The following is a 51513-nucleotide window of genomic DNA, read 5'->3' as shown; positions in this document are numbered from 1 at the left end:
TCAATATCGCTGATGCCTACTATCAATTGGGTAGAATCTACCAGGAATGGGGCAAATATGACGATGCGATCGCACATTACCAACAAAGCATTGAACTCTATGAGCAATTAGACAAACAGCAGAATGTCGCTAATCAGTGGTACTGGCTAGGTGATTGCTATCGAAACTGGGGACAGTATGAGAAAGCAATAGAGTGTCAACAAAAGTGTTTAGCGATTTGCCAGCAGCTAGATGACCAACTCCATATCGCTAATGCCTACTATCAATTGGGTAGAATCTATCAGGAATGGGGCAAATATGATGACGCGATCGCACATCACCAACAAAGCATTGAACTCTTGGAGCAATTAGACAAACATAAGGATATCGCTGATATGTGGTACTGGCTAGCTGATTGCTATCGAGACTGGGGACAGTATGAAAAAGCCATAGAGTGTGAACAAAAGGATTTAGCGATTCGCCAGCAGCTAGATGACCAAAGCAGAATCGCTTTAGCCTACTATCAGTTGGGTAGAATATATCAGGATTGGGGCAAATATGAGGACGCGATCGCACATCACAACCAAAGCCGTGATTTATACCAGCAAATCGGTCACAATGAACGCATAGCTAGAAGTTACAGACACATTGGCAAAACCCAACGCCTCCTCGCCCAAAATACTCCTGACACAACCGCAGCCCTCACCCTCCTCAGCCAAGCGGAAGAAAACATCCGCCAAGCCATACAAATTAATACCAAAAACGACTACAAAAAGAACCTGGGGTATGATTACACCGCCCTCGCCCTCGTCTACGCTGAACGCTTCCATCAACTCCCGGCGGACGATTCTAACTTATCAGAACAAATCAGCCAATTTCAAACAAACTACGCCATCGGCTTAACCCACTTCCGTCAACTCGGACAAACGATTGATAGTGCAGAAGAAACCCTGGATATCGCCCGCGCTTACTTACGAATTGACGCGATAAAATGGACAGGATGCACCGAATATAGAGACGAAACATCGCATATTTTGGAACCCCTGAACCAAGGGGAAATCCTCACCCGCGCCGCCCTGGAAACATTCCAAGCGTATAATCGTGGTAAACTGCAAGCCGCCGCACAGCAACTCCTAGAGGAAATTCACCAGCGAATTTAGTTTGTAGTTGCGCTGTCTTCGCCATAAACGTCCCATCGCCAACCCCCAATTGAATTAGTAGTAAGGGCTTTATCACTTAATTTTGTTGGGTTTTCTAGGTCAACCCAACCTACAACTCGATCAGGTCACGATAGTATCGTGCCCCTACCAAATCATACCAAATCCGGGTTAGCCACCCCCTTTATAATCCAGTCCGCGCAGGCGGACTTTGTTTGTGTAGCTGCGACTTCTAGTCGCCGGGGCAAAAAGGGGGTTTCTTGGGTAGGGAACATTGCCATGCCCTATTATCTTATTATCTAAATAGAGTTTGAATAACTATTATTAGAAAAACATCAATGTCTAAATCTCAGCAAAATCCTATCCTTCATACAGCCCAGCCTAGTGCTGAATTTTACTCAATTTTCTCAGACACCGAAATCTTAGATATTATTCAAACATTAGCCACCCGACGGGAAATAGGCTTAAAATATTCCTACAAAGGTCAAGGCGCAACTATCTGGGATAAATTTTATCTCAACTATTTGCGTCCGCGCTGGTATCGACCCGCTAATCGGGAAATTGACCTGTTAAGAGCTAATTTTGAAGTCATCACCCGCAAAATTAAAGCCGTCAACACCGTTAATCTTATCGATGTCGGCGCGGGTAATTCCTATCCCGTTAAAGATTTTATCCGTCGGCTGAATCGCTTGGGCAGAATCAATCGATATATCGCCTTAGACATTAGCGAAGACTTACTCAAGGTATCCCAGCAAAATATTAAAAAATGGTTTCCTAACATTGAGTTTATTGGCGACACGATTGATATAGAAAATAATTCATTGTCCCAAACCTTGTCAAACCATCAGATTAATCTAAAAACTGACGACACCGCCCAAATTATATTACATTTAGGCGTAACTATGGGCAATCATTACAATAGAACGGAAGTCCTGAAAAATTTTAGAGATAGCATGGGCAAGCATGATGTCCTGGTATTCACCAACGAAATTGGTTCTAACTCGCAATGGGATGGAACAGTCAGAGGGGGGTTAAAGTATCATGTGGATCAAGTCTATGCTTGGGTGAAAACTGCGATGGGTATTCAAGCTGAAGATTGTGAACTGGTGCGAAAGTATGAGCATAAAACCGATAGTATTGTGGCGACGATTAAATTTCGTCAGAACTATCGGATAAATTTCCGGTTAATGGGAGGGGATAGGAGTATTGAAATGGCTGAAGGGGAAGAGATTACGATTTGGAGACAGCATAAGTTTGAAATTTCTGAACTGGTGCAAGAAATAGAACAGGCTGGACTCCGACTTGTTCACTGCAAGACTGACCAATATTTATCGAATATTATGGTAATTTGTGAAAATGAGCAATAGCTCCCTGGAAGTCACAGCTACACAAAAAAAGTCTACCTGCACGGACTAGATTATAAAGAGAGAAATAAATCTGGATAGGGACAAATGACCAAGGAAGAATAACGAAGGACAAAAAACGAATGAAAAATCGCCAAAATGCTAAATTTTTCTACCAACTGGCTAAATTACTCAATTCTGGTATAAATCTACAGCAAAGCTTAACCATAGTGGGAAATGATTTAAACCCAGCGGTTAAACGCTATTTACAAAAAGTCAGTCTCGCCGTAGGTTCGGGTCAAGATTTCGCCACCGCCTTAACCTGTGAACGCGGTTATTTTAACCGTTGGACGATTAGCTTAATCCGTTTAGCTGAATATAGCGGTTCTCTCCCCCAAACCTGTCAAATGCTCGCCCAAGACGCTGAAACGCAAGGGAGACAAGAAGGATTATATGGGTCGGTAAAACGTTCAGCTATGGCGACAATTTGGGGATTTTTGGTGTTAACGGCGGCTATTTTTAACCCCAATCCAACCGGAATTATTAAACCAGAATTCTGGTTAAGAGGGTTAGCGATCGCGCTGCTATTATGGGTGATGATCGTCCTGGTATCTCGCTTTTCTAGTCCCTTGTGGCTGCAACTGGTGAGGCGGCTACCTATTTTCGGCAAAATTGTGCAGGCGCGATCGCTCCTCTATCTAGCTAAGTTACGATTACCGTTAAGTTGTGGGGTATCTCTCCTCACCGCCTTGGATTTACTGCGAGAGCATATCCCAGATACGGTAATGAAAGCCAAACTCTCCTGGGCTACGCGGCGCGTCCGCATGGGTCAACCTTTGAGTCAGAGTCTCCAGGGTAAATTACCCCCTACAGCGCTACAGATGATTAGCACCGGGGAAGAAAGCGGAACCTTAGATCAGACGCTGGAAACCTTAGCCCAACACTATGACAGCGAGTTGGAACAACGACTGCGATCGCTACAAGTTAGTTTACGACTTTTAAGCCTGGTGGTGATGGGAAGTTTGGTGGCGGTGGTGGGTGTGCGAGGGATATCTGTGTTGCTGGATTCATTACCGGATTAACGCAGAGGTACGCAGAGGGAAGCGCAGAGGTACGCAGAGGGTTTCGGGGGATTGGTGGAAAGGCGCGATCGCATAAGCTACTGTAGATCTCAGTTCTTGCACCATTGGCTTCGGTGGGAAGGATACCTATCCGACAATAAATTAAATGAAGGGATTATGTATATTAATGAAATTGGAATGATTAATATCCGCTCAATTAAAAATTTATATTGGAAGATAAGTTTAGAACATTGTGCGGGGTGGCATGTAGTTATTGGCGACAATGGTTCAGGTAAGTCAACTTTCTTACGTGCTATTGCATTAGCTTTGTTTGGTCCAAGTAATGCTATTGCGCTTCGGCTAAATTGGAATGAGTGGTTAAACAAAAATGAAGACTATGGAGACAATGAAAATCCTGGAGAAATTTATGTCCATTTATTGTATGATAGCCGTTTTGACAAAATACCTGGAGGGTATAAATCGATTGGATTCCACGGTTTTCCTGTTTTGCTTCAATTTATCAAGAGCAAAAATGATGTCAAAATAGACGCTCCAGAAGTAGACGGGTATAATCCTAGACGAGGTTTATGGGGAAAAAGAGCTTGCTGGTTTTCGGCTGGGTTTGGGCCCTTTCGACGCTTCAGGGGTGGGGATAAAGATTATGATAAGCTTTTCTACTCTAATCCTAAATTAGCAGCACACTTATCGTTGTTTGGTGAAGATGTGGCTCTAACTGAATGTTTACAGTGGCTGCAAGAGTTACAATTCAAGAAACTCGAAGGTGATCCAGAAGGAAACCTGATTGATTCAGTGAAAGAGTTTGTCAATCAAAGTGAATTTCTGCCGCATCAAGCGCGTCTGGAACAGGTTTCCTCTAAAGGTGTTGAATTTGTTGATGGCAATGGTTGTCGATTGCCAGTTGAGGAACTGAGTGATGGGTATCGCTCAATTTTAAGCCTAACCTTTGAACTGATTCGCCAACTTACTAGAGTTTATGGCTATAAATCTATTTTTGATCCCAATGACAAAACAAAAATTATTCCTCCTGGTGTTGTCCTCATCGATGAAATTGATGCTCACCTTCATCCTACCTGGCAACGGCGAATCGGGATTTGGTTTCGAGAACATTTTCCCAATCTTCAATTTATTGTCACAACCCATAGTCCTCTAATTTGCCAAGCCGCAACCGTGGGAACAGTCTGGCGTTTACCTAAACCAGGTAGTAATGAATCAGGGGGTATGGTAAGGGGGAAAGATTTAGATCGCTTACTTTATGGTAATGTCTTAGATGCTTATGGGACAGAAGCATTTGGTGCAGATGTGACCCGATCAGACGAATCAAAAAAGCGGTTACAACGGTTAGCTGAATTGAATCGGAAAGAACTACACGAAGAACTGAGTGAAGATGAGCGAAATGAGCAAGAAAAACTGCGGGTAATGATGCCAACTTCACCCCATAAAGTCGGCTAATGAGATGCTCATGGGATTAAACAATATCCCTGAAATTTAATTGAGAAGCTTTCATTCATTTAAATTGGGTATTAGCAGCGAGCAAGATGCTCGCACTACATACAATGATTTCGCCATTATTGATATTAAGGTTTAAATGCGGAACAGATTATGAGAAAATTTTCCCATTATATCGGCGTGGCACACCGACGTGCGCCCATAAAACCCGCGCTCTAATCCTAAGTGTAACAAAATAGTATAAGTCAAGAATGATACGGCTCCCCCATCGAAATTTACCTAAAAATGCTCAAAATCAATTAAATACCTGGCAAAATGAAATTAACGGTCTAAAAGATTACGCCGAAAGAGTTGATCGGGGAAAAAAAGCATTTGCCAGACGTAACAAACTAACAAATCCTACCTTTCGCAAAGTGCGTCAAACTTTAACCCAAATGTGCTGTGCCGCTCGTCGCTGTGGTTACTGTGAAGATTCTGTCGCTGATGAAGTGGAGCATATTAAACCCAAGGATCTATATCCTGAAGCCGTTTTTGTCTGGGAAAATTATTTATATGCTTGCGGTCAATGTAATGGCGGCAAAAATAATAAGTACGCTGTTTTCTCTGATACAACGGGTCAAGTTAAGGAAGTTGCGCTAAGACGGGGCGAACCCATGGTTGAGCCAGAACAGGGAGAGCCAGTACTTATCGATCCGCGAAAGGAAGAATACCTTATGCACAATCTGAGCAAAGATGCGGGGGGGCGGGGGTGCAGAGGTGCAGAGGTGCAGGGGTGCAGGGGTGCAGGGGAGATGAGGAATAATTTCTCCAATCCCAATGAACCATCAACCAAAAAAAAAGTATAATCCGCCTCAGCCATGAGATAGGCTGTATCTGGACAGACGTAGCACCGTGATGACCAGCGCTTACATCCTGATCGTGGCAATATTACTGTTGGGAGGAGTCCTCGCCACCTTAGGCGATCGCATTGGTACGAAAGTCGGCAAAGCGCGGCTGAGTTTATTTAACTTACGTCCTCGCAAAACGGCGACGGTGGTCACGATTATGACCGGATGTTTGATTTCTGCCTCAACTTTGGGTATTCTATTCGGTTTGAGTGAATCCCTGCGGGAAGGGGTCTTTCAACTGGATAACATCCTGCGACAACTTAGACATGCGCGTCGGGATGTGGAAACTCTAAATGCCCAGAAACAGCAAGTAGAGAACGAACTCGCTCAAACCAGAGCCGAGCAAGCCAAAGTGCAACAGCGTCTGAATGAACTCAACAGCAATTTTCAGCAGGCTCAAGCTCAACTGCGAGATATCTCGAAACAGGCAAATAATCTACGTTCAGAAATTCAGTCGCTCTTGGCTGAACGTCAGCAGTTAATTGAGCAACGAAATCAACTTAATGCAGAAATTAGTCAGCTTAAAGAGTTAGTGGCTCAACGGGATCAGGAACTGGAGGAAACTAGCCAGCAACTGGCGCTAAAAAACCAGCAACTCCAGCAGAGAAATCAACAACTGACGCTAAAAAACCAGCAACTCCAGCAGAGAAATCAACAACTGACAGAAAAAGAGAAGGAACTCGCCCAAAAAGATAAAGTTATTGAAACCATTGCTGAACGACAAGCTCGTCTCCAAGAGGCGATCGCACAACGGGAAGCCCGTCTTCAAGAACTGCAAGCCGAACTCCAAGAGGCGATCGCACAACGGGAAGTTCGCTTGGCTCAACTGGAACAGGAACTTGCCCAACGGGAACTCCTCATCGCCCAACGCAACCAACAACTACAAGATCAAGAACAACAACTGGCGTTTTTAGAAGGGCGAGTTGATATTCTGGAGCAGTATTATCAGAACTATCAAGCCCTACGTCAGGGCAATGTGGCAATTTTGCGTGGTCAAGTGCTGGCATTTGGCGTGGTGCGTATTGTTGAACCCTCAGCCGCATCTGAGGCGGTTGATCAACTCCTGCGGGAAGCCAATCGAACCGCCACTGACATTATTTTGCCGGGATCTGAGGAACCAAACGAACCCCTGATTCAAATTACTCAAGCCCAAGCTGAACAGTTAATCGAGCAAATTCAAGATGGTGAAGACTATGTGGTGCGAATTCTCTCCGCTGGAAACTATGTGGTTGGGGAAAAACCCATTCAAGCCTTTGCTGATGCAGCGCTCAATCAAGTGGTGTTTGAACCAGGGGAGGTGTTAGCCGCAATTTCTGTCGATGCTTCAACCCTGACGAATAAAGCGGTGCAACAGCGCATTGACCAATTACTCGCCGCCTCTCAGTTTCGCGCCCGTCGGGCTGGAGTCCTCGGTCCGATTCAAGTTGCAGATGGTGATCCTTCTACCCTGATTCGCTTTATTGAACAGTTGGGGGAATCTGAGCAACCTCTGGCGGTGAGAGCTATTGCCCAAGACCAAACCTCTACAGCAGGACCGTTGAAAATGCAGTTAGTCGCGATTCAGAATGGACAGATCCTGTTTAGCACTTAAGTTCAATGCTTATGACTGGCATGCTGGTGGGCGATGCCCACCCTACAGCTCCCAGGCATTCCTTGTCTCTACTGATGCATTTTGCCATCTGGCAAAACAGCGCCTGTGAGTATGGCAGCTTTAAAGTTAGCTCCCATGACAATTGCCCCCCGTAGATCAGCAACCATCAAAATTGCCTTGGATACATCAGCGCGAATCAAACAGGCTTGACTGAGATCAGCGCCCCTCATATCCGCCCCTTGCAAGATTGCCCCAATTAAATCTGCATTCTTTAAGCTTGCCCAATGTAAAATAGCTTGGTGCAGCATCGCGCCGTGTAAATCGGCTTGATAAAGACAGGCTTGGGCAAGATTGGCAAACATCAAGCTTGCTTCCCGCAGGTGCGCTCCCGTCAAATTAGCCCGTTTTAAGTTGCATTCAATCAACGTGGCTCTGACTAACTCAGCCGCTGTTAAATTGGCATCGTTCAGTTCAGCTTTGCTTAAATTAGCGACGCTTAAGTTGGCTTGACTCAGATTGGCTTCGCTCAGGTTCGCTCCTTTCAAACTAGCGCCACTGAGATTAGCACCGCTCAAGTCGCTGTGTCTCAGATTCGCTCCATTGAGAATTGCTTCAGTCAGATAGGCTCCCCGGAGTTCAACTCCCTCAAAATCTCGCTCTCCGGCAGCATAACCCTTTAGCAATTCAGCAGCATCCATAAAAATTCCCAGGTCTTAGCCTCTCGCTAACGTCCTAATTCATCAGTGATTTGAGGCAGTTGCACCTGGTCGTGATGGGATTATCCTTGATTTACCCCCTATGAATAGAGTAATCAGGATAACTCCCCTTAGTAATGATACGCACCCAAGTTAGATACTATATCGTATTTTTGACGCATCTCTCATATAATTTAATCTTTGTCAACTAGAAGATAAAAATAAGTTGAAGCCGCCACTCTTTACCCTGACGAATGAGTTCGACTTGCCGAATAAATTCTCGAAAATAAAATCGGCGCTCAGATTCCGATAAATCTGACCAGAATTGGGGAATGGATACGGTTTGTGCGATCGCGCCTAAATTCACAGGGGGCAGGGAGGCAAGCTGGGAAAGGAGTTGAGACTGTTCCGTGCGGAGTTTATAGGCGCGGATCTGGGCGGTTTCGGTATCCAGGATACCGGTTGCGGTTAAGTGGTTAAGCTGGTCTAATACCGCTTTTTGCTCAGTAATCTGGCTGATTAGAGATTTTTTGACATCATCCAAGTTGGGCAGGTTCATCCCGGCTACGGCACGAGGTAACTCTTGACAAATAGTTTGAATTGTGGTTACTAAAACCTGTTGATAGGGAATCCCACGGCATTTAGGGCGCTTGGGACAGTTAACCGGACGCAGGTAAACATATTCCCAGTTCTGGCGGGGGCGAGTGACGCTGGTGACACTCATCTGAGATTGACACTCACCACAGACGACTAAACCGGCTAAGGAACGGGGGGCGCTGGCTGTTCGAGACGGGAGACGACGGTTGCGACGCAGCAGACGGTCAATTTGGGCGGCTTCTTCGCGGTTGAGAATCGGGCTATGGGTGTCACAGAGAACTTCTCCGTTGCGATAGGCGAGATCACCCCGATAGACGGGGCTGGTTAGCCAACGTTTACCTGTTGCCACTGAGATTTTTTTACTATACTTTTTTTCCAGATACCGCACCGCACCGCGTAATGAGCCGTACAGCAGAAATTGGTCAAAAAAATCTTTGACTAAAGGGGCGGTACTGCGATCCAAAATATAGCGGTCTTTGCCCCGTCGATAGCCGTAGGGGGCTTTTCCCGGTGGAGGTAAGGCGTTGAGACGATTACGGGCATGTCCTTGACGCAGGCGGCGAGAACTGGCTTCTTGCTGGACTTCACTGAGAAGTTTGAGTAAGTTTGTTTGGGAGTTGGTGTCATGGGAGGAGTAGGATTGTTCAGTCGCTATGACAATGACACCTAGGGCTTGGATTTGAGTGAGGCGATCGCTCACTTGTGTAATAGAATCGCCCAGTTCCTCTAAACGGCGGATCAGCAAATAATCAGCCGATTCAGTTTGACAATCAGCGATGAGTTGTCGCCACTGTTGACGCCCACCTAAATCTTGATAGACGTGATCCACCTCCCAACCCCAGATCACTGGATCAGGAGGAGATTCTAAGAGGGGATCGCTGTAGAGGTAGGCGAAGATTCGCATTTTACTTGACTTAGTTCAATAATGTTACCATCGGGGTCTTGAGTGAATAAAGCCGCACGACCAGACGCGCTCATTTGGATCGGGCAGTTATTTGCTAATAGGTTCGTTTTGGCGTCATCTAAGCTAGCCACCGAGAAGGCGACGTGAGGATTGCGTCCCCATTTTTTCGGGTTTTGCCGGTGAGTTGAAAGCGTAGTGTCAACGATGAGGTGGAGTTGAACATCGCCAATCTGATACCAGACACCTGCATATTTTAGCGATCGCTCGACTTTCGATAACCCTAAAATGTTGCCATAAAAGTTTTCGGCGTCCTCCAGGTTAGAGACGAGAATGGCTGTATGAAGACATTGGGTAATTTCCATGGCGAGTTAGCTGTTGAATGCGATTCTAGCTTTCATTGTGCCGGATAGATGGGTGGATGCCATTGTGTCAATAAAGCAATATCGAGTCCTGAAAGGAGTTCAGAACGTGAAATCTGTTCATATTCATGCTCCCGTAGCGAATACAAAGACAATTGATCTTTTTCGATGTCTGGCAATGTAGTCATAATAGATTAGAATTGTAGGGGCGCACCGACGTGCGCCCTTTACTAACCTGCGCCCAGAAAACTGGTTGGGTGAGGTTATGTCAATTCTATGGTGTAAAATCATCAGGTATAATCGCACCTCTGAGATCTGTACTCTCAAGCTGAGTATCTGTCAGGTTTGCCGCCGTTAAGTCAGCATTTCGTAAGTAAGCGCCCCTAAGATCTGCATCAATCAAATTCGCCTCTGTCAAATTGGCATTTTCTAAATTAGCACTTTGCAAATTCGCCCCTTGGAGGTTAGCTTCACTCAGATTAGCCTCTCTCAAATCAACTGTTCTCAGATCCATTTTCCTCAAATCAGCGCCACTCAAATTACATCCAGCACATGCACCCGTTTGCTGCAATTGCTGTACTGCGGCTTGAGAATTTCCCAACGGTACAGGATTGGTAATCCGAGACGCGATCGCGAAACCTGTACCGATCACCGCCAATACCCCCAGTTTCAATACCAACATTGGCGTAATTCCAGACTGGAGTAACTGAAACTGATCCGAAGTTTGCGAATTCCTCACCACATCAATCGGTAACAATTCCGCCAGCGCCGTCGCCGCATTAGGGAAGCGATCGCTCAATTTAGGGGCGACCATTTTATCCAGCCAGGTGATAAACTGAGGATTCAAACCCGATACCACAGATCTATAGTTAATTCGACAGTCCTCATCCATTAAATTGCCAATATCAGCGGATTTCGTCTGAGTTAGTAAACAAATCAACGTTACCCCTAAACCATATAAATCAGACGCTTCCGTGAGTTGACGATTAAACATCTGTTCCGGTGGCATAAATCCTAACGTCCCCTTCACCACACTACTCGCCGCCAAATCATCACCAAAAGCACGCGCTAAACCAAAATCGACTAAATAAACTTTAATCTGGGGGGAACGCTCGACTAAAATATTTTCCGGCTTAATATCTCGATGGATAATCGGCGGAACTTGCTGTTGTAGGTAAACCAACACCTCCAAGAGTGCGATCGCAATTTGTTTAACGTCCTCTGGGGTAAAGGATTGGGGAACGGCTAAAGAGGGGGCTTGCTTGTATTCCTGAATTAAGCAAAAGCCATCAGGAGTTTCAAACGCATCCAGGTACTGAGGGATACTGGGACAATCCAATTGTTGCAGCAGGGTAATTTCCCGTTCATGCGCCTCAAAATCTGACCAATTCGCACCCGTTTTGGCAAATTGAAATTGTTTAATCACCACAGGTTGTTCTGTGGAGTGATGAGTGGCTAAATACGTTACTCGTCCACTACTACGGTTGTGTCCCAGTTCCCGCTGAATCTGATAGCCTTGCTGGGAAAATTCTGGAAAATTGTTATTGGAGTTTTGAATAATAGAATTCATTGCCATAATCAATTTCTTTCTTAGGTTTTGATAAAAGTCGGGTCAGATTGAAGTTTGAAGGGAAGTATATCACCTTTAATTCTCGTGTAGGGGCGCAAGGCTTGCGCCCTTACAATTTACCTCATCAGACGGTAAATGGCTATAATTAGAGCTAAAATATTAGCAAAATCAGTCCGTTTGAGTCGAGGGCGACCCGATATTATTGAGTGGATTCCAATTGTTAGTTTGTGCAGCTGGTCGCCCATACAAGCATTCCAATTTTTGATTTAGGCTAGCGGCTCATTTACTTGTTTCCTCCACCCCACCCATTCAGCCGATTGTCTCTACAGCGATTTTGCCTGCTTCACTAACCGAACAAACTCAGCTCTGTATCCATCTAAATCTGCTCCCTGAGATTGACTAGCAAGCTGCAAAACGTGATCAAAATTTCCATTACCTTTGTACTGAGACTTTCTCAATACCATACCAAATTCAGCAACAGATGCCGAGAATTTAAAGTTATCCGAGGCTTGTGCTAAGGTTAATCCCTGATCCAACACGGGTGAGATAATCAGTTGAGATGTATCCTGATCCGGCTGCTTATACCGTAACTTCACCTGCATTAAGTCATTCCCCGAAAACGACATCGATTCATCGGTTTTCTGTTGAGAGGTGACGAGATCAACATCCGATAACGGCACATCACTCTTCACTCCCAGGGGAATAATTTCATAGAGGGCGGTAACGGAATGACCAGCGCCTAATTCACCCGCGTCTTTTTTATCATCCTGAAACGCTTCGTTTTGCAGCCGCCGATTTTCATAACCAATCAGCCGATACCCTTGGACTTTTTCCGGGTTAAATCCTACCTGAATTTTCACATCCTTGGCAATAGTAAGTAAGGTTCCGCCGACTTCATTAACCAGGACTTTATTCGCTTCCAGGATATTGTCGATGTAAGCATAATTGCCATTGCCTTTATTGGCAATTTTTTCCATCTTGGCATCTTGGAGATTGCCTGTGCCAAATCCTAGCACGGTAAGGAAAATGTCTTGCTCTCGTTTCTCTTCAATCAGGCTGACTAATTCTTCATCGCTAGAAATACCGACATTGAAATCCCCATCTGTGGCGAGAATGACACGGTTATTACCCGATTCGATAAAATTCTCTTGAGCCAGTTTATACGCTAGCTTAATTCCCTCACCTCCAGCCGTTGAACCCCCAGCTTCGAGTTTATCAATAGCTGCTAGTATGGTGTCTTTTTGGTTTCCAGGTGTTGGTGGTAGTACTGTCCCCGCCGCCCCCGCATAGACAACGATACTAACCTGATCTTCATCTCGCAATTGGTCAACGAGTAACCGTAATGATTCTTTAAGTAAGGGGAGTTTATTGGCGTCCGACATGGAACCGGAAACATCTAACAAAAAGACCAGATTACTGGCAGGTAAATTTTCAGTGGAAATGCTTTTCCCCTGCAAGCCAATGTGAACTAATTTGTGTTTCGGATTCCAAGGTGCTTCGGCAACTTCTGTAGTGATAGAAAAGGGTTTATTGGCTTCCGGTTGCGGATAATCGTAAGTAAAATAGTTAATTAATTCTTCAAGCCGCACCGCATCGGGTGGTGGAAGCTGACCCTCATTGATAAAGCGCCGCACGTTACTATAAGAGGCGGCATCGACATCAATGGAGAAGGTAGAGAGGGGATTACTGCTAGCGTTTAAAAAGGGATTTTCCGGGATAGAACTGTAGGTTTCTCGGTTAGATTCTTCGGGAACTTGAGGATTAAGGGTATCGGCTTGCGGTGCTAATTTAGTTTCTGGGGGAGGAACTACCTCTGGCGAGACTTGAATTTGAGCCTGGTTGCTAAGAGATTCAGATGTAGAATATCCTCCATCCTCCCCTTCGCAAGCAACAGTAAGCGCTCCCAATATAGCGGCTAGTCCTAAAGTTGCGATCGCTCTATGCATAGTTTTCATGATTTCCCCTTACAACTGATATTTATTCGGTTGGATAAAAAACTTAATTGCTAACTATTAGTTTCTGTAACTCCCTAGTTTTACTATCGGTGTTTGTGATTTGATGCCGTGGTTGCCAAAACTGTAACGGTAGTATTGAATTAGAAGCGAAGCCTATCTCGTTCTAATATCAATAGGATCGTTGCGTCAGTTTGGCTTTCTAGAAGGATTACAGCTCTTAATTATGTAGCATATCCTATTTATCTCTCACCGCTTCCCTACTTATGCAAGTTAGTCAAGTGTCCTAGAATACCGATTCACTTACAAGGGGATTGGACGAAGGGTAGTAAAGCTTGCGATCGCGTCAGAGTTGGGATGTCTCTTTTGATTACCCTTAACCGCAATTACAGCGCTTTTGCTAGTAAGCGAGGTACACAGATCCCCGACTTCTTTAAGAAGTCGGGGATCTTGCTTAGATAGACTGTACTTCATTCACAGGACAAATGGCGTAGCTTGCTTCTCAAGGGAGCGAGTATGACAAAGGACGAATCACTTATTCGCTGTACTAGCCGACGGTAGCGAATGACCCGCATTCGGATCGAAGGAAGGAAATGGTGCAGTTCCACCTAAATATGTGGGTAAAATTCCATCCCATTTCTTAATCATTTCCTCTTGCAATTCTAACTCCCGCAAACGAATCGTTAAAGGTGAAACCGTTGAGGCTTTAATCCGAGAGGCTTCGGCTTCTCCCCTCGCTTCGGCAATTTTTCGCTTGGATTCGGCTTCGGCAACTTCAAGTTGTGCTTTGGCGGCTACGGCTTGCTGTTCAGCTTGGAAACGAGCCGTTATTTGGGCTTCAATGGACTCATCAAATCGAGGCTTACTGACAAAACCTATCGAATCAAACGTAACACCAACCGGACTAAATTTATTGTTCAAACAAGTTTGGACATCTTTGAGTAATTGTGCCTGCTTGTTTCCCACAATTTCTTCAGGTTTCAAGCCAGTGGCTGACTCGTTGAAGCAATTACGGGTTTCGCTGCGAACTAAGGTGGCTTTAAACTGTTCCGGCTCTTTCAGATACTTCCCGTAAAAGTCTTTAATTTTCTGGGTGTTGAAAAAATACGACAGGGAGACATCAGCATTAACTGTTGTACCACCAACACCAAAGCTGATGCTTTCATCAACTGGAGAGCCTTCTTCCGTTGAAGCCGTTAAGATATAATACTGAACGTGGTCTGGAAAAACGACAATTTCTTCAGTGTAGCCATTATACCAAACCTTACCTGTACTAATCGTCGCATTTTGTACTCCACGATTTTCACCATAAAGCTCGACTTTGAGTCCGACATAGCCAGCAGGTATCCGCTTGACACTGGTTCCAGGAACAGCACCACAACCTGATGCAATAATTGCTAAAGCAACCGTTATTCCAGTAAGTAGGGAGATAATCAATTCTGGTATGAGAATGAAGTAACAGCGGCTAGCCCGTCTTCTTTAACAACCAAAAACAATGTTTGATTTAATTCTTATCCCAATTATCTCTACTCAGTCATACACAACGAAGGTATGTGTATGAACACTCACAAGTCGGTATTGCATCCACAGACGTGTATCGGTAGAAGTCACGCGAAAAAAATAGGGGCAATTCATGAATTGCTCCTACAGATGGTGATTTAATGGTAAGGCAAGGTTTTCTTCGCGCCTTTGTAACAGAAGTTGTCAATCTACAGGCTGATTAATTCGTCTTACTCGCACAGGGATTTTCTTTCCCCGCACAGGGATTTTCTTTCCCCGCACAAGGATTCTCTTTCCCCGCACAAGGATTTTCTTTCCCCGCACAAGGATTCTCTTTCCCCGCACAAGGATTCGCTTGAGTTTCAGTCGCACCTTCAGGCTTGGGTTTGGCGGCACAGGGGTTCCCACAGCCCGTTGCTAACCCCAGACTTAGAATAGAGGCAATGGTGAGTGTGGCAATGTAGTTAACTTTCATTCTCTTCTGGCTTCTGTGATACAAGGATGGCTACGTCATCGCCCGGAAGTTTGCCGGGGCTTAGGTAATACTTAAGCCTAAGAAGCTTAAGTTATCCTTAGAAACAGCTTGGGATTTGCTGAGACTGTGGTCAAAGATGGCTTATTAGATTAGGGGAGGTTCAGGACAAACCTCGATTTTCTCAGGAAAAACTCAGGTTTTCTCTGAATTAATTTGTCAAAATTGACAGTATGGTGAAACCTGAACAAAACATAATTGCCGCTGATTATACTCTAGTTGTAAAATAAATGATGGAAAGTAGCGATTGGTTAGTAACAGATAATGGAGACTGTCTAGGCTGTAAGGTTCAGGAGAGTGAAACATCTACAGGGTACTATCGACTTTATCGCTTTCTAACCGATGTAGAAGATATTCTGGAAACTATCAAGGATGATCGCCAACGCCTAGAAAAAATTCGCCCGTTAGTCCGCCGTTTACTGACAAGTTCCGATTGGCTACAAGGTGAATATCGCGAACCCAATCCCGATACAGGGTGGTCTGTCCTGATGCTTTATGATGAGCCAAAATTCCCCTTAACCGTACAGACTGTAGTTTGGTTACCTGGACGAGTCTCTCCGATTCATAATCATGCCGCTTGGGGAGTTGTAGCATTGATCAGTGGTGAAGAAAAAAATACATTTTGGCGACGGACTAGGGATTCAGAAGGTCGCGATCGCATCGAAAAGGGAGGTGAACAGGTTCTAGTTCCTGGCGATATTATCAGCTTTATGCCGGATGCGATTCACCATGTAGAAGCGATGGGAGAGGAACCGACAATTACCTTTAATCTTTATGGAGAAACAGATTATCAGCAGCGATTTGAGTTCGATTCGATTACTCACACGGCGAAAAACTTCTAATCTTCCTTGTGACGTGGCACACCTAAAATGGTGGAATAGATTTGACAGTTAAATCGGGCGTAAGCCATATATAAGTCCAGGTACTTAGTAGGGACACGGCATTGCCGTCCCCCTACAGATAACTTTTGCTATACAATATACGTTCTCTAAAATTTGGCAGGTGATTACCGATAAAACCGCCAAGTTCTACTGATGTCGCGTTTAGGGAGGATTTCTGGATTTACCCTATCCACACAAGGACAGGAGTTCCGAGCAAGAGATAAGTTTTAATAATTATTGATGTTAGCGTTTATCTTTGAAGTTAATGAGTCAGAGGACTTAAAAAGACGCGCCATGGCTCGTCTCTACAGGAAAACCGCTAACTGAGGTGACTGAATCGATGTTCCCCCAGTTGCTGTGAGCAGAATTTAGAGGTTATCGCTGTGTTTGATTCCCCGACAAGTTTAATTGTGGCAGAACCGAAAGCAACCTATCAATCCGGTGGTGATCAGAATCGCTGGGTGGAGACGCTGGTGGATTGTCCGGGACTCGAAGGACTGTTGACGTACCGCATCCCAGCTGATGTGTCCGTTAAACCGGGGGATATTCTGACAGTTCCATTGAATAGCCAACAGGTGGGTGCAATAGCGATTCGCTTACTGGCTTCTCCCCCTGCGGATGTGCCATTGGCGAAAATCCGGGAGGTGGAGGATGTGATCGGTACGGGGTTTTTTGAGAACTCCTATTGGCGAGTATTGGAACGAGTGGCGCAGTATTATTGCACACCTCTGATATCTGTGGTTCGGGGGGCGTTACCGCCGGGATTGTTGATGCGATCGCAACGGCGAGTTCGTTTGCATCGAGAGGCGGTTCCTGATGGTGCAGATACGTTTGTCGGTCGAACAGCGCGTCAGATTTTGACACTCCTAGACGCCCAACCGGAAGGGGATTACAGTGTCGCGTATCTACAACGCCAGGTGAAAGGGGCGCGGCGCGGGGTGAAGGAGTTACTCAAACGAGGCTGGGTGGAAAGTTATTTGAAACCGCCCCAACCTTCACGCCCCAAACTAAAGAAAGCTGTCACCCTAGTCGCAGATCGCTTTGACGCCGATTTAACCGAACGACAACGGGAAGTGCTAGATGTACTGCGGCGTCGGGGTGGGGATATGTGGCTGAATGAGTTGTTGAAAGTCTGTCATGCCACGTCTTCTATTGTCAACAAACTGGCAGAAAAAGGGTATGTTGTGGTTGAACACCGGGAAGTTCTCCGGACACTAGATCAGCCGAATGTGGCAGATGATCGCCCCAAAGTGTTGACAGAGGCACAAACTCATGCATTAAAAACGATTCAGGGTTTAGATGAGTATAACCAAGTGCTATTGCATGGGGTAACGGGTTCCGGGAAAACCGAGGTTTATCTGCAAGCGATCGCGCCGTTGTTAAGGGCGGGAAAATCTGCCCTGGTGTTAGTTCCAGAGATCGGTCTAACGCCTCAACTTACCGACCGATTTCGCGCCCGCTTTGGCAAAAAAGTGAATGTGTATCACAGTGGGTTATCTGATGGTGAACGTTATGATACCTGGCGACAAGTCTTAAGTGGAGAACCCCAGGTCGTTATCGGGACGCGATCGGCAGTTTTTGTCCCCTTACCCAAATTGGGTCTAATTATATTAGATGAAGAACACGACTCCAGTTTCAAGCAAGACAGTCTTTCTCCTACCTATCATGCCCGTACCGTCGCCCAGTGGCGGGCGGAATTGGAAAATTGTCCTCTAGTTTTGGGTTCAGCGACTCCTTCATTAGAAACCTGGGTGTCTGTCAAGGGTCAACCCACCAATCTCGACCATAAAACCTATTACCTTTCCTTACCTGAACGCATCCAATCTCGCCCCTTACCCCCCGTGGAAATTGTGGATATGAGACAGGAGTTAAAGCAGGGGAATCGTTCAATTTTTAGCCGTTCTCTCCAAGCCGGGTTGCAGCAGTTGCAACAAAAGCAGCGACAGGGGATTTTATTTATTCCCCGTCGTGGACATAGTACCTTTGTCTCCTGTCGCAGTTGCGGCTATGTGATGGAATGCCCAGACTGTGATGTTTCCCTGTCCTATCATTATGCTTATGAAGGGGCGAATCAACTCTTGCGGTGTCACTATTGCAACTATACAACCGCCCATCCTAGTAATTGTCCCGAATGTGGTTCACCGTACCTCAAGTTTTTTGGTAGTGGTACTCAACGGGTAGAACAGGAGTTGGCGAAGGCGTTTCCCGATTTACGGGTGATTCGCTTTGATAGTGATACCACCCGCACCAAGGGGGCGCATCGAACCTTGTTAACTCGTTTTGCCAATGGGGAAGCGGACTTATTAGTCGGGACGCAAATGTTGACCAAGGGGTTAGATTTAGCGGGAGTAACTTTAGTCGGGGTCGTTGCTGCTGATGGATTATTACACTTATCCGATTATCGGGCAGCAGAACGGGCATTTCAAACCTTAACCCAAGTCGCAGGGCGGGCGGGGCGGGGGGATGAACCAGGTCAGGTGATTGTCCAGACTTATTCGCCTCAGCATCCGGTGATTCAGGCGGTGCAAACTCATGGGTATGAGGTGTTTACCGAGGCGGAATTGGTACAACGGGAATCGTTGAATTATCCTCCCTATGGGCATTTGATTTTGTTGCGGTTGAGTGGGTTAGAGGAGATGGTGGTTGAGAAGGCGGCGGAGACGTTAGCGGATTGGTTGAGTCAGGCGGGTTCCGGGTATGAGATATTAGGACCGGCGCCTGCGGGGATTATGCGAATCGCCCGTCGTTATCGCTGGCAGATTTTACTCAAGTTTCCCCCAGGGGTGGCGGTAGGATTACCGGATGTGGCGGCGTTGCAGGGGATTTGTCCGCCAGATGTGAGTTTGACGATTGATGTTGATCCGCTGAATATGATGTAAGGGGTCATTTGTCTTTTCGCCCTGCATCAGGTATGGGGAATTAACGTCTCTACAATCTCAATACCGCTTGGTTTTCTGTACCCCGTAAATAACTCCTGTAGCAATCGACAGTAAAATTAATAACCACAAAATACCTCCGGGAATAAAGCTGAGGATTCCGAAACCGCGCAAAATATAAACCACAAACGTAACGGCTACAGAAATGGAAAAAATATAAGCATAAATTAGGGTATCCGATGGGGGAAGTGGACTCATAAGATGTCAGGGTTTATTCTAGATGAGTAACTTTATAGAGCCAAAGGCAGAAGGCAGAAAGTTTATGATTGGTACATAGTCATTTCAGCCATCAAGAAAGTCCTAACCTTTATGACGACAGCTATCAAGGAGTCGGACAAAATTAAAGATGATGGCTAAGGTTGGGAAACAGGAAACTCTTAACCGGGAATACCCAATTTAAATGCACATCAGCTAATCCACTCAGAACATCAAAATTTACCGCCTGATACTAATACCGCTGAGGATACCGATACCAATGGAAAAAAGAACGATCGCCCAGACAACAGCCGAGGGAATTTGCTTAATTACACCAACTCCCGTGAGTAGCAAAACAAACGCGGCGAGTAAAAGACCCACACCCAGGGAAATGCCAACAATATACAAAAAGGTTTTTGTGCCTTCATTTGGGGATTGATTCACAATCGAGTTCCTTGAGATTGAGATAACGACAGAATTACCGGACTTATTTTTGCATAGAATGGCACAATCCCCCTAAAGTGGGGGATTAACCTGTCCTAGATTCCCTGGCTGTCGAGGAATTAATTTGATTGCGTCGTCAACAACTCCGCAGGTAAGCGCTTGAATGTCAGCCGTTCGTTCTCCACATCCACAAAGATGGTATCACCGTCGCTGAACTGACCCCGGAGGATGGCTTTGGCAAGTTGGGTTTCTAATTCCCGTTGAATCGCCCGCTTCAGGGGACGTGCGCCGTACACCGGATCATACCCCACTTCGGCTAAGTAATCGATCGCCTCTTCCGATAGCTTCAGCGACATTTGCCGTTCGGCGAGGCGTTTCTCCAGTAGGTGAGTTTGTAGGGAAACGATATGGCGTAACTGGTGTTTTTGCAGGGCGTGGAAGATAATCACTTCGTCAATCCGGTTCAAGAACTCCGGACGGAAGCTAGTCCGCATCGCATCCATCACCCGCCCCCGCATTTCGTCATAGTGGGTATCATCGCCCGCTAAGTCGAGAATGTACTGCGATCCAATATTGCTGGTCATGATAATTACGGTGTTCTTGAAGTCTACCGTATGTCCTTGAGCATCGGTGACCCGACCATCATCAAGGATTTGCAGCATGATGTTAAATACATCATTATGCGCCTTCTCGATTTCGTCGAACAGAATTACCGCATAAGGGCGTCGCCGAATTGATTCAGTTAACTGACCCCCTTCTTCATAGCCAATATATCCTGGAGGCGCACCAATCAGGCGAGAGACGGCGTGTTTTTCCATGTATTCGGACATATCAATCCGCACCAAGGCGTCTTCGGTGTCGAAGAGATAGGCGGCGAGGGCTTTTGCTAATTCGGTTTTACCCACACCCGTCGGACCTAGGAAAATGAAGCTAGCGGTGGGACGATTGGGGTCAGCTAACCCCGCCCGCGATCGCTGAATTGCATCGGCTACGGCGGTAACGGCTTCTTCTTGTCCGACGACTCGTTGATGGAGTTCCTCTTCGAGTTGCAGGAGTTTCTCTTTCTCGGATTCGACTAGCTTGCTGATCGGAATTCCTGTCCACTTGGAGATAATTTCAGCAATATCAGACTCGGTGACTTCTTCCCGTAACAGGGACTTACCACTGGTTTGGGTTTGGTTCAGATGTTGTTCAGCCCCTTGCAGCGATCGCTGTAACTCGGCGAGTTTCCCGTATTTGAGTTCAGCCGCCCGATTTAGGTTGTATTCCCGTTCGGCTTGGCTGATTTCCACGTTCACTCGGTCAATTTCTTCTTTAATCCCTTGAATCCGATCCAGAACGTCTTTTTCAGATTGCCATTGGGCGTTTAAGGTGCGTTGTTCTTCTTTCAGGTTTGCCAGTTCTTGTTCCAGGCGATCTAAGCGTTCCATGGAAGCCGGATCACTGTCTTTTTGCAGGGACAGTTTCTCCATTTCTAGTTGCAGGATTTTGCGATCGATTTCGTCAAGTTCTTCCGGTTTGGAGGTAATCTCCATTTTCAGGCGGGCGGCGGCTTCATCGACTAAATCAATGGCTTTATCCGGGAGGAAGCGATCGCTAATATAACGGGTGGATAGTGTCGCGGCTGCAACTAAGGCGCTATCGGAGATTTTAACCCCGTGGTGAACTTCGTAGCGTTCTTTTAACCCTCTGAGAATGGAGATCGTATCCACGACACTGGGTTGATCCACGAAGACTTGTTGGAAACGCCGTTCTAATGCGGCATCTTTTTCTAAATATTTGCGATACTCATCTAAGGTTGTCGCCCCAATACAGCGCAACTCCCCTCTAGCCAGCATGGGTTTGAGTAAATTCCCCGCATCCATCGATCCTTGTGTCGCCCCTGCACCGACAACGGTATGGATTTCATCAATAAACATGATGATTTGTCCCTTGGAGTCGGTAACTTCTTTGAGAACCGCTTTCAGGCGTTCTTCAAATTCTCCTCGGAACTTCGCCCCGGCGATTAACGCCCCCATATCTAGGGCGATTAATTTGCGATCCTTCAGGGATTGGGGGACATCTCCGGCGACAATACGCTGGGCTAATCCCTCTGCAATGGCAGTTTTACCCACTCCGGGTTCCCCAATCAAAACGGGGTTATTTTTGGTGCGGCGGGAGAGAATTTGAATTGTGCGGCGAATCTCATCATCTCGCCCAATCACCGGGTCAAGTTTACCGTCTCTAGCGGCTTCGGTTAAATCCCGTCCATATTTCTCTAGGGCTTCGTATTTGCCTTCTGGGTTTTGATCACTCACAGTTTGGTTCCCCCGAATTTGGGTAATCGTCGTTCTCAGCCTTTGTTCGTCTAGTTTAAATTCCTGAAATAGGCTTTTGCCAAAGCGATCGTCTTTGACATACGCTAACATTAGATGCTCTACGGAGATGTAGTCATCGTTAAATTCTTTACGGTAAGCATCAGCCCGATCTAACAAGGTATCCAGGCTACGCCCCATATAAATCGAGGAACTACTCCCAGAAACCTTGGGTTGACGCTGGATAAAGGCATCTGTGGCTTCCCGGATTCGCTGCACGGGGATTTGGGCTTTATTGAGAATGCTGATCGCCAGCCCCTCTTGTTCCAGCAGCGCTTTCATCAAATGTTCGCTTTCAATTTGTTGTTGCTGGGCGGCTTTAACGAGATCTGGGGTATGGGCGAGGGCTTCCCAGGCTTTTTCGGTAAACAGATTGGGATTATTGGGTTGCATAGTCAGTCGTTAACGTAGAGAATTTGTTTAACTGACCTTATTGTAAGAAGCGGGTGGCGATGGCTAGATCGGTGTTCACGGCTTTTTTACGGGGTATTTCACGACAGAATCGCTATGCTTGCGGATTTAAACGCTGGACATACTCCTGATGTTCTGCTGTCTGTATTCCCTGCTGCAACACTGCCAAAACTTCAGCTAAATTTCCCTCACGTAACGCATTCACTGCTAGCCATAATCCCGGAAAAACATTAGAGCGAATAATCCCGACTTCATCAGGTTCTAAGGAAACATATCTTCCCTCTTCTAAGCGAAACCAATCAATACGATTTTCATAACTTTGCCAGACAATATACTCTTGTACACCATTGCGACGATAGGCATTCAGTTTATCATTTAAATCATAAGAGGCACTGGAAGCCGCTACTTCTACAATTAACTCCGGTGCGCCTTCAATATAATCATCCGCAGTAATCCGAGAATTTCCTCCGACTTCCGGTTCAATTCGGAGTAAGGCATCGGGTTGCGGTTCATTAGTTTAATTCATATTTGATACGGAGCGCGATCGCGATCAAGTTTTGCCGATCGGTTGGGAAGAACCCTCCTCCTGCCAAGAAATCACCCTGACGTTGTCAAAGGTTTCAATCCACACCTTAGCTCCACATCTGGGACTATCGGGACGATAAACAACCCGGCATCCTCCCGGTATTTCTACCTCATGACCATAGACATTCGTCTTGCCCTTTTGAGTCCCCTGATCATGAGCCCCAATCCCCGACGCGGGGTCGCCCCACTTTTTTACCGTAATCACCGGCTGGCGTTGTTGGTATTTTTGATTCTGGCGAATTCTTTGTGAATTAACGTGAATGATTGTTTTCGCTGGCTTTCGGGGATTGCGCCAACGCGGAGCCGGACCTCTTTTCCCGCGCTTAATCAACGGTTTGCCATTAAACAGAGGCATTAACCACATCCTCCCGGTCTTGTAAGCTCCTTCCACTCTGCCCTGGAGCAGCAGGACTCGCAGTCGAGCCGTGGAGATATTTAAAATTTGAGCCGCTTGGGTTGTACTAACAATCATAGTAACTATAACGATAGCGTAATAGTTTTGCGTCAAGTAATTGTAAATAGTGTATCAGTCAAGTGTTGCTGCCTCCAATACTGCCAAGATTTTACCCAAATTGTCCAAGTTATACTCAACGGGAGAAATACTGACGGCTTTGCCATTGATCTGCAAGAATTTCCAGCGATCGCCTGTTGTTACTGCACCATAAACCACGTCACTCTGGTTGAATATCTGGGCGGCAATCATTGTGGCAAGACATTGCCCTAACCCGGACACAATACTCTCATTTTTGGCTTCGACAATCGTCAAAACGGGAGCCTTGATGTAATAGAATTCCTCCGATGCCGTGACAATAAAATCGCAGCGTCCCTTTAAGCCCAGTTCTTCGTTGACGTTGAAGGTTTTACCCGAAAATACGACGACATTTTTTCTCCGACGCAATTCGTTCAGGATGGGAGTGATAATGAGTTCTGACCTAGCTTTTTCAGTATTGGTGGCTAAGGCGAGCAGGACATTATCTTCCAAGTCTTGAACTAATCGAGGGCTGGGTTCAACGGGTTCTATGTTGGCTGTCCAATTGGTTCGTTCATCTAAAACTAACTCGAACATTTCCTGTACGATTGGCAGGGTGAACTGTTCGTAAGATGTGGGCTTATCGGTCATTAAACATACTCCTTCACTGATCAATCTACTACTCCAAGCTTTGGCTGTACTCTATCTTATTTCACAGCAAGGGTACGGCAATGCCGTGCCCCTACAAGTGCCAACCCTCCTGAAACGTCATGTAGGCATAATGTAGGGGCGGGTTTAGGGATAAACCTTGGATGCGACACCGCTAGCGTTGCGGCAAAACCCGCCCTACCCCTACCTAAAATTGGGGAATAGATTTGATGATTCAATCAGGCACACATTGGGAAAGGGCGCACGTTAGCAAAGGGCGCACGTCGGTGCGCCCCTACGGTTTCTGGATGAAATTCTATCAGTTAACTTGAGCAACCAGCCCTCAGTTAATTATTGTCTTTATTCTTCTGCTTTTTGGAATTCTTTCTATTGAATAACGCACCAAAGCCTAGAGCCGTTGCAGCACCGAAAATAGTCATAGGTTCAGGAACAGGTTCAGGCGTAACGTCAGCCGTCTTAAACGCAACTTCGCCAATTGCTGTGCGAGAAAAACCATGATTACTCAGAATATCCATCTGGATAAATTGGGCGGCGGTGGGATTAAAATTGAATACCTGGGCAGAGCTGGGTTGAGACTGTGTATTAGCATTAAAAGAACCTAAACTCATGAAACTGCCAGCATTTCCAGTAGAAGAAGCCAATAACTCGAAGTCTGATACGCCAGCAGAGGAATTTGCTGAAAAATTCCATAACGCCATCCCTTCCAGGTTGAGAACATTGCCAAAATCGAATGTCACCGATCCAGTGGGATCAAGAGAAACCCAATCCGTTCCTCGTGCAGAAGTGTGTGTGGGATTTCCTGACAAATAAGTATCAAAGTCGGTCACACCAGTGGTATACCCAACGGACAATCCAGATTGGTCAATACTATGAACTAAAGGAAAGTTTTCTCCCATATCTGTTGAAGCCGATTGAGGTTGAACAATTGAAGTGGCTTCGGCTTGAGTAATCGCTCCCAGTGCCATAACTGTAGCGCCAACGGTAACGAGAGATAGTGATTTCAGCATGGTTTAATTAGATGATGTCGTTTGCTTGAGCAGTTAATTTGCTTCAATAAATAAATCATGAATTACCCCCCCCCGATGGTGTCAAGATGTATTTTGAAACTTTACAGGAACTTGAAATAATTGAAACTTAAAAATTCATCAGGCGTATAAATGAATTGTGAAATGGCAATCCTGAGAGAATAAGGGTTTCAGGGTCATTTTTGTTCACAAATCATTTAAACTAACGGGAAATTGTTTAACTCGTTTTGTAAAGTTGTGATGAAGGAACAGGGCTAAAATAATAAATTTTCATCACCATCGCCATCGTGTAGGGGCGGGTTTAGGGTTAAACCTTGAATCAACACCGCTAACCTTTGTTCAAAACCCGCCCTTAATCCTGGGCATCTCCTCCATAACCTTGATCCAAATGGTAAACCCCGTGCCAAAATCATAAATTTTCCTCGCCATAACCATCGTGTAGGGGCGGGTTTAGGCATAAATCTTGAATCAACACCGCTAACCTATGTTCAAAACCCGCCCTTAATCCTGGGCATCTCACCCCTCACTCTTATGCCAAAGATGATTTATAACCGTCATCACTCAACGCTAAAATGAACGTAATCATTAGCGATTACAGTTAGAGAGTGCCAGATGTCAATCAGTCCCACCATTTCTCCTCCTCCCCTAGAAAGTGGCGATCGCCTCACTCGCATCGAATTTGAGCGTCGCTATCAGCAAATGCCAGACAATAAAAAAGCCGAATTAATTGAAGGAGTGGTTTACGTGGCTTCACCCGTTCGCGCCAACCGTCACGGTAAACCCCATGCTCAAATTATCGGTTGGTTGTTAATGTACGAGTCAGAAACTCCGGGTGCATATCTGGCTGATAATACTACAGTCCGTCTGGATGCCGATAACGAACCTCAACCGGATGCTTTACTGCGAATTGAACCGGAAGTAGGAGGGAATTCTCGGATTACTGAGGATGATTATATTGAAGGTGCACCGGAGTTAATTGTGGAAGTAGCGGCTTCCAGTGCCTCTTATGATTTAAACGATAAATTGAATGCCTATCGTCGCAATGGTGTGCAAGAATATATTGTGTGGCAAAGTTACGAAAATCGTATTGATTGGTTTTGCTTAGAAGAAGGACGATATGTTTCCGTAGAACCCGATGAAACTGGGATTATTAAATCTCGTGTTTTTCCGGGATTATGGCTAGCGGTTAATGCGTTGCGCGAGGGGAATTTAGCTGAGGTTTTAGCCGTCTTGCAGCAGGGAATACAGACAGCCGAGCATCAGGTATTTGTCCAGCGTTTAAATCCATAAGCGTAGCGATTCTGTAGGGGCGCAAGGCTTGCGCCCAGGATCATTTCTAAATGATTAAGCTGAGGGCGACCCGATTCAATTAAGTGGAATCGTGTTGTTCATTGATACAAGCGGGTCGCCCCTACCGCCAAAATCGTTTACAGCTACGCTATTAAGCTGAGGGCGACCCAATCCAATTGAGTGGAATCGTGTTGTTCATTAATGCAAGCGGGTCGCCCCTACAGTTCATTAAATTCCTCGCCATAGCCATCGTGTAGGGGCGGGTTTAGGGATAAACGTTGAATTAACACCGCTAACTTTTGTGCAAAACCCGCCCTTCATCATTGGTGTCTCACCCATCATTGTGTCGGGGCGGGTTTAATCATTATTGCCGCAATTTTTTCAGTGTCTTGATCACTTCCTGAGATGACTTCATATCCCCATTTTCATAAAACACCTTCGCGGCTTTCTGAAAATCTGCAATTGCCCGTGGTTTATCACCCAGACGACGATAAGCAAATCCGCGACAGGTTAACGCCGTGGCATTATTTGGATTATCCTGCAAGACGTAATTAAACGCTTCAATTGCGCCGTGGAAGTCTCCCTGATTCAACTTTTCCACACCTCGCTCATGGTATTCTTGAGGAGTTAGTTCATCTGTCGCCACGGATACAACTTCCAGGGATAAGGGAGTTGTCAGGGAGAGCGTTTTAACCGTTTCTAAATCCGCGATCGCACCTTGGTAATCGCCCATCGCCGAACGCACGGTACTGCGTTGGTTATACGCCTCTGTATAATTAGGATCGAGAGTTAAAACCTGATTATACGCATTCAGCGCGGCTTGATAATCGCCTAATTGATAGCGTAAATTCCCTTGAACCATCAACCCTTGAATCAGTTTTGATTCATCATCCTCAACGGCGTCTGGTTCTTCGTTTAACGTATTAGCAATCTGTTGGAAAAATGCCTTCGCCGCCACGGGTTCTAGGCGCATCGCTTGGTCAAAATCCTCAATACTTGACCAATTTTCTCCCAACTGCAACCGCACATAACCGCGATTTAGATAAGCTTGAGCATCATTGGGATTCAATTCCAAGACGTGGTTAAAATCCGCGATCGCCTCCTGATACACTCCCAAAGCGATTTGATTCATCCCCCGGTTAAAATAAGCCGCCGCTAGATTCGGATTAATCCCTAAAGCGCGATCGCAATCGGCTATGGCGTCTTCATACTCTTGCAGTTCAAACCGGGCAATTCCTCGATTCAGATACCCTTCAGCGAGATTGGGATTAATCCGAATCACTTGATCACAATCCGCGATCGCGCCAGTATAGTCTTCTAATGTCAACCGCAGCATACTGCGATTTAGATAACCCTTAGCATAATTCCCGTCAATTTGCAAGGCTTGATTATAATCCTGCATCGCGCCCCAGCGATCATTAAGCTGAGCCAGAATCAAACCGCGATCGCTGTAAACTTCAGCATAATTAGGATTAATCCGTAGCACCTCATCGAAGTCTCCAATCGCCCCCAAAGCATCTCCCTGACAATAATGACTCATCGCGCGATAACGATAAGCCTCCGCCAAATCAGGATTAATCCGTAAGGCTTGGTTAAACGCCGCGATCGCACGCCGATAGTCCTTTTGCTGAAACCACGCCAATCCTTGGTTAAAAAAGTTGTCGGCTTCAGCTTGCACAGTCTCTATCCCAGTAGAAGGTTTCCTTGATACTTGAGAATTCCCTGATATCATAGTCTCGTCCTGCTGATGCTTGTCGCTACTCATGTCCGTCAACCGAACAGTTTCTCCTTTTCTTGTTTCGCAGGTGCGATCGCCTCATCCGGATTTGTCATTTGTCATACTCGCTTTCCGAAAAGAAGCAAGCTACGTCATTTGCCCGGGAACAGAGAATAGGGAATCACTAACTCTGTGGCTAATTTTTCTTTAACGGCTTGATCAAGATGCTGGTAAAGCAAACTTAAATGGGGACTGAGAACATAATCAGAGGGTTTAGCCGAGTTATGGCGCAACGTTTCTGAAACCTGAGTCAGAATTGCCGATGGTTTAAATTGTACAAATAATGTCTTGGTGTATAAATCGGTATAGCCAAGCTGTTCGATATCTAGCATAAACCCAGAAACGTTCTTTACGGCTGTTTCGATTAATTCATCAACCGATTCATCAGCCGTATAGTCCCCCGAATAGATAGTGACGTGAGGTTCAAACGTGGGCGAATTATGGGCTTTGGAGAGAGAATTGATGATCTCTTGGAAAAATGGTCGATAAGCGGCTGACGGTATTAGCCAGAACGATATCTTAGGATTCAACACCACAAATCCTTACTTGTATCACGTCTTGTCGCATTATTTTCATGAGTCAAACTGTTCCCCGTTCCCTTTGAATTCATAACTCATCGTCTGAAAAATCTGACAAGTCCGGCGGAACCACAACCCGATCAACAGTAACTTTATGGCTTTCCCGTTCACTGTCTAAATCTACAGTAATCGCTTCAAACCGGAGTTCTACTGTACCAAAGGGTACAACTAACTGGGTTAATGCTTCTAATTCTCCCGCTTTATTTGGGCTTAAATCCATTAACCAACGAGGTCCATCGAGCAGGGAGCGACTTTGACGATCTTGAACCCATAATTTAACACCCAAGCGAGCCGAATGAGCGGTCACTTTAACCTTTACCAGTACAGGTTCCCCAGCCGCTAGTTCCTGAGTCGGGATAAACAGTTCTGGTGTGGGTAATGGTGTTTCTAAGTCAAGTTGAGCCATGTCAGCGGTTCTCAGGTGCGATCGTTGTGTCTTAATGGTTCTCGAACCAATTGGTTGAGACTCTGAGGGTTCACTCGCCTGGGGTTCATCCTCATCAACCACAATTTCTCGCTCCAGCAATTCCTCACGATTCAAGGGAGGATGATCGGGTTGGACAGGGGGTTCGAGTTTTGGGATATTCTCATGACTTAGACTCCCTACCTCCTCGGTGTCTTCATCCCACATCGATTCATCAAAGTCATTTAAAGGGGTGTCTTTCTCTGAGGATGGGGGGATTTCTTCGGGTTGAGCAAATAATGGATCAACTTCTGGCTCTGAGAGTCCCCCTTCCAACTCAACGAGGTTCTCGCTAGAAGGTAACTCGATTTTCAGCCATTCTGCCAAATCTGTATCTGTCATTAAAGCATTCAAACGCCCCCAGAATCGGTCATCCAGATTGAGTTGGGTAAAAGCATGATCGACAGCGAGAGGATCTTGATTTATGGGTGCAGCACTTGACATTGCGGCTGTTTTCCACTCGGATAGGTCTGGATTCGATATCTCCTCTTTCTGGAAAGATGGGGGTTCAGGATCGGGTGTTGATGTCCAAACATCGGATATCTCGGTTGACTCTATTGCAGTCTCCTCAGATGTTTCGGCTAACGCGGCGGGATTGTCCTCTAAGGGCTGTGTTTCGGGTTTTGAGGGTTCAGAGGAGTCCATCACAGTTTCCGTCTGCACTGATGCTTCAGAGAAAGCCTTGCTAGGAATAGGAATATCCTTGTTGGTTTCCCCGTCGGTTGTTTCCTGGATCGGAGACTCAGTGACGGATGAGTCTATGACAAAGTCTTCTGTCGTATCGTCAAGTGCTGAAGGCGTTGTTTCGGTTGTCTGTTTTTCGGCGGGTTCAACGGCTTGCGATCGCGCCTCGGTTTCTGGTTCTATTTTCTCAAGGGATTCAGATGCTTTTGCTGTTGTTAGTTTGGGCTGAGAAAACGTAGGCAGATCCAGGGATTTTGTTAACCCTGGCTGGTATTGGGGTTGGTAAAGCTGTGGGGGTAAAGGTTGATTGGCTGAGGGTTTGTAGATGAAAGGCTGACGGCTTGGCGGATTATCGATTAGCTCAAGAAATGTCTGATTCAGGGGAGTTGACTGTGACTTGGGGTTTGGGATAGAAACCACAGGAGTCGTGTCTTCAGATTTCATCCAACTTCCCGATTGAACAGCAACTAACAATTCATCTAAATCCACTGTCACGGTAAACGGTTGACTGGCTAATGCTGTCCCCGTTGATCTGTACAGGTTAACTTTTCCTAGTAATAAACAGGTTTTGCTGTCTGAGGGAATGTCTAAACTCTGGCTAAATGCTACAGGAAAGGTTGGTGTGGTGATGGGTGTTTGCACATCTACGACAACCTGTCCGGTTTGCGGATGACGTAATTCATAGTGTAGGATGCCCTGAAACTGATAAGTCTCACTCTGGACGGTTGACCTTGGGTCTAACTGATGCACATTTAACCGATCCACCTGTCCCGCGACAGTGAGGGATTCTCCCCGTTGTGACACGAAGGCTTCCTCCTCTAAGGTTAAAATTAATCCTTGCCAGGGGGTATCCTCCTGTGAGGGAAACTCAGATTCTGTGGTGATGGGAATGGGTAATTCTGAAGACTCAGATTCTTCAAACTCTTTAATCACAGGATCAAGTACCTGTTGCAACACTTGCTCTAGCACTTGCAGGGATTGATCCAAGATGGGATTGGAGAAAGGAGATGGGGAAGGGTTAGAGGGTTGAATGGGGATATCGGCTTCGGGAATCTCTAACTCAGGTAATGCTTCCGGGGGGGGAGAGGTGGCTTTTGTTTCTAAGGGTTTTGTTTCCTCCCCATCCCCATTTTTGCCATTCGTTGAGTGGGAAACGGAGTGATCTGTCTGTGTGTCAGAGGTTTCTGTCGCTGCGACAGGGGTTTGAGAGGGGGTATAGGTTTGTGGTAATGCTACTATCTGAGCTAGGGTAGGCAGCTCAGTTGGCGAGGGGGATGGGGCGGGTTGGGCGATAGGGTGAGATGAGTCTGATGAACCATTATCTGCGATCGGGGATTCCTGTTGTTTGGGGTGAACCTCTTGTGTCTGTTGGCTATGGAGGGAAGCCATCAATGGTGGGTGAAGTTCCTCCGGATGCGTGGACTCACTATTGACCGTTTCACGAGTGATATTATTTTCTTCTTCCTTGCATCCTTCTTTGAAGTCTCTGTCTTCTGCCTTGTTTAAAACCTCACGCGCTTTGGGTGCGACTGATAACTGTACCATTTCCTGCCAAGAATTGCCCAGAAAATCGGACATAATATCACCACAGCAGCGTAGTTCCCACAGACCAGGCTTAAGATAGGTAAAGGGAATAATCACCATTAACCCATCAGGGTTGGTACGGCGCGATCGCTTTTGATACCGTCGCTTGGGTGGTGTTTCAGTGGTATCGGTATGAGTCACGCAAATTTCTACGTCTGTATTGGCGCAACTTGAATGAGCCACCACCCGGTATCGACCCACCTCCAAGTCTAGCTTGGGGGATTTAATGGGTAGCCAAGTGCGATCGCCCTCTTTTTGGAGTAGAAATTCCCAATAGTCCATAATGGTTAACGATTCTTCATTAAGTTGTGAGTAGGTTATAGTGGGTCAAAATTTGGTTAACTCGTTCTCGACTCACCGCATCAGAATCATCAGCATGGTGAATCCACAACCCCTCTACTTGACTTTGATTGTAATCAAACCTCTGGGTCTTTTGGCATATTAGATCAACGTCTACTCCTTCCACTTGTCGTAAATGAGCAGCCACCTCTCGATAAACGGCTAAAGGTAATCTCGAACAAGATACATAGTATCGTAGTGATTCGTTTGCCACAGGTTGTACGTTTCAATCAATCGTTGACATTCTCCCCTATTAACCTTATCGGGTATGTGATGAATTTGTACTCCATTACAGATGCAAACCCCATACTATTCCCAGACAGATCACAAACAGACGCGCTATGGCGCGTCTGTTCTGTCGCAGGTATGCCAACGATCACGCAGGTGGCGGTGGCAAGGAACCTGTAGAGGATTCGGCTTGTGCTGGAGTTCCCGCAGGTTCTTCACCAACTTGCCTAGCCACTTCTTGACCATATTGCTCCAGAACAACCACTGGCGTCGGACCACGATTCACCTCAATCCGCTTAACCAGGACTTGTCCGTTGGAAATCCTTTGTCCTTCTTTGACGTAACGACTCGGTTCATTGGGAACTTTGACAATAGCTTGAGGCACATTACCTACTTGGACTACACCCTTAACTTCCACTTGCCTAGCCAGTATAGGGTCTGGTAATTTGGGTAGTTCAGGAATGAAGGGAGGTGGCTCAGGAATCGGAGAGCCACTTGCTGTTTGGCTACCAGGTTTCCTCCCATTATCCCCATTGGCACTTGCTCCCCCATCCCCATTGGCACTCGCTCTCCCGGGTGGCGTGGGGGGTTTGGGTATGACATTGGGTCTATTTGGACTTGTTCCCCTTCCTCTGCTTTGATTACCACCCCCTGGGCGACCACCACCATTTGTCCCTCTCCTAACTTGAGGAGGCGAGGGGACTTGAGGAACGACAGGTACAGGTCTAGATCGCGCTTCTGCCTGTGGGTTAGGTGATACCGTTACGTCCGGTTGCAGGGTAAGCGTCTCAAAGGGATCAGTCCGTCCTTTTTCTACTTTTCTCACTTGCTCTTGGGGTGGCAGAGTTGTAATCAACTCTGATGCGGCTGGAGGTATCTGCTGCGCGTCTACATTAGGATTTGTAAAGGGAACTGCCTCCGGTGGACTTGGTGAGGGGCTTTGTGATCCCCCTGGCGTTGGCTCGGCTGGAACGTCGCCCACTTCTACACTATCTTCACCTTGACAACCTCCCATAGATAGGGCTAGTACTGTGATCAACCCAACTAATAATTTTTTATGCATGATATAGTCCCCCTATATTTTTCCAGAAGACACCACACAGAACACCCCAATTGGAAATAAATTTCAATTGTTCTCTCTACTTAACTATTATAGTGAAAGCTTTAGGGGGTTTGTGCCACCACAGCTACTCGCGATCGCATCATTATCCTTGACCCTTACCGTTCCCCACCGTTCATGAGATTTTTCATGGTGTCGAGTCCTTTTTTCATGCGGCGAGACACTGTTACCACGCTAATATCCAACAGATCTGCCACCTCTTTCTGAGTCAAGTCATGTAAAAAGACAAATTCTAAAACCTCACGAGTCCGTTTTTCCAGGTGAACCAGGGCTTGTTGCAGGCGAATTTGGTCTTCTTGTGCCAGTTGAAAACTGCGATATCGTGGATCGGGGACTATATCACCCAAACTCGTTGTGCCGTCTTCTTCATCACCGACAGGTGTATCTAGGCTCAAGGGTTCTCGATTCTGATGCGCCAGCTTAATTTCTTGCCATTCAACTAGGGGAATGTCAAGAGCCGCGGCTACTTCAGCATCAGTCGGTTGACGATTTAATTTCTCTCGTAACTGGCGAATAATCGCGATAGACTGCTGTTGTAGAGCCAGCCAGCGTCGGGGGATACGAACACAACAGCCGCGATCGCGCAAATAGTGCTGAATTTCACCGCGAATGTAGGGAATAGCAAAGGAGCTAAAGGCATTACCCTTAGTGGGAGAAAATCGCTCAATAGCTCGAATCAGTCCAATACAGCCAATCTGTAGTAAGTCTTCGTAGCTTTCGGTGCATTGATTCACCCAATAATGAGCTTCTCGTCTAACTAGTCCAATATTGAGAGACACTAGCTGATTTCGAGTCTCTGACGATTTGGATTGCTGATAGTCTCGTAGCAATCGCAGGCTTTGGTGTTTTAGTTCTTGTTCGTGGGTAATCGGGGTCAGCATAGCAAAAGTAAAGGGGGTAGAAGCGTGCTTTTAGTGAGAACCCTTAACTCAAGCCAGCGGTTTATAGGAAAATTTGCTGCTGGAATCTAGAGGTTCGGATCACTACTATAGGTCATGAGCATCATTAGATTAGCCAGCTACAGCCGTTTTTCACAAGTACGGCTACCACGACGCCAGAAAGCCGGAGCAGGGTAAACCCAAATGAATAACGTTTTGGCTAATCTCCAAAATTGCAGTCAGTGCACCCTAATATTCCTCACACTATCAGGCAGGACTCCATCTTTTGAAAGATTTTCACCTGAAGTCTAGAGTTTTCACAACAGTTTACTATCAAGCATACCCCATTCAGTTAAGTATAACCCACAATCCTGATAGCTCAACAGGAGCGGGGGAGCAGGGGAGATGAGGAGGATAAATTAACTTTTTCCCCCCACCCTACACCCAGTCTCTTTCGAGTTCTTACCCCTCCATCAGTGTGGCTAATTTCTTGCCAACCATTTCTGAGCATTCAATCGCTGTATGGTATAAAACACCAGCAGATCGAGAGACACCTTACGTTCGTCAATCATAAATGACTCAAGGGTACTGGGTTTGGCTCCCTTGGTCGCGTAGGAGAAGGCTTTCTGCTTTTTTATATCCTCATCGGGGAAATAAACGTTAAATTGACGCTGACCGTTGGCGAAGCGACCAATGACTTGCCAGCAGTCTGGCTGGGTACTTAAACCGGGAATCGGAATTTTTTCCTTGACAAAATTCACCTCTACATCATCGACACCTTGTTCGCCAAAGGCAGTCTTTAACGCGGGCAGGTATTCTTGTTCGATAAATTCCGAGAAGGGTTTGTCTTCAGGTGCTGGCGGTTTCTCTTTTTTCGCTTTAGGGGGTTTAGACTTAGCGTCTTGAGCGTCTGGGTTAGATTTGTTTGATTCTGGCATAACGACATTGATATCAGTTATTGCTCTTTATATCTTTACAGAAAACGTCAATTAATTAACCTGTTGTCCATCCCTTTGCTTGCATCCCAGGGATTAACCCCCACTGACAGGGGGAATCAATACAATCTCATCTCCCTGTTGCAAAATCGTATCCGGTTCAACAAATTGGAGATTGATGCCAAAACGAGTCAGATCCCGCCAGGGTTTCAGTTCAGGATGTTCAGTGATCAGGCAATCCAGAAGGGCTGATACAGGAGTTTGGGCGGGGAATTCCCGTTGAAGTTCAGGGACACCGTAGGCGTCTTGATACGCGGCGAACAGTTTGATGGTGACACAAATCAAAGGTTCTGACATTTTTTTGTACTAGGCTGGGTGACGCACTTTGATGACTGTCTGAGGCAAGACTCCCACCAACAGAGCAAAAGCCTCATTGGGTAATTTAGCAATTGTTTCTGCATCAAAGAAGCCCTCAAACTGCTCTAGCATCTTTTGGGCACGTTGCAGGGGAACTGGGTTATCAGTAATTTGCATCGTTAATCTAACCCACTGTCGTCGAATCAGATACGCCCGCTTTCGCTCATCTGATGATTCGGGAGAGAGTAAAGAAATATTTCCTACAGGTAGCACCTGTTGACAATCAAGATCGAACAAGCCTCCCACTCCTGAACCGGGACCGGCAAATTCAGCATGATAGCGCTTGAAGAGAATTAAGCCATTCCGACGTCGAGGATTAACGATCAGCAACTGTCGATCGTGAAGCTGCTGAAGAATTCTCCCTTCAGGTGAGTCTTGGGAGTTTGGGCTTTCTTTATTCATGCCACTAGAGCCTTGAGCGTTGGCGAAACTATTGGGGCGAGCAAGCACCTCCTCTTCTTCGTAAAGAGCTGTTTGGCAACGCTGGTTATTTTCGCTCTCCATTTCAACTCGTATTTCTTAATTTCAAGGGAGCAGAGATGCACCCAGGTTGAACCCACAACTAGGCAACTCAATAGGTTATCAGTCTTTGATAATAACCAAGAAGAGCAGTTTTGTTGACCATCTATGTTTAATTCCCCTCTCAAACCAACTCAGATCGGTGTCATTTGTTGCTTCTCGACAAATTTATAACTCTATTTTATGGCATACGGTTACAGGTATAGGTCAGGTAAAGTCCCTACAGATGCCTGAATTGAGACACAATACGCCTATTTGTTAAGAAATTTTATGAAGATTCTGTGAAGAAGCGGGAATGTTTTTTAAAGAAATGATGAAGTCCGCTCACGACGCTTGATTCCCAAAGGCGGCATAATTGGATTGTTTCCCCAACGAAAGCAACTTGCCGCAGGCAGGGAGGAGAAATTTCGCCACCCAGACGGGTGGGGAACGGAGGGCAAGTTAGGTTAAACGCTTGTGTAATAACAAACGTTGAGGACAGCGTCGCCAGAGACTGTAACTCGGCTCCAGATGATGCAGTTGATAGCCCATTTTTAGGTAAAGTTGCCGAGCTTTATCGTTACTATCGAGGACATGAAGGTAGAGATGGGGAAAACCCCATGCTAAGGACTGACGCTCACAGGCTAGCAGTAATTGAAAAGCCACACCCTGTCGCCGACAGGACTTTCTGACCGCTAAATTAGAAATGTAAGGATAGTGGTGACCTTGAAGTTGCCAGGATGGGGGGGAACGTAGGGCAATTTCGACAGTGCCGACGAGTAGCCCGTCAGCACCATCGACAGAAGTATCAGAGTTGAGGGCAACAAAACAAGCATAATGGGGAGAATTGGTACGTAGCCGATTACGCAAATCTTCATAAATTCCTAATCGCCAAATTGGATAAACCAAACGCCAGAGTCCCTTTTGAGAGTGAAAGCTATCCGCGAGAATGTCCGAGAGCGGAATCAGATCTTGGTCTTTTGCCCTCCGAATTGTCAAGCGGGAAGCATCAACACTCAGCGTCTGTTGAGCCTCAGAGGCAACTTCGTGGGGCGTCACGAAAGAAAAGCAGGGGTTCATCATCACACAAACCTAAAGAGTGCCATCACTACTCCAGTGGGATAAACACTTAAGCTCAAATCATCGTCTTTCGTTTCTAGAACGATAGTATTGTACAAGTAGAGCATTGACGAATCACTTCGCTTTGTTCAGCGCTTTCCCAGGGGCATGACACCATCATAAGCCGATCAAGGCGCAGCGCTTTGCCTCCTCAAGGTAGGCTCGATCTCCTAAATTTTCATGATTCGCCAAAAATAATGGGAGGAGTGAGGCGCGATCGCACGACTCTCAGGCTCAACTCAAGACCAAGACGTCACCAAAAACATGACAAGTAGGCATCTTGAGGCAGAATACAACCATACGGGAAAACAAAAATTAAAATCAATTGGGGTGTACCACTAACTACCGTCACAACAGCCAAATAGCCGCAGGACAAGTAACATGCTTCCTTTAGCCCGTCGTGATAATCGAACCACACTTCCCTGGAGTCAGAGATTTCTCACCGAGCCAGTCATTGCCAGCCGTAAAAACTTATAGCGTGCGTGCAAACTGTTTTTATTCGCAAAAGCTCTGGCAGCAGGAGAGCGGTGCATGAGATCTCAATCCACAAGTAAGCCTAAACTTCTGGTTGTCGATGACGAACCCGACAACCTGGACTTGCTGTATCGAACATTCCATCGCGAGTATAAAGTCTTGCGGGCAGAAAATGGTCCTACAGCACTAGAAGTTTTAGAAGCCGAAGGAGACATTGCTGTCATTATCTCCGACCAGCGCATGCCATTAATGAGCGGTACTGAGTTTCTCAGCATCACCGCCGCTCAATACCCAGACATTATCCGGATTATCTTAACGGGGTACACCGATGTTGAAGACCTTGTTGAAGCCATCAATGCGGGTAAAGTCTTTAAATACGTAACTAAGCCCTGGAATGCCGAGGAACTCAAGTCAGTCGTGCGGCAAGCCATGGATACTCATAACGTCCTCAAGTCCCGCACCAGCGAACTCTGTCGGGCGTTGCGTCGGGAAACCCTCCTGAATACGGTGACTAATACCATTCGCAATGCCCAGTATGACAAAAGTGGTAGTTCCCCGCTTAAGGACGTTCTGCAACGGATTGTCGAAACTGTAGGTCACTTGCTAGAGGTTGATGTATGCATCCTCCGTCCCTTTCAGCAAGAGCAGTTGGTCGATGAATGGTTCGTGTATCAACGGCAACTGAGCGACTCAGGTGGGGACACTTCACGGTTTAGAGACAATGGCAGGCAACCCTTATCACCGAGCCATCCGCCCTTAAACCTAGCACAAGTGCAACCCAACTCCTGTACCATACAAACCACAGGTGAAAATGCAGATGGTACGGCGTCGCTACCCCCACTTTTAACTCAGACGGTTTGGCAAACCAATGAAGTCACCGTTATTCAAGATGTATTGACTGATGAACGATTTAATCAGGATAGCCCTGAGATCAAAGCACGGATACAGGCTTATAAACACGCTAATATTCGCTCTAGCTTAGTCGTTCCCTTGATCAGTCAACAGGAATTAGTGGCGGTCATGGCTTTACACCAATGTGTAGAACCTTATAGCTGGCAAGATGACGAAATTCAGCTTGTCGTGATGGTGGCTGACCAAGCCGCCATGGCAATTTCCCAGGCGCGGGCTTATGAACAGCTACATGCATTAGCTACCCAGCAAACGTTAATCAATACAATTACCAGCGCTATCCGTTCGACGCTTGACCCCCAAGAAATTTTCACAGCGATTACTCAACAATTAGGCGTTGCTCTCAAAGTTGATGGTTGTGTTCTTTCCTTGTGGAGTGAAGACGATGAGTTTGTGCAGTGTGTGGGCTTGTATGATGGGAAATCTACAAAAGTGGTGGGAACGTCGGTTAATCATCAATATCAATCCCCAGACAATAATCAAGTCCCTCTAGCTCATTCTTTTGCCCCCTCAACTCAACTGCCCTCGTCAGCCGTTCCTATTGTCGGCAATCCAGTATTGCGGCAGCTTCTTGATACTCAAGCCCCAGTGGTTCTCAATGATTTGGCAGCCAATTCCCAAATGAGTGGAACTGACCTGCCCCTGCGCCAAAATGCCCGTGCCCTGTTGGTGGTGCCTTTATTAGTTGATGGCAAAATTATTGGTAGCATTAGCCTGCGGCAAACGGATACCCCACGCCACTGGTTACCCTCCGAAATTGAACTTGCCCAAGCTGTGGCATCCCAAGCCGCAATTGCGGTTCAGCAATCGCGACTTTATCAAAAAACTCGACAGCAAGCGGAGCGGTTAATGGAATTAGACCGCCAGAAAACGGAATTTTTCCAAAATGTTTCCCACGAATTCCGCACCCCCCTGACCCTGATGATTGGACCACTGGAATCGGCAATTAACCAACATCAGGGATTACCTTATGAACAAAGTGTGATCGCTCTGCGGAATTCGCGCCGCCTGTTGCGATTAGTCAATCAGCTATTGGATTTACAGCGATTAGATGCTGGACGGATGCAACCGAGCTTCCGTCCCTGTAATTTAATTGAATTTATTAATCAAATTGTTGAAACCTTTAGACCTTACTGCGAGAAAAAAAATATCAATCTCTTGACCCAGCTCATCCATTGTCCTGAGATTTATTTAGATGTAGAAAAATTTGACAAAGTATTGTATAATCTCCTGTCAAATGCGATGAAGTTTACTAATGCTGGGGGAAGTATTACCATCACTGTAAAATCGACGGACAATAAAGTTTGTCTTAAAATTTCCGACACGGGTATTGGTATTAGTAAAGAACAACTTCCTCATTTATTTGAACGGTTCCGACAAGCAGAAGGCTCAGTAAACCGCAGTTATGAAGGTAGCGGTTTAGGATTAGCTTTGGTGAAAGAATTGGTAGAACTCCATGGGGGACAAATTGAGGTTTCCTCAGAACAGGGAAAAGGCACAACATTTACCATTCTTATGCCACAAGGAAAGGCTCACCTCCCCTTAGAGCAAATTGTGAATGTTGCCACTGAAATCCAGCCAAGCCGCGCCTCTGTGGAACTGGCGGACTTGGAAATGGAATCATTCGGGGAACAACAGGAGCAAGGAGAACCGGAAGCGGAACAAGTTGGAGAAACCCCTTCTATTATTAAATCTATTTTACCTGGAAGAACGTCTTCCTCGCGTATTTTGGTGGTCGATGATAATTCCGACTTACGGGCTTATGTGGGGAGTATCTTAAGGCAATCCGGCTATCAGGTGTGGACAGCAAGGAATGGCGAGGAGGGATGGCAGATGACGCAGAAGTGCTATCCTCAACTTATTGTGACTGATTTGATGATGCCAGTGATGTCAGGACTGGATCTGATTCATACAATTCGGGGTTCACAGGAATTTAAAGGAATACCAATTATATTGCTAACGGCAAAAGCCGATGAAGCCAGTCGGATTGAGGGAACGGAAAAGGGTGCAGATGCCTATCTCTCAAAACCCTTTAATGACCGGGAATTATTGGCAGAAGTCCGCAATTTGTTAGCGCTAAAAGAACAAGAACAGCGTGTGATTGAGTTAAATCGATATCTAACCGAGTCGGTACTGAAACGCTTTTTACCCCCAGCTATGGTACAAAAAGCAGCACGGGGGGAATTGGTACTGGATTTACATCCAGAACCCCGCTTGGTTACCTCTTTGTTTAGTGATATTGTTGGCTTTACCGAGTTGTCGAATACCTTGCGATCGCGCCGAATTGCGGAGTTGCTTAATGAGTATCTGGCAGCCATGACTCGTGCGGTGTTTGATAATGGGGGTACGGTGGATAAGTTTATGGGGGATGGCATTTTAGCAATTTTCGGCGCTCCCGAAGAATTGAGTCCTCACGAACAAGCCCGACGGGCAATTGCGGCGGCACGACAAATGCTGCGATCGCTGGATCAGCTAAACCAACAGTGGCAAGCTAGAGGACTGGTGGGCAATGGGGGACCCCCGCCTGTACGATTCCGCTGTGGTATTCATCAAGGAACCGCTGTAGTGGGTATGTTTGGCGGAGATGAACGAACAGACTATACCGCGATCGGTCCTTCGGTGAATATCGCCGCACGACTACAAGAAGCCGCTGAACCAAATTCAATCCTGGTTTCGGCGTCAGTTGCCGATTGGTTAGACGATGATGCGATCGCAAAGTATCGTTCTCTTAAGCTTAAAGGTGTCGATGAAACAGTCTTAACCTTTACCGTCAACCCTGTGTCAGTGAATTCCAATTCACCCGATAATGGAAGAAGCTAGTGCAGAGGAGCAGGAGGAAATATATTCGTAGGGGCGAAGCATTCGCGCCCAAATCTATCGGTTTTCTACCCAAGTTTCAACGCGAATGCTTCGCCCAATCCCAGAGGATTAGGGGAGCAGAGGCGCGAGGGAGCCTTTGTGTATGGGGAAAAATGCTGCACTAGGAATCTTTCGAGCGATTCACTACGTCTATTTTTGAATGTAGAAATTTTCGGCTACTACGCTAACTATGAAACCTTTACGATGGCTCAACATTGGAGTTCTAACGACGGCATTTCTACTCACCGTCGGATCTTCAAATTCCCTAAAGGCAGGCACATTTGATAGTCAAGAAGTAAATTCTGATAATTTTATTGCCGTTGCTGCCCCTTTCGGGGATGATAAGTATCAATTGCTGATTATCGAGCAGCGCTCAAACCAACGCGCTTGCTGGCAAGAACAGGGAAGTAATCCCGCGATCGTTGATCCGTTACTTCTTAATTTTGACTTTACAGGCATTTGCGGACGTAGCACCGATAGTAACGGCTATTCGATTCGCATGGAGGGTCAAGATTTAGGATTAGACTATTTGCTGAGAATTGTCGAGCGTAATGGCGAGTTAGTCCTCGTTGGTACAAATCGGATGAATCGTCAAGCCCCCAAGGTGGAAATTGGCAGAACCCAAGGGTTAAGTAATGGCAATTTCCTGAAAATTCAACTCAATCCCGGTTGGCGGTTCACTCGACGTGCCTATCAAGGTCGAGAATTAGGTCATATCTATCTAACTAGCGATACGGCGGCTCCCGTTGCACCAGCAATGAGTACTCCCCCAAACCCACTACCGCCAGCCGCACGGGAACCTGCACCTGTACAAACCGAGAGGGAGTTTATTTTTACTAAGCCAACCGAGGAAAATACTCCACCATCCGTCACCGTACCAACTCTAGAAAATCCAGCAACCAGTCCTCAAACCCTACCCCCTCCTTCTTCCAATCAGACTGTGCCAGTTTTGGAACAGTTAAGGTGAGTTCTGTGTAGGGGCTCTTTTCACGACTATCATTTCTTGCCTAACCCAGATGTGACTAAACCCGCCCCAATACTGTTCGCTGCAAGTTTTAATGTCACTTATTCTCCCCCAGCTCCCTCAGCTCCCTCAGCTCCCCCAGCTCCCTCTGCTAATCCCTAATCCTCTGTAACTGCGTTCTCTGTCGCCTACGCCGCTGAGGTGGTGATTGGCGACGGGCTTGTAAGGAGACGACTTGAGCCTCACTACTTTCTCTGGCTACCCGAATCAACAATCCAGCAGAACACAAATTGGCAATCATGGAACTACCCCCATAACTAAAAAATGGGAAGGGTAAACCCGTGGTGGGGAGAACACCTGTGGCGACGCCAATATTCAACAGCGATTGACCGACAATTAAAATCATCGCTCCGATCGCGACCAATCGATGTATGGGGTGACGGGTTTTCAGTGCCACGATGGTTGCCAGGGTAGCATAAGCCACGATCAGCAACAGTAACAATGTAGAGCCCACAAAGCCAAATTCTTCGGCGAATACGGCAAAAATAAAGTCGGTATATTGAATGGGTAAATAAAATAGCTTTTGTTGGGATAGACCAAACCCCGAACCCCATGTACCCCCTGATCCCACCGCCAGCAGACTTTGAATCAATTGATAGCCGTCATTCATCGGATCAGCCCAGGGATTGAGAAACGACATCACCCGACGCCGCTGATATTCCTTGATGCTGATACTAATTGTTGCTAGTAGTACGCCCCCCAACGCCGTACCTCCTAAGTGGGAAAATGGCAACCCCGCCGCGAGTGCTATCAACCATAAAGTCATACCGCATAGCGCCGTTGTACTCAGATTTGGCTGGAGCAAAATTCCCAACAGCACCAGGGCAAACATCCCTAGCCAGAACAGGCGTACTCGCAGGGAAATCTGTTGCCATTGCCCAAAGATGCAAGCACTCTGGAGGATCAGAAACGGTTTAATTAATTCCGAGGGTTGTAGGGGAACAGGACCGAGGGATAGCCAACGGGTTGCGCCATTAACTGTCGTCCCGACACCGGGAATCAGGATGATCAAGATCAACCCCAATAACACCAGCATTATCCAATGGGCAATTTTCAGGATATACCGTAAAGGCGATCGCACAAAAAAATTAAAAGCGATCATGCCTAGGGTAATCCAGATGAGCTGTCGTTTGAAGTAGTATAAACCATCCCCAAACTCAGCATCAGCACTGGGATAAGATGCGGAGAACAGCACCGCTAAGCCCACAAATAGCCACAGAAAGGTTAACCAGCGCAACAGACGGGCATCGATTGCCCAGTCCTTAGCCGAAGGATGAATCCATGAAATCAGATTGCGTAGAGTCACTAATCGTCAATGATTACTCTAAATAAGGGTAACGCAAACAGACACTTACACCCAGCTTCTGTGAGGAGAATACCTTGAAACAACCACGTAGCAGGAATAAACCTTCTGCCTTTTGCTATACCTTCGACAATCTTCAATCAAAAAGGGGTCATCATGACCCCTCCACCTTTGCCGTAGAAGCTATTTTTTAAAGCAACCCCGTATTCGTACCGGGTTTGCCAGTGGCTAGCTTTACCTTGATAATTTTGCCGCCCATTTTCATGATCCGCTGTTGTTCCCGAAACCAGTTGTCGTAGGGAACTAACTTGGTGAAATAGGTGTTTTGCAACTCCCGTTGGGTTCGGGTTCGGGTTTGGCTAGGGACACAAGCGGTCACCTGAAACATTCGCATGATTGAAGTTCTCCTAATTAAAACTCAAAAACTTTAAATTTAAATCAGGTTTGGGACTCAACTGTCAATACCAGATTGTCAAAACTCATCTGCTTAACCAAAAAGTCAGACTTGCCTTCAACAAGCTAGCACTCACAATTGACTTCCCAAACCTTGAAAAAATGACCGACTACAGGTTCACAACGGAACGTTCCAGAAGTCTTTAGCTCAAGCCAGAGCAAATGTAGTCGAAGTAAACACCCATTTCCTTACCAGCATCAGCACCAACCAGACTGGCGGTAACTTCTTTCATGGCTTGGATGGCTTGTACAGTTGCACCAACGGGAACACCTAAAGAGTTATAGGTTTCCTTGAGTCCATTCAGTACCCGCTCATCCAGGATGGAGGGATCACCCGCCAACATGGCATAGGTGGAGTAGCGCAGATAGTAGTCCAAGTCCCGGATACAAGCAGCATAGCGGCGAGTGGTGTACATATTGCCACCCGGACGAGTGATATCCGAGTAGAGCAAAGACTTGGCAACAGCTTCTTTAACGATAGTTGCTGCGTTAGCACTAATTGTGGTTGCCGCACGCACCCGCAATTCACCCGTGGCGAAATAGCCCTTGAGCTTGTCCATCGCAGAGGCGTCCAGGTATTTTCCTTGAACGTCGGAAGAGTTGATAACAGAGGTAATTGCGTCTTGCATCGATTCTATTTTCCTTATTTCACCTAGTCTCTCAAATCCTTAAGACAGACGCGCACCTTCCCGGTGTGGAAGCGTCATGCTACGTCTTTCCCAGTAGGATAGGGTCTACTGCATTGCTCCGATTACATAGTCGAAGTAGGAGCCAGCTTCAGCCGCATCTTCCCCAGTCATCATACCGGTAGCAGCGTTTTTCATGGCACGAACGCCTTCGACAACAGCGTCAACGGGAGTTCCTAAAGACTTGTACATTTCGCGCACGCCGACTAAGCCAATTTCTTCAATTGGGGTAACATCGCCAGCGACAACACCATAGGTGATCAGGCGCAGATAGTAGTCCAAGTCACGCAAGCAAGTTGCTGTCATTTCTTCACCGTAGGCATTACCACCGGGAGAAACAACATCAGGACGCTTCTGGAATAACTGGTCTCCCGCTTGCTTAACGATGCGCTCACGAGAGTCTGTCAACGCTTGAGCAACCCGTAGGCGACGCTCAGCAGACATAACAAACGACTTGATCCGGTCTAACTCACCAGGGCTTAGGTAACGAGCCTCGGCATCGGCATTCACGATTGACTTCGTGACAATACTCATTTACAGGATTCCTCCTCCAAGAATGTAACCAGGTGTGCTTAAACTGGCTTATTGTAACTGTTGAAACGCTGAAACGCTTCCCAATGGGCTAGGCTCTCCAGCTCGGACGGCTGACTCTGCTCAATCTTGACATCGATCGATTAAGTCGTTTCAAGATTGGTGAGAGTAGCTAGCGATACATTAGGTCAGTGATACAGCTCTCTTCCGCAAATATTCTGCGATAGATTGTTCACATTTTTCCTATGTTCGCAACATTTTGTAACATTTGTCCTCAGATTTAGGGGTTTGGGAGGGGGGATTGGGCGAAGCATTCGCGTTGAGATTTTGGTAGAAAACCGATATATCTGGGCGCGAATGCGTCGCCCCTAAGAATGCAGATGGAGCACATCCGCCCTCCTGCGCCCCTGCCCTAATCCCTACTCAGAGATAGATTTAATGCTCCCTAAGTAATTGCCAGCAGGCAACGAAGGAACGCGAGGATAGGGAACTACATACTCCCCAAAGAAACGAGCATACTCTGAACTGTCAACCATGGCAACCACCGCCGCATTAAGTCCTTGCTCAGCCATCAATTTGGTGTAGTCCTGAATCTCCGTTTGAGTCGCAGGAGTCCGTCCCAGTAGGTGACGGAACAACAACTCGATGACTTTAGCACTAGGATAGGGCGAGTAGAAGCGCTGACGATAGCTTTCACTACACGCCAACCCCTTGACAAATTCGCGCACAGAAATGTCACCCTGGCTTAGTTGACGCTCTAAGTCAGGCTGTCGATAGGATGGGGGAATTTCACCCGTCCAAATATCCATCACCTGAGCGTAAATTGCCTCAATCACCTGAGCCGTTTCGCCCGGATTTCCGGGGTTCAGGCGGAAAATCCGTGCCGGTTTACGATTGGCAATTCCGATGGCGGCTTGAACCGACGGATTATCGTCCTTTGGTACAGAACGACTGAGTTCCACAAAATCAGGCTTAGCCGTCGCTGCCATATCCGCGATCGCTTTACCCGTCAGGGGCAGTTTTGCCCCATCCACTTGCGAACTGACTGGCTCAAAGCTAGGAACAACCAGTTGATTATTCTGCTTGGTCAGCTTGTTATAGAGTTTCTCCGTATTGGGGAAGTTCGCCGCCGGTAAAGTGGGGAAGCGACGATAAGGAACCGTATCTTCACCAAAGACTTGAACATACTCCATGCTGTTTACCATGGCACCGATAAAGCCTCGGATACCCTGGGACGCCAGAATCTGGTTGTACTTTTGGATTTCCTTTTGATTCTCCGGTGCCCGACCCAAGAAATGCTTCGTTCCCAACTCAATTACCTTGGTGTTGGGATAGGGCGTGTAAAACTCTTTGATGTAGAGTTCAGAGCAACCTAAACCTTCAATAAACTCCTTGAGGTTAATTTCACCGTTCCCCAGCTTGCTTTCCAGGCTAGAAAACTGACCTTTGACCACATAAGGTTCAACATCGCGCTCAAAGATTTGTCGATACGCTGCACGAATCAGAACCTTCACCCCTGGCTTATTATTGAGATCCGTCAGCTTAAAGATCTTAGTCTGCTGGCGCTTCGTACTCACGCCTTGATTAATCCGGAATTGAATATCCGGATCAGTCCGCGTTTCGGTCACCTCTCCCATCGCCACATAGGTGGGAGTTGCCGGTACTTCTGGCTTGGTACCCACATCCTCACGAATCGCACCCGGTCGAGTCGAGCGCAATTGTAGACCCCCAGGTGTCAGATAGCGCTCGTAGGGAACCGTATCTTCCCCAAAGGCTTCCTCGTATTCTTTGCTGTCAATCAGGGTATCAACCAGGGCGTAGAAGCCTTTTTTGGCACAAATATCAAAGTATTTGTTCGTCTCCACTCGCCCGTAAGTGGGGCGTCCCAGCAGACGACGGTGGATATATTCCACAGCCTTCATCACATACAGGGATGTCCAGTACATCTTGCGGAAGACATCAGATTTCGCCAAGATGCGGATAAATTCCCGGATAGTAATCTCGCCATTTTCCAGATTAATCTCCGCCACTTTCTGGCGTTGACCATCATAGACATCCCGCCCAAAGACTTGGCGATAGCAGGCGCTAATTACCTTTTGGGTCGAGCTTTCGGCAAATGTGACACTAGCCGCCTTAGTGATAGGAATCTGGTCTAAGCGGAAGACTTTAGCCCCCAGAGAACCTGGAAACTCACCCCTTGCCCGAGGATTACTGTTTTGGTTATTAGTAGCAGGTCCGCGATGGATCAGGATGCGCTTAGTATCCTTACCAAAACCAGCCGGTTGCGTATTGGGATCGCGAGTTTCTTTGGGGAAAATTGCTCCAAACTGAATCTCTAAGGGGTCATTACCTGCACCGTAGGGGTGTTGATCCGGTAACGGCTGCTCATACTTGGCAAAGGTGGTGATAAATTGGGGCACCTTGCGGAAGGGGGCGCTGTATTTGAGCAAGTCTTGCTGCATTCCCCAGTTGCGGCATTCCTGAGCCTCCTGTCCCAATCCCCGCAGGTAGGGAACGGTTTCTTCGCCAAAGTAATCGGAGTATTCCTGAGAATCGACCAAGGCGTCCACCAGCGCCGCTAAACCGCCATTGGACACAATCGAGAAGTAGGTCTGAACTTCTTCGCGAGACGACGGACCGCGACCCAGGAAATGACGGAATGCCAGTTCTAAAGCGCGACTGTTGATAAAGGGTTCGTAAAATTGTTTGCGGTATAGGGGCGATTTACCTAGGCGACGCACAAACTCCTTCATGGAGAGGTCACCGTTTTTCACCTGAGATTCCAGGTACGAGATGGATTGGCTGTAGGCGCGGCTAATGTCACGCTCAAAGATTTGCCGATACGCCGCCTTGACCACTTCGTTCTTTTCTAACGCCGATAGTCCTGTCTTCATCACGAACTTCGGACGCCGTTCTGCTGCATTAAAGTAGCTTTGGGGCAGTTGTAACCCTTGCTGATCTGGCGAAGGACGCTGTCGTACTTTATCGGCTGGATTCGGGGCTTTGAATTCGTTAATCAGAATCTCAAAGTACTGACTAACCAGTTGAGCCGCTTCCGCATCGCGCTTAAAGTATCCCAGAGATGCTGCCCGCATTTCTTGAAGTGCCAGCAATGTGGCATCTCCAGAGCAGGCATTTTCGATAATTTCTCGTAATCCTCGGACGTTGACGATAATAATGTTGGGGTCACCTGCAACGATTGAGTAGGTGAGGTAGCGCAGCATCCAAGACAAGTCCCGCAGGGATTTCTGCATATTGCTTGGACCGTAACGGGCGACGTTTATCGGTCGAAATCCCGATGGGGCAGGACCCCCACTTGAGGCGCTAAAGATGTTCCGGAATCCTTCAAAGAAACCCCCGCCACTTTCGACATACGTCGCGGTTCCCAATTCCATCGTGCGTCTGACATCGCCTGTACCCATCGCACTGGCTGCCATTGCTGCCATTGCCATTTCTGGTGCGGGTTCTTCCCGTGGCTTCTCTAAATACGCCATCGGGGAACCGCCGACAAAAATCCGGTTAGCCGCACGGGATACAATCAAGTCTGAGTTTTGGGTAATCAGACTGGCAATATCTATCCGTCTGTTACCGGATTTGAAGTATTCGGACAGCTCACTCAGCTCTCCTTTGCCCAAGAACCGATCTTGCTGTTCGGCTTGGATAATGTTGCTAATCGGTACGGTTTGATAAAGTTGCGGACGCGCAACTGAGCTTCCACCACTTGCCTTAACACTCATTTATTTTCTTTCCGCTCCCATCGACAATTGCTACTGACTGTGTTAAGCCTGACCAGGGGATTCATGTAGATCGCTTTCGTTTACATGAGGCTCAGCACATTAAGATTTTTCCCAGACCCAATTGCTCATGAGCTGGGATATTCTCTGTCACCTTGCCCTAAATCAACCAATGACCTAGCTCAACCTAGTCAGCATCTAGATTAAAACGTTTCTGATCTTCTTAACGGCTTTATTAAGAAGTGTATAGAATACATGCCAAAATTTTACCGTGTAATAACAGAGTCATCATAGTGGAGTGAACCCGATCGCTGAGAAAAAGCATAAGTTTTGTTACATTAGTTCGGGTTGATGGTTCTCATATTCCCTGTTCCCCGGTCAACCATCTGTCATATCCGTTATCACAAATGATGAATAACAAAGAACAAATGACCAATGACAAAGGACAAATGACCAATGACAAAGGACAACACCAGCATTGCTGTAGCCCGGTTGTATGACGCTTACCCCTTTCCCCCAGAACCCTTGTTGGACGAACCGCCACCTGGGTATAACTGGCGCTGGAATTGGTTAGCCGCCTATAATTTCTGCACGGGTCAAAAACCGTCAAGGCAGGATATTCGGATTTTGGATGCTGGCTGTGGTACAGGGGTAGGTACCGAATATTTGGTTCATCTCAATCCCCACGCCTCAGTTGTGGGTATCGATTTGAGTGCTGGGGCTTTGCAGGTGGCGCAGGAACGCTGTCATCGATCTGGGGCGAATAGGGTTGAGTTTCATCACTTGAGTCTCTATGATGCCCCCACATTGGCGGGAGAATTTGATTTAATTAACTGTGTGGGCGTATTGCATCATTTGCCTGATCCGATTCAGGGTATTCAGGCATTAGCACCCAAGTTAGCACCAGGGGGCTTGATGCATATTTTTGTCTATGCTGAATTAGGTCGCTGGGAAGTTCGGCTAATGCAACAGGCGATCGCACTCCTGCAAGGGGAGCAGCGTGGGGATTACCAAGATGGTGTGCAAGTCGGACGTCAGGTGTTTGATTCACTACCAGAAAATAATAGAATTGTCAAGCGAGAAAAAGAACGCTGGTCATTGGAAAACCAACGGGATGCTAATTTCGCGGACATGTATGTGCATCCCCAAGAGATTGACTACACCATTGACACTCTATTTGAGTTGATTGATGCGTCGGGGTTAGAGTTTATGGGCTTTTCTAATCCCGGATATTGGCAATTGGATCGTCTATTGGGGAAAAATCCAGGGTTAATGGAACGGGCGAGTGGGTTGAGCGATCGCGAACAGTATCGTTTAATTGAATTGTTAGATCCAGATCTGTCCCATTACGAGTTTTTCCTGGGACGCCCGCCTCTACCGAAGGTCGATTGGTCACAGGATGAGGAGTTATTCGCCGCAATCCCAGAACGTAATCCCTGTATGGAAGGGTGGCCCAGTCAATGTCTATTTAACTACGACTATCAGATTATCAATTTATCAGATGCCGAGTTTGCTTTCCTACAGGCGTGTGACGAGAACAGCAGCCAACAGCGCACCGTGGCAGAGATTTTAAGGGATGTAGCATTAGGATTAGATGGAGTGCGATCGCTCCAACAGCAGCAGCTTGTTCTCTTAAGTCGAATGACACTGACTTAAGCCCTGAACTTAAAGGGAGGGCTTACTTCTAGGGAAACTCTCCTTCCCGCATTTCTCACAAACTAATTTGAGAAGCTAATTTGAAGGGGAAAAGTAGAAGTTTTCATGCGCAGAATAGAAAAATTCCAGATTCTTCAACAAAATTAACCTGAAATTGCTAACTCTTACCCGACGCATTCGATAAAATGAGCGTTAGCATTGGCAAATTTATATAACAAAATAGACTGAAAATAGCTTCAGTCATTTTCACAACTATGATTGTTATCTTCGAGAGCTAAAAACTTAACTCGTATTGGGAATTGCTTGAATTCTTGAGTGCGCGATCGCTAAAATCTCTTGATAGGGACAAGAACTGGATATGGCAATAACAATTCTTCTCACACTGACTGTGATTCTCGCTCCTAACTTAAG

42 protein-coding genes and 1 pseudogene are annotated in these 51513 nt (G+C 46.6%); 12 read left to right on the top strand and 31 right to left on the bottom strand.

Annotation, left to right across the window (positions count from 1 at the left end):
* From ACLGGO_RS21070 to ACLGGO_RS21045, 6 genes are all read left to right on the top strand, one after another.
* Window positions 1–1139: tetratricopeptide repeat protein (locus tag ACLGGO_RS21070; RefSeq protein ID WP_446420780.1), on the top strand; the 1139-nt coding region annotated here is incomplete at its 5' end.
* Between the two features lie 335 nt (window positions 1140–1474).
* Window positions 1475–2503, top strand: a complete 1029-nt coding sequence (locus ACLGGO_RS21065) for an L-histidine N(alpha)-methyltransferase (protein ID WP_446420779.1) — start codon at window positions 1475–1477, stop codon at window positions 2501–2503.
* Window positions 2504–2622: 119 nt separating this feature from the next.
* The gene (locus ACLGGO_RS21060; RefSeq protein WP_446420778.1) at window positions 2623–3561 is read left to right on the top strand and encodes a type II secretion system F family protein; all 939 of its coding nucleotides are present in this window, start codon (window positions 2623–2625) and stop codon (window positions 3559–3561) included.
* A gap of 156 nt (window positions 3562–3717) precedes the next feature.
* Window positions 3718–5010 (top strand): AAA family ATPase, encoded by a 1293-nt coding sequence (locus ACLGGO_RS21055; protein WP_446420777.1) that lies wholly within the window; start codon window positions 3718–3720, stop codon window positions 5008–5010.
* A 248-nt stretch (window positions 5011–5258) separates the two neighbouring features.
* Window positions 5259–5852, top strand: a complete 594-nt coding sequence (locus tag ACLGGO_RS21050) for an HNH endonuclease (protein WP_446420776.1) — start codon at window positions 5259–5261, stop codon at window positions 5850–5852.
* A 49-nt stretch (window positions 5853–5901) separates the two neighbouring features.
* A complete protein-coding gene (locus tag ACLGGO_RS21045; protein ID WP_446338698.1) occupies window positions 5902–7485 on the top strand; it encodes a DUF3084 domain-containing protein in 1584 nt (527 codons plus the stop codon).
* 68 nt (window positions 7486–7553) lie between these two features.
* Here ACLGGO_RS21045 and ACLGGO_RS21040 read toward each other — a convergent pair whose 3' ends face one another.
* The 8 genes from ACLGGO_RS21040 to ACLGGO_RS21005 form a co-directional block, all read right to left on the bottom strand.
* Window positions 7554–8183 (bottom strand): pentapeptide repeat-containing protein, encoded by a 630-nt coding sequence (locus ACLGGO_RS21040; protein ID WP_446338669.1) that lies wholly within the window; start codon window positions 8181–8183, stop codon window positions 7554–7556.
* 205 nt (window positions 8184–8388) lie between these two features.
* Window positions 8389–9681 (bottom strand): recombinase family protein, encoded by a 1293-nt coding sequence (locus tag ACLGGO_RS21035; RefSeq protein WP_446420775.1) that lies wholly within the window; start codon window positions 9679–9681, stop codon window positions 8389–8391.
* Window positions 9642–10043, bottom strand: coding sequence for a VOC family protein (locus ACLGGO_RS21030; RefSeq protein WP_446420774.1), 402 nt, complete (start codon window positions 10041–10043; stop codon window positions 9642–9644). The genes ACLGGO_RS21035 and ACLGGO_RS21030 overlap by 40 nt, the downstream gene beginning before the upstream one ends.
* Window positions 10044–10075: 32 nt before the next feature.
* Complete coding sequence (locus ACLGGO_RS21025) at window positions 10076–10228, bottom strand: hypothetical protein (RefSeq protein ID WP_446420773.1); 153 nt, start codon at window positions 10226–10228, stop codon at window positions 10076–10078.
* Window positions 10229–10314: 86 nt separating this feature from the next.
* Entirely contained in the window at window positions 10315–11616 is a 1302-nt protein-coding gene (locus ACLGGO_RS21020) for a serine/threonine protein kinase (RefSeq protein ID WP_446420772.1), read from the bottom strand.
* A 317-nt stretch (window positions 11617–11933) separates the two neighbouring features.
* Window positions 11934–13565 carry a vWA domain-containing protein gene (locus tag ACLGGO_RS21015; protein ID WP_446420771.1) on the bottom strand — a complete coding sequence of 544 codons (1632 nt, stop codon included), beginning with the start codon at window positions 13563–13565 and terminating at the stop codon, window positions 11934–11936.
* Window positions 13566–14093: 528 nt separating this feature from the next.
* On the bottom strand, window positions 14094–14999 hold the full coding sequence (locus ACLGGO_RS21010) for an SPFH domain-containing protein (RefSeq protein ID WP_446420770.1): 906 nt from the start codon (window positions 14997–14999) through the stop codon (window positions 14094–14096).
* Window positions 15000–15282: 283 nt separating this feature from the next.
* Entirely contained in the window at window positions 15283–15537 is a 255-nt protein-coding gene (locus ACLGGO_RS21005; RefSeq protein ID WP_446420769.1) for a hypothetical protein, read from the bottom strand.
* Between the two features lie 290 nt (window positions 15538–15827).
* On the opposite strand from ACLGGO_RS21005, the gene ACLGGO_RS21000 reads away from it, so the two are divergent.
* Window positions 15828–16436, top strand: a complete 609-nt coding sequence (locus tag ACLGGO_RS21000; RefSeq protein WP_446420781.1) for a cupin — start codon at window positions 15828–15830, stop codon at window positions 16434–16436.
* Window positions 16437–16858: 422 nt separating this feature from the next.
* On the top strand, window positions 16859–19354 hold the full coding sequence (gene priA, locus ACLGGO_RS20995; RefSeq protein ID WP_446420768.1) for a primosomal protein N': 2496 nt from the start codon (window positions 16859–16861) through the stop codon (window positions 19352–19354).
* A 57-nt stretch (window positions 19355–19411) separates the two neighbouring features.
* Here the strand turns inward: priA and ACLGGO_RS20990 are convergent, their stop codons facing one another.
* The 8 genes and pseudogenes from ACLGGO_RS20990 to ACLGGO_RS20955 form a co-directional block, all read right to left on the bottom strand.
* On the bottom strand, window positions 19412–19609 hold the full coding sequence (locus ACLGGO_RS20990) for a hypothetical protein (protein ID WP_446338679.1): 198 nt from the start codon (window positions 19607–19609) through the stop codon (window positions 19412–19414).
* 237 nt (window positions 19610–19846) lie between these two features.
* Window positions 19847–20050, bottom strand: coding sequence for a hypothetical protein (locus ACLGGO_RS20985; protein WP_446338680.1), 204 nt, complete (start codon window positions 20048–20050; stop codon window positions 19847–19849).
* Between the two features lie 119 nt (window positions 20051–20169).
* A complete protein-coding gene (gene clpB, locus ACLGGO_RS20980; RefSeq protein ID WP_446420767.1) occupies window positions 20170–22797 on the bottom strand; it encodes an ATP-dependent chaperone ClpB in 2628 nt (875 codons plus the stop codon).
* A gap of 112 nt (window positions 22798–22909) precedes the next feature.
* A pseudogene (locus ACLGGO_RS20975) lies at window positions 22910–23329 on the bottom strand (Uma2 family endonuclease); the annotation flags it as partial.
* A 36-nt stretch (window positions 23330–23365) separates the two neighbouring features.
* On the bottom strand, window positions 23366–23872 hold the full coding sequence (locus ACLGGO_RS20970) for a DNA-binding protein (RefSeq protein ID WP_446362666.1): 507 nt from the start codon (window positions 23870–23872) through the stop codon (window positions 23366–23368).
* A gap of 54 nt (window positions 23873–23926) precedes the next feature.
* Complete coding sequence (locus ACLGGO_RS20965) at window positions 23927–24520, bottom strand: hypothetical protein (protein ID WP_446420766.1); 594 nt, start codon at window positions 24518–24520, stop codon at window positions 23927–23929.
* Between the two features lie 344 nt (window positions 24521–24864).
* Window positions 24865–25545 (bottom strand): PEP-CTERM sorting domain-containing protein, encoded by a 681-nt coding sequence (locus ACLGGO_RS20960; RefSeq protein ID WP_446420765.1) that lies wholly within the window; start codon window positions 25543–25545, stop codon window positions 24865–24867.
* A 272-nt stretch (window positions 25546–25817) separates the two neighbouring features.
* On the bottom strand, window positions 25818–26021 hold the full coding sequence (locus ACLGGO_RS20955) for a hypothetical protein (protein ID WP_446420764.1): 204 nt from the start codon (window positions 26019–26021) through the stop codon (window positions 25818–25820).
* 154 nt (window positions 26022–26175) lie between these two features.
* Here ACLGGO_RS20955 and ACLGGO_RS20950 point away from each other — a divergent pair, with 154 nt between their 5' ends.
* Entirely contained in the window at window positions 26176–26853 is a 678-nt protein-coding gene (locus tag ACLGGO_RS20950) for a Uma2 family endonuclease (RefSeq protein ID WP_446420763.1), read from the top strand.
* 364 nt (window positions 26854–27217) lie between these two features.
* On the opposite strand, the gene ACLGGO_RS20945 is transcribed toward ACLGGO_RS20950, so the two are convergent.
* From ACLGGO_RS20945 to ACLGGO_RS20900, 10 genes are all read right to left on the bottom strand, one after another.
* Entirely contained in the window at window positions 27218–28618 is a 1401-nt protein-coding gene (locus ACLGGO_RS20945) for a tetratricopeptide repeat protein (protein WP_446420762.1), read from the bottom strand.
* Between the two features lie 104 nt (window positions 28619–28722).
* The gene (locus ACLGGO_RS20940) at window positions 28723–29160 is read right to left on the bottom strand and encodes a cyclic phosphodiesterase-like protein (RefSeq protein WP_446420761.1); all 438 of its coding nucleotides are present in this window, start codon (window positions 29158–29160) and stop codon (window positions 28723–28725) included.
* Window positions 29161–29236: 76 nt separating this feature from the next.
* Window positions 29237–32221: a hypothetical protein gene (locus ACLGGO_RS20935; RefSeq protein WP_446420760.1), complete on the bottom strand. Its 2985-nt coding sequence runs from the start codon at window positions 32219–32221 to the stop codon at window positions 29237–29239.
* A 19-nt stretch (window positions 32222–32240) separates the two neighbouring features.
* Window positions 32241–32492: a hypothetical protein gene (locus ACLGGO_RS20930; RefSeq protein WP_446420759.1), complete on the bottom strand. Its 252-nt coding sequence runs from the start codon at window positions 32490–32492 to the stop codon at window positions 32241–32243.
* A gap of 162 nt (window positions 32493–32654) precedes the next feature.
* Window positions 32655–33569: a hypothetical protein gene (locus ACLGGO_RS20925; protein ID WP_446420758.1), complete on the bottom strand. Its 915-nt coding sequence runs from the start codon at window positions 33567–33569 to the stop codon at window positions 32655–32657.
* A 155-nt stretch (window positions 33570–33724) separates the two neighbouring features.
* Window positions 33725–34507 (bottom strand): RNA polymerase sigma factor SigF, encoded by a 783-nt coding sequence (locus ACLGGO_RS20920; protein ID WP_446420757.1) that lies wholly within the window; start codon window positions 34505–34507, stop codon window positions 33725–33727.
* A 479-nt stretch (window positions 34508–34986) separates the two neighbouring features.
* Window positions 34987–35442 (bottom strand): DUF2996 domain-containing protein, encoded by a 456-nt coding sequence (locus tag ACLGGO_RS20915; RefSeq protein ID WP_446335888.1) that lies wholly within the window; start codon window positions 35440–35442, stop codon window positions 34987–34989.
* Window positions 35443–35535: 93 nt separating this feature from the next.
* Window positions 35536–35796 carry a MoaD/ThiS family protein gene (locus ACLGGO_RS20910; protein ID WP_446360394.1) on the bottom strand — a complete coding sequence of 87 codons (261 nt, stop codon included), beginning with the start codon at window positions 35794–35796 and terminating at the stop codon, window positions 35536–35538.
* Between the two features lie 9 nt (window positions 35797–35805).
* Window positions 35806–36360, bottom strand: coding sequence for a hypothetical protein (locus ACLGGO_RS20905; RefSeq protein ID WP_446335890.1), 555 nt, complete (start codon window positions 36358–36360; stop codon window positions 35806–35808).
* A gap of 456 nt (window positions 36361–36816) precedes the next feature.
* On the bottom strand, window positions 36817–37437 hold the full coding sequence (locus tag ACLGGO_RS20900) for a GNAT family N-acetyltransferase (RefSeq protein WP_446420756.1): 621 nt from the start codon (window positions 37435–37437) through the stop codon (window positions 36817–36819).
* 567 nt (window positions 37438–38004) lie between these two features.
* Here ACLGGO_RS20900 and ACLGGO_RS20895 point away from each other — a divergent pair.
* Both ACLGGO_RS20895 and ACLGGO_RS20890 read left to right on the top strand, forming a co-directional pair.
* On the top strand, window positions 38005–41676 hold the full coding sequence (locus ACLGGO_RS20895; protein WP_446420755.1) for a response regulator: 3672 nt from the start codon (window positions 38005–38007) through the stop codon (window positions 41674–41676).
* 229 nt (window positions 41677–41905) lie between these two features.
* Window positions 41906–42682 (top strand): DUF3747 domain-containing protein, encoded by a 777-nt coding sequence (locus ACLGGO_RS20890; protein WP_446335893.1) that lies wholly within the window; start codon window positions 41906–41908, stop codon window positions 42680–42682.
* A 148-nt stretch (window positions 42683–42830) separates the two neighbouring features.
* On the opposite strand, the gene ACLGGO_RS20885 is transcribed toward ACLGGO_RS20890, so the two are convergent.
* The 5 genes from ACLGGO_RS20885 to ACLGGO_RS20865 all read right to left on the bottom strand — a co-directional run bounded on the left by ACLGGO_RS20885 (window position 42831) and on the right by ACLGGO_RS20865 (window position 49449).
* Window positions 42831–44045, bottom strand: coding sequence for an FtsW/RodA/SpoVE family cell cycle protein (locus ACLGGO_RS20885; RefSeq protein ID WP_446420754.1), 1215 nt, complete (start codon window positions 44043–44045; stop codon window positions 42831–42833).
* A 187-nt stretch (window positions 44046–44232) separates the two neighbouring features.
* On the bottom strand, window positions 44233–44436 hold the full coding sequence (locus tag ACLGGO_RS20880) for a phycobilisome linker polypeptide (protein WP_446335895.1): 204 nt from the start codon (window positions 44434–44436) through the stop codon (window positions 44233–44235).
* A 202-nt stretch (window positions 44437–44638) separates the two neighbouring features.
* Window positions 44639–45124 (bottom strand): allophycocyanin subunit beta, encoded by a 486-nt coding sequence (gene apcB / locus ACLGGO_RS20875; RefSeq protein WP_446335896.1) that lies wholly within the window; start codon window positions 45122–45124, stop codon window positions 44639–44641.
* Window positions 45125–45229: 105 nt separating this feature from the next.
* On the bottom strand, window positions 45230–45715 hold the full coding sequence (gene apcA, locus ACLGGO_RS20870; protein WP_446335897.1) for an allophycocyanin subunit alpha: 486 nt from the start codon (window positions 45713–45715) through the stop codon (window positions 45230–45232).
* Between the two features lie 416 nt (window positions 45716–46131).
* A complete protein-coding gene (locus tag ACLGGO_RS20865; RefSeq protein WP_446420753.1) occupies window positions 46132–49449 on the bottom strand; it encodes a phycobilisome rod-core linker polypeptide in 3318 nt (1105 codons plus the stop codon).
* Between the two features lie 453 nt (window positions 49450–49902).
* Between ACLGGO_RS20865 and ACLGGO_RS20860 the strand changes: the two genes are divergently transcribed.
* Entirely contained in the window at window positions 49903–51102 is a 1200-nt protein-coding gene (locus ACLGGO_RS20860) for a class I SAM-dependent methyltransferase (RefSeq protein ID WP_446420752.1), read from the top strand.
* Window positions 51103–51513 lie beyond the last annotated feature (411 nt).

This window comes from Coleofasciculus sp. (assembly GCF_046565525.1).
Taxonomy (GTDB): Bacteria; Cyanobacteriota; Cyanobacteriia; order Cyanobacteriales; family Coleofasciculaceae; genus Coleofasciculus.
This window is presented reverse-complemented; position numbering and strand designations above follow the sequence as displayed.

What these genes read in the sequence shown, in the direction of transcription:
- ACLGGO_RS21035 (WP_446420775.1), bottom strand. Translation starts at nt 9,681, where the DNA reads ATGCGAATCTTCGCCTACCTCTACAGCGATCCCCTCTTAGAATCTCCT.
- ACLGGO_RS20990 (WP_446338679.1), bottom strand. Translation starts at nt 19,609, where the DNA reads ATGAGTCCACTTCCCCCATCGGATACCCTAATTTATGCTTATATTTTT.
- ACLGGO_RS20895 (WP_446420755.1), top strand. Translation starts at nt 38,005, where the DNA reads ATGAGATCTCAATCCACAAGTAAGCCTAAACTTCTGGTTGTCGATGAC.
- ACLGGO_RS21055 (WP_446420777.1), top strand. Translation starts at nt 3,718, where the DNA reads ATGTATATTAATGAAATTGGAATGATTAATATCCGCTCAATTAAAAAT.
- ACLGGO_RS20920 (WP_446420757.1), bottom strand. Translation starts at nt 34,507, where the DNA reads ATGCTGACCCCGATTACCCACGAACAAGAACTAAAACACCAAAGCCTG.
- clpB (WP_446420767.1), bottom strand. Translation starts at nt 22,797, where the DNA reads ATGCAACCCAATAATCCCAATCTGTTTACCGAAAAAGCCTGGGAAGCC.
- ACLGGO_RS21050 (WP_446420776.1), top strand. Translation starts at nt 5,259, where the DNA reads ATGATACGGCTCCCCCATCGAAATTTACCTAAAAATGCTCAAAATCAA.
- ACLGGO_RS21000 (WP_446420781.1), top strand. Translation starts at nt 15,828, where the DNA reads ATGGAAAGTAGCGATTGGTTAGTAACAGATAATGGAGACTGTCTAGGC.
- ACLGGO_RS20865 (WP_446420753.1), bottom strand. Translation starts at nt 49,449, where the DNA reads ATGAGTGTTAAGGCAAGTGGTGGAAGCTCAGTTGCGCGTCCGCAACTT.
- ACLGGO_RS20915 (WP_446335888.1), bottom strand. Translation starts at nt 35,442, where the DNA reads ATGCCAGAATCAAACAAATCTAACCCAGACGCTCAAGACGCTAAGTCT.
- ACLGGO_RS21045 (WP_446338698.1), top strand. Translation starts at nt 5,902, where the DNA reads ATGACCAGCGCTTACATCCTGATCGTGGCAATATTACTGTTGGGAGGA.
- ACLGGO_RS21025 (WP_446420773.1), bottom strand. Translation starts at nt 10,228, where the DNA reads ATGACTACATTGCCAGACATCGAAAAAGATCAATTGTCTTTGTATTCG.
- ACLGGO_RS21005 (WP_446420769.1), bottom strand. Translation starts at nt 15,537, where the DNA reads ATGAAAGTTAACTACATTGCCACACTCACCATTGCCTCTATTCTAAGT.
- ACLGGO_RS20955 (WP_446420764.1), bottom strand. Translation starts at nt 26,021, where the DNA reads ATGCCTAAACCCGCCCCTACACGATGGTTATGGCGAGGAAAATTTATG.
- ACLGGO_RS20880 (WP_446335895.1), bottom strand. Translation starts at nt 44,436, where the DNA reads ATGCGAATGTTTCAGGTGACCGCTTGTGTCCCTAGCCAAACCCGAACC.
- ACLGGO_RS21015 (WP_446420771.1), bottom strand. Translation starts at nt 13,565, where the DNA reads ATGAAAACTATGCATAGAGCGATCGCAACTTTAGGACTAGCCGCTATA.
- ACLGGO_RS20945 (WP_446420762.1), bottom strand. Translation starts at nt 28,618, where the DNA reads ATGAGTAGCGACAAGCATCAGCAGGACGAGACTATGATATCAGGGAAT.
- ACLGGO_RS20950 (WP_446420763.1), top strand. Translation starts at nt 26,176, where the DNA reads ATGTCAATCAGTCCCACCATTTCTCCTCCTCCCCTAGAAAGTGGCGAT.
- ACLGGO_RS20935 (WP_446420760.1), bottom strand. Translation starts at nt 32,221, where the DNA reads ATGGACTATTGGGAATTTCTACTCCAAAAAGAGGGCGATCGCACTTGG.
- ACLGGO_RS20890 (WP_446335893.1), top strand. Translation starts at nt 41,906, where the DNA reads ATGAAACCTTTACGATGGCTCAACATTGGAGTTCTAACGACGGCATTT.
- ACLGGO_RS21060 (WP_446420778.1), top strand. Translation starts at nt 2,623, where the DNA reads ATGAAAAATCGCCAAAATGCTAAATTTTTCTACCAACTGGCTAAATTA.
- ACLGGO_RS21030 (WP_446420774.1), bottom strand. Translation starts at nt 10,043, where the DNA reads ATGGAAATTACCCAATGTCTTCATACAGCCATTCTCGTCTCTAACCTG.
- ACLGGO_RS21020 (WP_446420772.1), bottom strand. Translation starts at nt 11,616, where the DNA reads ATGGCAATGAATTCTATTATTCAAAACTCCAATAACAATTTTCCAGAA.
- ACLGGO_RS21040 (WP_446338669.1), bottom strand. Translation starts at nt 8,183, where the DNA reads ATGGATGCTGCTGAATTGCTAAAGGGTTATGCTGCCGGAGAGCGAGAT.
- ACLGGO_RS20905 (WP_446335890.1), bottom strand. Translation starts at nt 36,360, where the DNA reads ATGGAGAGCGAAAATAACCAGCGTTGCCAAACAGCTCTTTACGAAGAA.
- ACLGGO_RS20960 (WP_446420765.1), bottom strand. Translation starts at nt 25,545, where the DNA reads ATGCTGAAATCACTATCTCTCGTTACCGTTGGCGCTACAGTTATGGCA.
- ACLGGO_RS20900 (WP_446420756.1), bottom strand. Translation starts at nt 37,437, where the DNA reads ATGATGAACCCCTGCTTTTCTTTCGTGACGCCCCACGAAGTTGCCTCT.
- ACLGGO_RS20970 (WP_446362666.1), bottom strand. Translation starts at nt 23,872, where the DNA reads ATGATTGTTAGTACAACCCAAGCGGCTCAAATTTTAAATATCTCCACG.
- apcB (WP_446335896.1), bottom strand. Translation starts at nt 45,124, where the DNA reads ATGCAAGACGCAATTACCTCTGTTATCAACTCTTCCGACGTTCAAGGA.
- ACLGGO_RS20860 (WP_446420752.1), top strand. Translation starts at nt 49,903, where the DNA reads ATGACAAAGGACAACACCAGCATTGCTGTAGCCCGGTTGTATGACGCT.
- ACLGGO_RS20925 (WP_446420758.1), bottom strand. Translation starts at nt 33,569, where the DNA reads ATGCATAAAAAATTATTAGTTGGGTTGATCACAGTACTAGCCCTATCT.
- ACLGGO_RS21065 (WP_446420779.1), top strand. Translation starts at nt 1,475, where the DNA reads ATGTCTAAATCTCAGCAAAATCCTATCCTTCATACAGCCCAGCCTAGT.
- ACLGGO_RS20910 (WP_446360394.1), bottom strand. Translation starts at nt 35,796, where the DNA reads ATGTCAGAACCTTTGATTTGTGTCACCATCAAACTGTTCGCCGCGTAT.
- ACLGGO_RS20965 (WP_446420766.1), bottom strand. Translation starts at nt 24,520, where the DNA reads ATGACCGATAAGCCCACATCTTACGAACAGTTCACCCTGCCAATCGTA.
- apcA (WP_446335897.1), bottom strand. Translation starts at nt 45,715, where the DNA reads ATGAGTATTGTCACGAAGTCAATCGTGAATGCCGATGCCGAGGCTCGT.